This window comes from Mucilaginibacter sp. P4_C11 (genome assembly GCF_056402115.1).
Window position 1 is genome coordinate 1 of sequence record NZ_JBFUIA010000038.1, and the last position, 57,671, is coordinate 57,671.

The 57,671-nt window shown below is 44.2% G+C and carries 42 protein-coding genes and 1 pseudogene (1 of these 43 running past the window's edge); 17 read left to right on the forward strand and 26 right to left on the reverse strand.

The annotated features are described in order from the left end of the window. Positions 1–239 precede the first annotated feature (239 nt). Positions 240–623, forward strand: a complete 384-nt coding sequence (locus AC1DU2_RS26190; protein WP_477361992.1) for a DUF1801 domain-containing protein — start codon at positions 240–242, stop codon at positions 621–623. Between the two features lie 112 nt (positions 624–735). Here AC1DU2_RS26190 and AC1DU2_RS26195 read toward each other — a convergent pair whose 3' ends face one another. The 7 genes from AC1DU2_RS26195 to AC1DU2_RS26225 all read right to left on the reverse strand — a co-directional run bounded on the left by AC1DU2_RS26195 (position 736) and on the right by AC1DU2_RS26225 (position 11,159). Continuing rightward, a complete protein-coding gene (locus AC1DU2_RS26195) occupies positions 736–2,760 on the reverse strand; it encodes an alginate lyase family protein (RefSeq protein WP_477388068.1) in 2,025 nt (674 codons plus the stop codon). A 98-nt stretch (positions 2,761–2,858) separates the two neighbouring features. Next, positions 2,859–4,475, reverse strand: a complete 1,617-nt coding sequence (locus AC1DU2_RS26200) for a hypothetical protein (RefSeq protein ID WP_477388070.1) — start codon at positions 4,473–4,475, stop codon at positions 2,859–2,861. Between the two features lie 49 nt (positions 4,476–4,524). After that, a complete protein-coding gene (locus AC1DU2_RS26205) occupies positions 4,525–6,168 on the reverse strand; it encodes a glycoside hydrolase family 43 protein (RefSeq protein ID WP_477388072.1) in 1,644 nt (547 codons plus the stop codon). Between the two features lie 399 nt (positions 6,169–6,567). Next, entirely contained in the window at positions 6,568–7,497 is a 930-nt protein-coding gene (locus AC1DU2_RS26210; protein ID WP_477388074.1) for an alpha/beta fold hydrolase, read from the reverse strand. Positions 7,498–7,529: 32 nt separating this feature from the next. Next, positions 7,530–8,534: an MBL fold metallo-hydrolase gene (locus AC1DU2_RS26215; protein WP_477388076.1), complete on the reverse strand. Its 1,005-nt coding sequence runs from the start codon at positions 8,532–8,534 to the stop codon at positions 7,530–7,532. A 42-nt stretch (positions 8,535–8,576) separates the two neighbouring features. Next, a complete protein-coding gene (locus AC1DU2_RS26220) occupies positions 8,577–10,364 on the reverse strand; it encodes an amidohydrolase (protein ID WP_477388078.1) in 1,788 nt (595 codons plus the stop codon). A gap of 12 nt (positions 10,365–10,376) precedes the next feature. Further along, positions 10,377–11,159 carry an alpha/beta hydrolase gene (locus tag AC1DU2_RS26225; protein ID WP_477362006.1) on the reverse strand — a complete coding sequence of 261 codons (783 nt, stop codon included), beginning with the start codon at positions 11,157–11,159 and terminating at the stop codon, positions 10,377–10,379. 342 nt (positions 11,160–11,501) lie between these two features. Here AC1DU2_RS26225 and AC1DU2_RS26230 point away from each other — a divergent pair, with 342 nt between their 5' ends. From AC1DU2_RS26230 to AC1DU2_RS26240, 3 genes are all read left to right on the forward strand, one after another. Further along, positions 11,502–12,719, forward strand: a complete 1,218-nt coding sequence (locus AC1DU2_RS26230; protein ID WP_477388080.1) for a sensor histidine kinase — start codon at positions 11,502–11,504, stop codon at positions 12,717–12,719. Between the two features lie 122 nt (positions 12,720–12,841). Then, positions 12,842–15,085 (forward strand): tetratricopeptide repeat-containing sensor histidine kinase, encoded by a 2,244-nt coding sequence (locus AC1DU2_RS26235; RefSeq protein ID WP_477388082.1) that lies wholly within the window; start codon positions 12,842–12,844, stop codon positions 15,083–15,085. Positions 15,086–15,095: 10 nt separating this feature from the next. Beyond that, positions 15,096–17,048 (forward strand): sigma 54-interacting transcriptional regulator, encoded by a 1,953-nt coding sequence (locus AC1DU2_RS26240; protein WP_477388084.1) that lies wholly within the window; start codon positions 15,096–15,098, stop codon positions 17,046–17,048. On the opposite strand, the gene AC1DU2_RS26245 is transcribed toward AC1DU2_RS26240, so the two are convergent. Both AC1DU2_RS26245 and AC1DU2_RS26250 read right to left on the reverse strand, forming a co-directional pair. After that, on the reverse strand, positions 17,045–17,413 hold the full coding sequence (locus AC1DU2_RS26245) for a hypothetical protein (RefSeq protein ID WP_477362014.1): 369 nt from the start codon (positions 17,411–17,413) through the stop codon (positions 17,045–17,047). The genes AC1DU2_RS26240 and AC1DU2_RS26245 overlap by 4 nt on opposite strands. A 5-nt stretch (positions 17,414–17,418) precedes the next feature. Beyond that, positions 17,419–17,712, reverse strand: a complete 294-nt coding sequence (locus AC1DU2_RS26250) for a hypothetical protein (protein ID WP_477362016.1) — start codon at positions 17,710–17,712, stop codon at positions 17,419–17,421. Positions 17,713–18,129: 417 nt separating this feature from the next. On the opposite strand from AC1DU2_RS26250, the gene AC1DU2_RS26255 reads away from it, so the two are divergent. Both AC1DU2_RS26255 and AC1DU2_RS26260 read left to right on the forward strand, forming a co-directional pair. Beyond that, positions 18,130–19,500 carry an alginate export family protein gene (locus AC1DU2_RS26255; protein ID WP_477362018.1) on the forward strand — a complete coding sequence of 457 codons (1,371 nt, stop codon included), beginning with the start codon at positions 18,130–18,132 and terminating at the stop codon, positions 19,498–19,500. 20 nt (positions 19,501–19,520) lie between these two features. Beyond that, positions 19,521–20,204, forward strand: coding sequence for a YoaK family protein (locus tag AC1DU2_RS26260; RefSeq protein ID WP_477388086.1), 684 nt, complete (start codon positions 19,521–19,523; stop codon positions 20,202–20,204). On the opposite strand, the gene AC1DU2_RS26265 is transcribed toward AC1DU2_RS26260, so the two are convergent. From AC1DU2_RS26265 to AC1DU2_RS26280, 4 genes are all read right to left on the reverse strand, one after another. Then, on the reverse strand, positions 20,201–22,147 hold the full coding sequence (locus tag AC1DU2_RS26265; RefSeq protein ID WP_477362022.1) for a sigma 54-interacting transcriptional regulator: 1,947 nt from the start codon (positions 22,145–22,147) through the stop codon (positions 20,201–20,203). The genes AC1DU2_RS26260 and AC1DU2_RS26265 overlap by 4 nt on opposite strands. A 281-nt stretch (positions 22,148–22,428) precedes the next feature. Continuing rightward, positions 22,429–24,657 carry a tetratricopeptide repeat-containing sensor histidine kinase gene (locus AC1DU2_RS26270; RefSeq protein ID WP_477388088.1) on the reverse strand — a complete coding sequence of 743 codons (2,229 nt, stop codon included), beginning with the start codon at positions 24,655–24,657 and terminating at the stop codon, positions 22,429–22,431. A 192-nt stretch (positions 24,658–24,849) separates the two neighbouring features. Next, positions 24,850–25,839: an aldo/keto reductase gene (locus AC1DU2_RS26275; protein ID WP_477388090.1), complete on the reverse strand. Its 990-nt coding sequence runs from the start codon at positions 25,837–25,839 to the stop codon at positions 24,850–24,852. Between the two features lie 65 nt (positions 25,840–25,904). Continuing rightward, positions 25,905–26,483 (reverse strand): hypothetical protein, encoded by a 579-nt coding sequence (locus AC1DU2_RS26280; protein ID WP_477388092.1) that lies wholly within the window; start codon positions 26,481–26,483, stop codon positions 25,905–25,907. Between the two features lie 173 nt (positions 26,484–26,656). Here AC1DU2_RS26280 and AC1DU2_RS26285 point away from each other — a divergent pair, with 173 nt between their 5' ends. The 3 genes from AC1DU2_RS26285 to AC1DU2_RS26295 are packed head-to-tail and all read left to right on the forward strand — an operon-like array spanning position 26,657 to position 28,611. After that, positions 26,657–27,244, forward strand: coding sequence for a Crp/Fnr family transcriptional regulator (locus AC1DU2_RS26285; RefSeq protein WP_477362028.1), 588 nt, complete (start codon positions 26,657–26,659; stop codon positions 27,242–27,244). Positions 27,245–27,303: 59 nt separating this feature from the next. Next, a complete protein-coding gene (locus tag AC1DU2_RS26290; RefSeq protein ID WP_477388094.1) occupies positions 27,304–28,011 on the forward strand; it encodes an alpha/beta fold hydrolase in 708 nt (235 codons plus the stop codon). Next, a complete protein-coding gene (locus tag AC1DU2_RS26295) occupies positions 28,012–28,611 on the forward strand; it encodes a Crp/Fnr family transcriptional regulator (protein ID WP_477388096.1) in 600 nt (199 codons plus the stop codon). It begins immediately after the preceding gene. Positions 28,612–28,616: 5 nt separating this feature from the next. Here AC1DU2_RS26295 and AC1DU2_RS26300 read toward each other — a convergent pair whose 3' ends face one another. The 3 genes from AC1DU2_RS26300 to AC1DU2_RS26310 form a co-directional block, all read right to left on the reverse strand. Further along, the gene (locus AC1DU2_RS26300; protein WP_477388098.1) at positions 28,617–29,468 is read right to left on the reverse strand and encodes an AraC family transcriptional regulator; all 852 of its coding nucleotides are present in this window, start codon (positions 29,466–29,468) and stop codon (positions 28,617–28,619) included. Between the two features lie 52 nt (positions 29,469–29,520). Continuing rightward, positions 29,521–30,255 carry an SDR family NAD(P)-dependent oxidoreductase gene (locus AC1DU2_RS26305; protein ID WP_477388100.1) on the reverse strand — a complete coding sequence of 245 codons (735 nt, stop codon included), beginning with the start codon at positions 30,253–30,255 and terminating at the stop codon, positions 29,521–29,523. Between the two features lie 102 nt (positions 30,256–30,357). Continuing rightward, positions 30,358–30,948: a Crp/Fnr family transcriptional regulator gene (locus tag AC1DU2_RS26310; protein WP_477388102.1), complete on the reverse strand. Its 591-nt coding sequence runs from the start codon at positions 30,946–30,948 to the stop codon at positions 30,358–30,360. A 212-nt stretch (positions 30,949–31,160) separates the two neighbouring features. Between AC1DU2_RS26310 and AC1DU2_RS26315 the strand changes: the two genes are divergently transcribed. Beyond that, entirely contained in the window at positions 31,161–31,397 is a 237-nt protein-coding gene (locus AC1DU2_RS26315) for a hypothetical protein (protein WP_477388104.1), read from the forward strand. 92 nt (positions 31,398–31,489) lie between these two features. Here the strand turns inward: AC1DU2_RS26315 and AC1DU2_RS26320 are convergent, their stop codons facing one another. Next, positions 31,490–31,828 carry a winged helix-turn-helix transcriptional regulator gene (locus AC1DU2_RS26320; RefSeq protein WP_477388106.1) on the reverse strand — a complete coding sequence of 113 codons (339 nt, stop codon included), beginning with the start codon at positions 31,826–31,828 and terminating at the stop codon, positions 31,490–31,492. Positions 31,829–31,952: 124 nt separating this feature from the next. Between AC1DU2_RS26320 and AC1DU2_RS26325 the strand changes: the two genes are divergently transcribed. Together AC1DU2_RS26325 and AC1DU2_RS26330 are read left to right on the forward strand one after the other, a co-directional pair. Continuing rightward, positions 31,953–32,990 carry an NADP-dependent oxidoreductase gene (locus AC1DU2_RS26325; protein ID WP_477388108.1) on the forward strand — a complete coding sequence of 346 codons (1,038 nt, stop codon included), beginning with the start codon at positions 31,953–31,955 and terminating at the stop codon, positions 32,988–32,990. 122 nt (positions 32,991–33,112) lie between these two features. Continuing rightward, a complete protein-coding gene (locus AC1DU2_RS26330; RefSeq protein ID WP_477388110.1) occupies positions 33,113–33,568 on the forward strand; it encodes a nuclear transport factor 2 family protein in 456 nt (151 codons plus the stop codon). On the opposite strand, the pseudogene AC1DU2_RS26335 reads toward AC1DU2_RS26330, so the two are convergent. The 8 genes and pseudogenes from AC1DU2_RS26335 to AC1DU2_RS26370 all read right to left on the reverse strand — a co-directional run. After that, positions 33,565–33,690: pseudogene (locus AC1DU2_RS26335) on the reverse strand (hypothetical protein); the annotation flags it as partial. The gene AC1DU2_RS26330 and the pseudogene AC1DU2_RS26335 overlap by 4 nt on opposite strands. A gap of 130 nt (positions 33,691–33,820) precedes the next feature. Beyond that, positions 33,821–35,368, reverse strand: a complete 1,548-nt coding sequence (locus tag AC1DU2_RS26340) for a carboxylesterase/lipase family protein (RefSeq protein WP_477388112.1) — start codon at positions 35,366–35,368, stop codon at positions 33,821–33,823. Between the two features lie 203 nt (positions 35,369–35,571). Next, positions 35,572–36,585 carry a zinc-binding alcohol dehydrogenase family protein gene (locus AC1DU2_RS26345; RefSeq protein WP_477388114.1) on the reverse strand — a complete coding sequence of 338 codons (1,014 nt, stop codon included), beginning with the start codon at positions 36,583–36,585 and terminating at the stop codon, positions 35,572–35,574. Between the two features lie 10 nt (positions 36,586–36,595). Next, a complete protein-coding gene (locus tag AC1DU2_RS26350) occupies positions 36,596–36,931 on the reverse strand; it encodes an L-rhamnose mutarotase (protein WP_477362082.1) in 336 nt (111 codons plus the stop codon). Positions 36,932–36,945: 14 nt separating this feature from the next. After that, positions 36,946–37,962 carry an aldo/keto reductase gene (locus tag AC1DU2_RS26355; protein ID WP_477388116.1) on the reverse strand — a complete coding sequence of 339 codons (1,017 nt, stop codon included), beginning with the start codon at positions 37,960–37,962 and terminating at the stop codon, positions 36,946–36,948. Between the two features lie 16 nt (positions 37,963–37,978). Next, positions 37,979–39,247, reverse strand: coding sequence for an L-fucose:H+ symporter permease (fucP, locus tag AC1DU2_RS26360; protein WP_477388118.1), 1,269 nt, complete (start codon positions 39,245–39,247; stop codon positions 37,979–37,981). 39 nt (positions 39,248–39,286) lie between these two features. Further along, on the reverse strand, positions 39,287–41,239 hold the full coding sequence (locus AC1DU2_RS26365; RefSeq protein ID WP_477388120.1) for a glycoside hydrolase family 97 protein: 1,953 nt from the start codon (positions 41,237–41,239) through the stop codon (positions 39,287–39,289). A gap of 8 nt (positions 41,240–41,247) precedes the next feature. Beyond that, positions 41,248–42,891 (reverse strand): alpha-L-fucosidase, encoded by a 1,644-nt coding sequence (locus AC1DU2_RS26370; RefSeq protein WP_477388122.1) that lies wholly within the window; start codon positions 42,889–42,891, stop codon positions 41,248–41,250. 330 nt (positions 42,892–43,221) lie between these two features. Between AC1DU2_RS26370 and AC1DU2_RS26375 the strand changes: the two genes are divergently transcribed. The 3 genes from AC1DU2_RS26375 (at position 43,222) to AC1DU2_RS26385 (ending at position 49,596) form a co-directional block, all read left to right on the forward strand. Beyond that, positions 43,222–44,103, forward strand: coding sequence for a helix-turn-helix domain-containing protein (locus AC1DU2_RS26375; protein WP_477362090.1), 882 nt, complete (start codon positions 43,222–43,224; stop codon positions 44,101–44,103). 784 nt (positions 44,104–44,887) lie between these two features. Then, complete coding sequence (locus AC1DU2_RS26380; protein ID WP_477388124.1) at positions 44,888–48,031, forward strand: SusC/RagA family TonB-linked outer membrane protein; 3,144 nt, start codon at positions 44,888–44,890, stop codon at positions 48,029–48,031. A gap of 11 nt (positions 48,032–48,042) precedes the next feature. Continuing rightward, entirely contained in the window at positions 48,043–49,596 is a 1,554-nt protein-coding gene (locus AC1DU2_RS26385) for a RagB/SusD family nutrient uptake outer membrane protein (RefSeq protein ID WP_477388126.1), read from the forward strand. 843 nt (positions 49,597–50,439) lie between these two features. Here the strand turns inward: AC1DU2_RS26385 and AC1DU2_RS26390 are convergent. After that, the gene (locus AC1DU2_RS26390) at positions 50,440–51,909 is read right to left on the reverse strand and encodes an RICIN domain-containing protein (protein WP_477388128.1); all 1,470 of its coding nucleotides are present in this window, start codon (positions 51,907–51,909) and stop codon (positions 50,440–50,442) included. Positions 51,910–52,828: 919 nt separating this feature from the next. Here AC1DU2_RS26390 and AC1DU2_RS26395 point away from each other — a divergent pair. Beyond that, positions 52,829–56,899, forward strand: a complete 4,071-nt coding sequence (locus AC1DU2_RS26395) for a hybrid sensor histidine kinase/response regulator transcription factor (RefSeq protein WP_477388130.1) — start codon at positions 52,829–52,831, stop codon at positions 56,897–56,899. A gap of 314 nt (positions 56,900–57,213) precedes the next feature. After that, a protein-coding gene (locus AC1DU2_RS26400; RefSeq protein ID WP_477388132.1) for a glycoside hydrolase family 35 protein crosses the window boundary here: on the forward strand, positions 57,214–57,671 show its beginning. 1,366 nt of this gene lie beyond the right edge of the window; 458 of the gene's 1,824 nt are visible here — the first part of the coding sequence; its start codon is at positions 57,214–57,216; its stop codon lies beyond the right edge, outside the window.

Sequence of the window (57,671 nt, forward strand, 5' to 3'; positions counted from 1 at the left end):
TCATCCATGCCGCTGATTACGGCTGATATACATAAAAACAGGATTTCTTCCAACGGGTAAAGATGATGCCCTTTGTTCGTTCTGCGCGGGTCTTTCATGCTGGAAAAATAAGGACAAAAAACTTGGTGGGCTCGATATTCGGGATTTGAAAAGGCCATTTTTTTGACCTGAATCACTTATATCCTAAATATACACCTTTTTTCCTATTTCAAAAAGTTAAAAGCGATTTCCCTGGCATTATGAAATTTATCAGCGATGCACCCGCAGAAAGGCAGGCCTTTTTGACCACACTGCATGAGGCAATCATAGCTAACGACCCAACAATTACCCCTGTCATCAAGCTGATGATGGGCAAAGAAATGATTTTATACGAGGAACGCGGCGTTATGAAATACGGGCTGGCCAGTGCAAAGGCTTACATGTCGTTACACTGCCTGCCCATGTACATGAACCCCGCGCTGTACCAGCAATTTGAAAAGCTGCTGCCGGATGCTAAATTCCAGAAGGGTTGCATCAATTTTAAAGATGAATCCGAAATGCCTGCCGCAGCCCTGGCCACACTGATCGCTGCATGTTCGGGTATAAGTATAGCAGATATGCTGGAAAAACGGAAAAGAAAATAGCCGGCCAATGAACTGTACTCGTCCCAAATTTGGGGGCTTGTTCGGGGCAGTTGCTTACGTTTTATCTGCCGCACCCATAAATGATTATAAACATGATCAATTAAAAGTGGGATTATTTCTCCAAAGAGACCTGATCAAAGCTAATGGTAGTAGGCGTTGCCATTGAGCCGGAAGAAACAGCCAGGCCTGCTAATAACGATTTTTTTATTTGGCCAGTTACTGAACCTATTTTTATCCAGTTTTTTCCATCAACTGAAGAGTAACCTGAGAATACATCGCCCTTTCGCTGTAAACGGAGCCAATAATATCCCGTGAGGCGACTGAAAGTAACTACAGGCTCCGCAAGCGATTGGCTTGATGTAACCGTTTTTGTTCCATTTCTTGCTAACTCCCGGAAAAGGAGACTGGTGTGCCAGCTTGGCGCCTCCGCCTGACCCGATGGCTCAGGTTTTACCACTAAAGCTATCTGCGGCGCATTAACCGTTAATCCTTCGCGGATAACCAGGCCAAAATTGGTAAACTGTGAACTAACCTGGGGAACGTACCGGCATGTGATGGCCCCATCGCCGTTTAAGGCCGTATAAATAAATTTAAACTGATTATTTAAGCTGTCAATACCCATTCCGCCTGCTGTTATGGTAAATTGCCGTCCATCAAAAACCGCGGCGCTTTTTTGTTCTCTGTTATCTCCAACATCTGCCTGTTCCCAATTTGCACGGAACCCCGTTGTAATGCTAACCGGATAAGCATCTGCGCCCCCGCCCCATTTATTAGCCGCAGAAACTATATAGTAATAGGTTTTCCCTTTTAATACTTTACTATCCTGGTATAACGGATTAGTGATATGGCTGGCTATAACAAAATAAGGTCCATTTCTGTTCCCTGCTCTTTTAACAGTATAATAATCCGCGCCCACAGAAGATACCCAGGTTACAGTATTGCCGTTTAACGAGGTTTTAGCTACCAGACCTGCCGGCGCTGCCGGAATGGTATTGACATCATATTTCCCGTTTACCGATGCCGTTCTGGAGTAGAGCAGCGTTCCAAAACCCACATGGTCGGCACCTGGTAGCCCCTGCTGTTCCGGCCTCATCTTTTCGGCCGCCTGCCGGGTATAGGGCGCCGCTAAACCCATACGATTTACGTAATGATTATAGATCTGTTCGTACACCGCCCGCAGCTTCCCCCTGCCTTCTGATGATAGCTGCTGATGCAAGTATTTACCTGTTCTGTCCATTGCGGGTACGTAAGGCACATCCTGCCCAAGGTTATATCTGGCGGTATATTCAAATCCCTTTAGTAAACGGTTATCTGCATAAGCATATAAATTTAATCCCTGGTGCCACGCCATTTCCGCACAATCGCCTAAATGGGCTATGCCCAGTTGTGTATGACTTTGATCCCGGCCGCTTTCCTGGCATTGACCCGCGTCGTTAATAATATAATTAACCAGGCTTCCATCGCCTGGGCCGTCAATATAATAGTGTAAAACCCGTTCAAATATGGGGCGGTCATTGCAAAAAACACCTATTGCCATCATTGTTTTCATGGCTGCCGCATCCCAATTACCGTTGGCAAACGGAGCAAAATCTTTGATAGCCGGGTATATCACTTCATGAAAATGATTCTCTGTTTTTTCGATATCCGCTGCAGACCAACCCGAATGGGTATAGCGGAGTATCTCGGCAGCATTCACCATTTTAAATGGGCCAAGCCCGGCCATTAATACAGCATCGCGCCCGGTAATTGATTTTAATGTTGATGACCAGGAATTAACAATTGCTATAGCTTTATCGGCATAAGGTTGTTGACCGGTAAGCGCCCACATCAATGCATTTTGATAAGCAGCATTAGCATCTGCATCATAAACACCCTGCCCAATAGTCGGATTCCGGCCTACCATTTCCATAGGCCCCTGCATACGATAGGTATTTTGTGATTGCGGATAAGCCTGAAGAACCAGGAACCCGCTGTATATCGGTTCCTGCTTTTCTTTTATTGCTGTTTTCATCCGCTCTATATCCTGCGTGTTTTGCAATAATCCGGGATGTGTAAACGACTGCGCCCTTGCAAAATTAACCAGGCACAATAATAAAAAGCAGCGCAGAAGTAAACATATTCCTTTTATATAATTCATGATTTATTTATGGTATTGTAATTTATAAGATGTTCATTTTACATGACTGTAATAGCTAAAAACTTTTTGCCTTGTGCTTCGCGATATACCAACAAGGTTCATCGCCTGGTTACATAAAAAGTTTGTTCAACCGGTTCCGCAGATTGATACAAAGGTTCTGTTACGCTCCCCCATTGATAAGCTACTACTTTAATCTTTACGGGGTACTTACTTTTAATAGGGATAGGTGTAAATTTAATGGCGCTATTTTCCACATATGCCGGTCCCGAAATAATATAATAATCCACAGGTAATACCGAATCTGACCTGGCATGTAAAGCAAGTTCTTTGGTACCATATTTAACATCTTGTATTTTTTGAAATGTTATTTTCTGGGGTTTACCAGTTGTTAATTTAGCAGGGATGGTCATCTTGCCAGGTTGTACCGCATGCCGATATTCGTCATCGCCTGCATTTTCTTCCTGTATCCAAAGATCACCTCCCATACCCGACCGGTCAAATTGTAATCTGAATGAAGAGGGGCCTGTTTGTATTGCCGGGCCAGTGATTACCCTAAAGCTAATGGGGCCTGCCGCATGCCCCAATTTTTGGCCACCACCAATAAGCTCCGGGGGCATTTTTGATAAAAAACCGCCTTTTAGCTGGAATGAAACACCGCCTTGTTCTGGTTCAAACTTCAAGGCCGCAAAACCCAATTTAGCAACCGGCAATAACTGACCATCCTGTATAAAAGTAAGCATTTGCCTTTTGCGCCTTACACGGTCGCCTTCAAACCTCATGGCCGCTGTCGCCGTTTCCTGATCAAAAAACCAATATCCATTAGCGCTATTACCCTCAAATGATTTATAAGGGGCAGGTAAAAACTCATCCTTTTCCATCCCGCCTGTACCTGTTAACCATCCCGATGATCTTTCAATCGGTTTTAAGGCCGACTGTCTTTGTTCGGGCAAACGGTACAGGCATGCTTTACGGATATACAATGCGATAAATCTTGCCAGGTGTGCTGACCAATCGAAATGCCCTCCGCCGGGATCTACAATTACACTAACCAGGTTACGGGCATCACGGGCACGCAAAGCTAATGCGGTTTGTTTTACCACCGGCCAGTAAAAGTCACGGTCACCAGGTTGGGTGGCTGGGTCGGGCACACGGTATTGCGGCCACTCGGTAGTTTCGCCCACGATGTAACAAAGCGGAATGTTTTTAAAATTCAGGGAATCAGGTAATGGAATAGTTTTTACGGGGATGCATGCTATAGTTCGTTCGGGCAAGGCATTTGCAAAGGTCCAGGCAAAATGCCCGTTAGCCGAGTGGCCCATGGGGATAACCGGGGCCGTTTTTAATTCCTGATAACCCGATTCCAGTGCCAGATCACCCATCATTTGCTGAAATACTTTTTCCATTCCGGGTTTCATATCAGCAGTTAAAGATTGATCTCCCCTTTGTGCAGGCCCAATCCAAATGATACCCAAACCTATCTCAGCAGCCGTGCGCCGGATGAACGGATCCTCCAGCCAGTTACGTTCCAGCAAATTAGCCAGGGATACAATTACACCTTTAACATGTTTACAATTTGGTGGTATCCATAAATAAGCATTCCGGGTGCTAACCTTTACACTATACTGATATACGTGATCTTCGGGTTTATCCTGAGCTTTACAATTACTAACCAGAACCAGAACAGTCAGCAACAAAACAATGATCTTACGAGCCATGGAGTTTAATACTTTAAAATATTGATTTATAAACTCATTACTGATTGTATTATGGTGTCACCCTGAACCAGTCAAAATCGGCATAACCTCCCATGCGTACATCAGGCTTGCTGATACAGAATAAGCCCATCTTTGCTCCTATCCATTTATCGGGTTGCGCATAAAACGGCTGTCCAATATCCTTAAAATTGATCCCATCCTCACTATAACTAAAACTACACCGGGCATCGGGCGAACTCATATGCACCCGTAAGTAAACTGCAGATTGGTTGATCCTTTCCTCAGCCAAAACCTCCTCCAAATTGCCATTTAATGCTCCCCTACAGATAACCTGGTTTACTTTAAATCCTTTTTCATCTTTAGAGACAGACAGGTACGAATAGTCATTTCCCATAATGAGCAAGCCTGCCTTCTTACCTTGCCATATCCCCCATTCCACTTTATAGTCTACTTTGGTGGTTGCAGTAAAATCAGGAGCCGGGAACTTTTGTAGCAGCAGGTTTGGAACAGGCCAAAGGTTAACCGCGTCCTGATCTGTTGGATAAGCAAACAACCGTAAATAACCCGAGCCGGGAATCAGTGCGCTCCATTGAATTTTGGGGTTGGCATGCCATTGCCATTGTAAACCGGGCTTATCAGCGTTAAACTCGTCATTTTCAGCAGGTGTTGCTATCGGATAACGTTTATCCACATCGGGCTTTTTGAAAACCGGTACCGGTTCTCCTTTTCCATCACCATCATCATCTTTTCCAATCACTGGCCAGTTGTTTACCCATTTAACAGGCTCCAGGTGCAAAACTCTGCCATAAGGCCCTTTATCCTGAAAGTGAATAAACCAGGGCTCACCGGTTTGTGTCTCGACCAGCGCACCCTGGTGTGGACCATTTACCGTGGTTCCACCCTGGTTCATCACTACCTTAGCTTCATAGGGACCATATATATTTTTCGATCGCAAGGCAAGCTGCCAGCCGGTAGCTACGCCGCCGGCCGGCGCCATTATGTAATAATACCCGTTGCGCTTATAAAATTTAGGACCCTCTACAGTATGGTTATCATCGTGGCCATCATAAACATGCTTACCGTCATCGGTAACGCCCGTCCCTGCAGCATTTAACTGAAAAACGGTCAGCAAACTATTAACCCCGGCACGGCTGCCCGCCCAGGCCACTGCGAGATAGCCTTTGCCATCATCATCCCAAAAAGGACAAGGGTCAATAACGCCCTTGCCCGGCAAAATCAACAAAGGTTTACTCCAGGCGCCCGCCGGATTTTTGGCTTTAATCATATAAATACCATAGTCCGGGTCGGGATAATAAATGTAAAACTCGCCCTTATGAAAACGGATACTGGGCGCCCAAACGCCTTTGCCATGCTGGGGTTTATCATAAACAATTTCAGGGATTTGTTTTTTTAGTGCGTAATTGATCAGCCTCCAGTTAACCATGTCTTTGGAATGCAAAATGGGCAAACCGGGCATACAATTAAAACTGGATGCTACCAGGTAATAATCGTTTTTAACACGTATTACATCGGGATCTGAATAATCTGCATAAAGAACAGGGTTCTTATACGTACCGTTTCCCTGATCTGATACCCATGTTTTTGAAAAGGGATCTATTTGTGCTATCGCATTATGGGCAACCGATATAACGCTCAATAGGGCAACAAAAAAAACCACCATCTTATTGTTCATAGCTTTATAACAAATTAGCCAAATATAGTTCAAAAGTAGGGCAAAGGAAAGATTCGCAAGGGAGGAAAATAGGTCAAATAAGGGGGAGAAGAAATGAGACTGGCTTAGAAACTGAGCAATTTTTTTGATAATGCACCAAATCCTAAACCCGTAGGCTGATGGAGCTTATATCTTTTTCTTCAAGACGAATATCCACAGCCGCCTATGCCTGATAACATCGATTGATTCAAAGTATATTCTATATACCTTCTGATAATAAAGTGGACAAGTGCTTTGTAAGTGAATGACAAAATGCCTTCAGTAAATGCATGTTGCGTTTATTATAACAAATCGTATTCGTATAAAACAGTAAAAGCATCCTTCCACATAGAAAGATGCTTTTACTGTTTATAATGGTAATTACTTTAAAAAGAAATCCAATAAATCTTTTTGAACCTGCGGGGTATTTTCCTGCACTACCCAATGGCCTGAATCTTTAATTACCGACTCCTGCACATTTTCAGCTACCAATTTGGTATGCGTTGCCAGGAAGGGTGCGGCGAAATGATCAGAACCCATGGCCAGCACCGGCATAGTCAGCTTTGTTTTAGCAAACTCAATGTTATCCTTAGCATCCTGGTTAAAATAGCCAAACCAGTGGAAAGCACCTGTAGTTGCGCCGGGAACCGAATAAGCCCTGATAAACTCTGCTTTCTCGGCTTTTGTAAAGGCATCCTTTTGAAAACCCACAACCGGCCAAAAATCTGTAAAGAATAAACCAACTTTGCCCGAAACCAATTCGCCGGCGTGTGGCTGTGCAAAAAAGCCAAACCACCAGGCTTGCGCTTTTACCTGGCTCCATACCGGTTCAATGCCTGGCAATAAAGCATCCATTAAGGCCAGCTTTTTAACATCGGCAGGAAATTGTGCTGCATAAGCATAAGCTACCATCAAACCTATATCATGCCCGGCCAGGTTGATATGTTGGTAACCTAATTTTTTCATCAGTTCGTGCATATCAACTGCCATGTTCTTTTTGTCGTACCCGCCGGCTGTTTTGCCTGATTCGCCAACACCGCGCATATCGGGTGCTATAACGGTGAAGTGTTTGGATAGCTCGGGCAGTAACCTGTTCCACATGTACCAGTTTTGACCAAAGCCGTGTACCAATAATAAAGGTTCGCCCCTGCCGCCTATTACATAGTGTATTTTAACGCCGTTAACCGTAGCATACTGGTGTTTAAAATTAGACGGTGGGTTGGCAGGTATAATAGCCGCTGATACGCTGCAGGCTACCACGGTAAATACCAGGACCAGCACCAAGTGCTTAATTGTTGTTATTGCTTTCATGATTTCTATCGTTTTTTAGTTGTTATGTATATTTATTTTTTTTTGTTATCGCTGATGTCTTTATAAGCATTGGGCAGGTTAAAATTGTAGTGGAGCCAATTAAACAGCACGTAGCCTTTATCGTATTCCTTCATTTTTACAGCATCTTTGGTTTGTTCAAGGGTGAGTCCTTTATCAACAGCGGCTTCTACCTCTTTCTTCAGTTCTTCCACATAATCAATAGTGTATTTGATGCCGGCTTTATTGGTAATGCGGCCATGCCCCGGTATTACAATGGCATCGTCGGGTAAAAAATCATATACCTTTTTCAGGTTGGCGGCAGGCTCTAAAAAGAAGCCGTCAAACAGCCAGGGAATTGCGGGGCTTTCGGCAATGAATGGGTTGCCCGCCCAAAATACCTTTTGATTAGGCATCCACACAAACAGATCGGCGGGCGATTGGGCGGTGCCTACATTTAGCAGTTCGACTATTTTACCCTTGCCCATATCCACCTTAAGGTTGCTGTTTTTAGGTATCACAATATCAGCCGGGCGAAACACGGTGTTTTCAATACCCCTGTCGGCACCAAATAAGGTCACCATAAATTGCTTTATACCATTGTAGTTTTTTGCCAGGTTTTCTTTCGCATATTCGTTTTGGATGATAAGAGTTGATGCCGGCAGCAGGTAGTTGCCAAAACAATGATCGCCATGATCGCTGGTATTAACCGCTAAAATAACAGGCTTATCGGTTACAGACCGGATCAGCTGTATTTCCTGGTCATACAAACGTTTGGTAAGCATTACTTCTATCAGCAATACTCCTTTTTCGCCCACAATAAAACCGCCCGTGGTGGCCTGGGGTATGCCTTTTGTGGTTTCTGTTTCGGCTGTGGTTGGGATAATAGCATAGATGTCGTTGTTAATTTTATGCAGCCCAAGGGTTACTTTATTGGCATCCCAAATAGGTATTGTTGGCGGCATTTGAGCGAATGCACCACCATGCAGGCAGGTTAGCGTTAGGCAAATGGCCAATAATTTTAAGATAAGTGTTTTCATTTTATTGTTTTTTTTAAGGATATATGCAGGGTTATTGATGTTTTATTTTTGATAACCGCCAAAGTATTTTACCGGCGACCAGGCGGGGATTACTTCTGGAATGGCTGGGTTTTGAGCCGCGTATTTACCGGCTGCATAAACAACTTTTCCGTTCACCACGGTCATTAAGGCGGTGATGTTTTTAACTTTTTCTGCGGATGCAGCAAAATAATCGTCGGATAGGATAACCATATCGGCATACATGCCTTTAACCAGTTTGCCCTTCACATTTTGCTCGCCCGAGCACCAGGCGCTGCCCGATGTATATAATTGTAGCGCGGTGAATTTATCCAACACCTGGTCTTGTGGCCAAAACTGCATACCACCAATGGTTTTACCGGTTAGCAGCCAATGCAGGGCCATCCAGGGGTTATAGGTAGATATCCGCGGCGCATCGGTGCCCATACCCACCGGGATACCCATTGCCAACATCTTTTTTATGGGAGGCAATTGTGTTTTGGGCTGCCCGTACATTTTGGTATAAAGTTCGCCCTGGAAATACATCCGGAATTGAACTGCCACCCCGCCACCAAGGGCTTTTACACGGGCCAATTCAGGGTCGGTAATAGTTTCGGCATGGTCAAAAAACCAGCGGAGGCCGTTAAAAGGGGTTTCTTTATTTACCTTTTCAAACACGTTAAGCATCCGGTCTATCGATTCGCCATAAGTAGCATGCAAACGGAAGGGCCAGCGATTTTTAACCAGCAGGCGTATAACAGGCTCCAGGTCGGTTTCCATATCCGGCGATAGTACAATACGCGGCTCCAGGAAATTCTCAAAATCGGCTCCCGTAGCTATCAGGTTTTCGCCGGCGCCTTCCATTGCGTAACCATTTGCCATCAGGATATGGTCATTTTTATTAGGGTGAGTCTGGGCTATCCATTTTTCATAATCGGCAAACTCTTTTCCCTTTTGCTGGGCAAATAAGTAATACGAGGTACGTACCGTTAACTTCCCGGCTTTGGCCAGCGCGAGCGAAGCCTGGTAATCGGCATCATAATTTTGGGAGCCGCCTGCAGCGTCAACCACGCTGGTGATACCAAAACTGTTTATCTCGCGATAAAAGTGTTCCGAACTATTGATCCTTTCATCGGGTGTTAAAGTACCTGTTAGGGCAAGCGTGCGGTAAATGGCCATGGGCGTTTCTTTGGCATACAAAAGGCCGGTAGGTTTACCATCTTTGTCCAGTTCTACCACGCTACCGGGGTAGCTGGTATTTTTATCATAACCAAGCACCTCTATACCTTTTTTATTCAGGAAAGCCTTACCGTACAGGTAGGTTATAAATACGGGCTTATCGGGCACGGCGGCGTTAATCTCGTCAATAGTAGGCTGTCGTTTTTCGGCAAACTGAAATTCATTCCAGCCACCTACTACTTTTACCCATGCTCCCGGCGGGGTCCTGGCGGCTTGTTCTTTTAACATTTCCATGGCCCGTTTCAGGGTTTTTACACCATCCCAGCGTAGTTCCATGTTAAAGTTTAGCCCCTCCCTAATGGCATGCATATGGCTATCGTTTAAGCCGGGAATAACCGTTTTGCCGCCTGCATTAACCAATTGGGTTTTGGCACCTTTGTAGGATTTAAAAATGGCTTGCGTGCCCCCAGTGGCCATAATAAGGCCGTTTTGCATGGCAATAGCCTGCTTAAATTCGCCGGGGGCGGCCATGGTGGCAACCTTGCCGTTGTAGATGATCAGATCGGCTTTTTGCTGTTGAGCTGATGCCGCGCTAACGGTTACTATCAGCAGCAGCGGAAACAGCCTTGTTAAAATTGAATTTAAATTTTTCATAGGTATGTAGGGTTAGATGTTTTGTAGCCATTTTAAAATAAAATCGGCATGCTGCTGCCAGCCCGGTTGGCCAAGTACAAAGTGATTACGGCCAGGAAATTCTTTGTAAGCCGTAACCGATGCGCTATCACTGTATTTTTTGTAATTGCTGTAGTTAAGCGATGCAGGGATAAAGTGGTCCGAACTACCGGATAGAAATAACAAAGGGGCATGCGGACGGGCAAAATCAACCTTAGCTGCGCTTGTGGTAGCATCACGCACCACCAGTTTCGATTCTGGCACCAGTAGTTTGTAGTAAGCCTCTTTTTGCTCTTCGTAGGGCATGCCGTTGGTAAAGGCATACTGCCATTCCGGAAACGACATGAGGTAGGTTTTAGCGGCATCGGTAAAGAAACCCAATGCCCCCCAGCCCGCTTTGTAAAAGGAAAGCTTAAAGGTAAAGACGCCCTGCGGCTGTAATGAATGGATGGCAATGCCCGCCACAGCCAGGTCTTTTTGCAACAATAACTGGGTTATCAGGCCGCCCATAGAGTGGCCTATCAGTATCGGTTTTTCTGGAAGGGATTGAACGATGCCTGCGTAGTAATCGGTTAACCCGGCCAAACGCAGACCAGCTACTTCGGCATCCGGATGCCTTTGACGCAAGGTACAGGCAGGTGCATCCTTATGTGGCCAGGCCGGTGCTAAGGTATTGTATCCCTGTTGCTCAAAATAGGTTTTCCACTCGTTCCAGCAATCGCTGCTTACAAACGCGCCGGTAATAAAAACAATGGTTTTAGGATTTGTCGTTTTCATATTGTGTAGTGTTCATATTCTTTTATGTCGATATGAACCACAATTGACAACTGGCACGCCATCAATACAAACACCTAAAAATCAGTTAGTTAAAATTTTATCAAAATAAATAATTGCTTTATATCGTAATCCGGTGACGTTTAGCAACGACATAAGGTAAGCCGGACGGTATTTTTTAGCACAACGATATATCGTTGCCACCATATTGGGCAACGATATGTAAAGGCTCTGCATCGCTACAAGAGGCTGTTTTTATAGCTAAATGAACGTAAAACGGCCTATTATCATTAAAACCCGCACCATAACATGCCTTGGCGTGCTTTATGTAATGGCGTTCCCTGCATGAGGACAACTTTAGCTACACTCCTATTCTTTATTTTGCACACAGCAACTTACGGGCAAACCAGTAACACGGCAGCCGATTCTATCCGCCTGGATATATTACTAAAAACCAGTCGGGCCGATTCCATTCGTAAGGATTATCTTTCTGCGTTAAAGCATTTAAACCAATATCTAAGCCTCAAAGATTCGGTGCTTGAAGTTACCAAACAGCGCCAGGTAGCCCAGCTTCAGCAACAATATCAAACGAAAAAAAAAGACCACGAGATAAAGCTGAAGGAAAACAACATCAGCCTGCTCATCAGCCAAAGCCAGTTGATGACCAACAACCTGCGGCAGGCTAAATCTATCCGTAATATTATCATCGCGGTAGCTATGGTAGCGGCGCTGTTACTCACACTCACCTATTTTCAATACCGGGTAAAAATGCGGACAAACCTGCGGCTGCAACTTCAGCAAAAAGCCATTAGCCAAAAAAATGAACTGCTACAACAAACCGCGGGGCAAAAAGATACTTTGCTTGATGAAAAGGAACTACTGATAAAAGAAATTCATCACCGGGTGAAAAACAACCTGCAGGTGGTGATCAGCCTGCTAAACACCCAATCTGCCTATTTGAATGATCCACAGGCATCGGCCGCCATCCGCCAAAGCCAGCACCGCATGCAATCCATATCACTCATCCATCAAAAACTGTATCAATCTGAAAGCCGCGCACTCATCAACATACAGGATTACACCCGCGAACTGGTGCAATATCTACAACAAAATTTCGAGACCGGTAGCCGCATCACTTTTAAACAGCATATAGCCGATATTGAACTGGATGTGCTGCGGGCCGTACCTGTTGGACTGATATTGAACGAGGCGATAACCAACGCTATAAAATACGCCTTCCCTGCCGATAAGCATGGCTGTATAACCATTGAATTAAGTGGCGATGATAACGGCGACCTAAAACTTACAGTAACGGACGATGGAATAGGCCTGCCGCCCGAATTTGACATCGACCTGTGCAAATCATTAGGCATTAATTTAATAAAGGGTATGTGTAAGCAGATAAGCGGGCAACTGGCCATCCAGGGCAAAAAAGGCCTCATGATAGCTATCGGATTCCCGATGGAACCTGTTTTCGCCGCCGGTACGCCGAATGACGAAATATCGCCATTTGACACGTTAACACAAATCACAGATCGTGATAAAACCAACTCAAAAATCTAATAATCAGAACTATAAAATACAGGCACGTCAATTGCAGTTTAAAACCCGCGTAAGAAAAGAATATGATTTGTTGCAGAAGAATGTATGTGTATGTTAGGGTTTTAGTATTAGCCTTTTTTTTTATGACCTGCGGTTTTGGTGTTATTGCACAACCGCAAAACTTAACATCGTTAAAAAGCAGCCTGCAAAAAAGCAAGGCAGATACCGGCAGGGTAACCGTTTTGCTGCAAATTTGTGCTTACTATAATAGCATAGCCAAGCCCCTGCCGGCAGACCTTAATAGCGCCCTTGCTCATGGCGGCGCTGCCGAAAAGTTAAGCACCTCTCTTAATTACCCCAAAGGCCTTGGGAATACCTATATGGCTTTTGCTAAAACCTACCAGTTAAAAAAAGATAGCGCGGCATGTAACGGCTATGTTCGTAAAGCTATCGCGATATTTTTAAAAAACAACCTGTATCGTGAAGCGGCCGAAGCATACTTAAAAATGGAGGAATATTACCAGGCCTTTGGCGGTACAGATTTAAATGTACGTATAGCTTATTATGAACAGGCACTACCCTTTTTCCAACAATCGCCTGCAAAGGACAGGCAGGAAGCTACACTAAAGGTTTTGGGCGATTTTTACCAGGTACAAGGGAATTTTTCAAAAGCACTGCAGTATTTGCTACAGGCGCTTAAGCTTATCCGGTATACAAATACCATAGACAAAGAAAGTTTATATGATTTACTGGGCAGTGTTTACTCCATGACCGGAAACCTAAATAATGCCCTGACCTATGGCTTATTAGCGATTAAAATGACAGAGCAAGGCAAGGACACCACTATGCAGGCTTGCGCGGTGTATAACCGGGTAGGGATCACCTATTACCATATGTTACAATTTGAACGTGCTAAACTATATTTTGAACAATCGCTCGCAATTGCGGTAAAAAACCGCGATGTATCAACCCAGCTAAACCAATATGTGAACATTGCCCAGGTGCTCACTTCGCAATACCGGTTCAACGATTGCATAACACTGTTGCAAAAAGTAATCAGCAAATATCCCGCCGATGAGATATCCCGTCATATTGGTATAGATCTTATCCTGTTAAGGTGCTTTACAAAACTGAAAATGTTTAAAGAAGCTTTGGCATATAGCCTGCGGGTAGAGGCGGCCAGCAAAAATATGGGTCAATATGACGGCTATCAGCTCACGGTTCAAATTGTTTTAACCGCTTATTACACAACAACTATGCAAATAGTACCGGCACGTAAACATTTAAACATTTTTAAAAAATCAGCAACCAAACAGCACAATCCTATAGCGATGTCTGTGGCTTACGATCATGAGGCCCGGCTTGATTCGGTCGAAAATAATTTTGCCGCCGCATATAAAAACTATAGGATAGCCGGCAAAATAAAGGATTCGGTGTGGAACGAAAATCAAAGCCGACAAACAGCCCAGCTCCAAATCCAGTTTGAAACCGAAAAAAAAGACCAGGAACTAACAGCCAGGGAGGCACGCATCAGGCTGTTGAATAACCAGGCCAGGCTGCAAAAAATAAATCTTGACCAGGAAAAAACCACGCAAAAACTCATCATTGGCGGGGCCGTGTTATTAGCTATATTATTAGCGATAAGTTACTCGGGGTATCGCTCAAAACAACGGGTGAACCAGCAGTTACAAACACAGCGGCTGGAGATAGAACAAAAGAACGCTTCATTGCAGCTTCTGATCAGCGAAAAAGATAACCTGTTGCAGGAAAAGGAGTGGCTGATGAAAGAGATCCATCACCGGGTTAAGAACAACCTGCAGATAGTAATCAGCCTGTTAAGCACCCAATCCAGCTACCTGCAAAACGATATCGCCTATAATGCTATCCGCGAAAGCCAGCACCGGATGCAATCCATCTCATTGATACACCAGAAACTTTACCAATCAGATAACCTGGCGCTGGTAGATGTACATGCCTACATCAGCGATTTGGTTGACTACCTGCGCGACAGCTTTGATACCGGTACACGCATTGAATTTGAAATGGATATTGCATCGGCCGAATTGGATGTGACCCGTGCGGTACCCCTTGGGCTGATACTGAACGAAGCCATTACCAATGCCATTAAATACGCCTTTCCTAATAACCGTAGCGGTAAAATCACCATCAGTTTAGCTGTGGAGAACCAAAATTGCTTTGCGCTTAAAATCCACGATGACGGTGTGGGCTTCCCGGTTACCGTAGACATATCCAAAAGTAAATCATTGGGCATGAGCTTAATGCGGGGGCTTAGCAAACAATTAGGTGGCAGCCTTAAGGTTGAGAACGGGCAGGGAATAACTATTGAAGTTGATTTTGTTAACGAAACACTTTTAAAAGTGGTTTAACCAATTTGTTATGAGTAAAAAAATACTGATTGTAGAAGACGAGTTTATTGTAGCCAATGACCTTTCCATTATACTGGAAAACGCCGGTTACGATGTTTGCGGTATTGCCGATTCTGTAGAAGAAGCAAGAGCGATGGTGGCCAAATATCAGCCACAGCTGGTTTTACTTGATATTCATTTAAAAGGGCGGCTAACCGGGATAGACCTTGCCCTTGAATTAAGCGAAGAAAACATTGCCTTTGTTTACCTATCGGCAAACTCCAACCAGAAAATATTGGAAGAGGCCAAAGCCACCAACCCTTACGGCTTTATGGTGAAGCCCTTTAGGGAAAAGGATGTACTGGTGAGCCTGGAAATAGCCCAATACCTGCATGAGCAAAATATGGCGGCACGTAAAAATAACGAGATGCTGCTACAGGGAACATTGATGGATATTATTGGCGATACCTTAGCCTGGGACCAAAAGCTTTTTAAAATAGCTAAACAGTTGCAGCCGCATATCCCCTTTGATTACCTGGCCATAGGCCTCAAAAACCTGGATAGCCTGCCTTACAACGGGCGCGCTTTTTTGCGCCTTGGCTTCAACGAATACCAGGTTATAGGCTTTGATGAGCTGCTTACCATGACTGGCCTAAAAAAACAGGAACTGTTACGTATGCAGGAGCCAACTGCAGACGACTATCAATCGGCCATTTATAACGAGGCCGATTTTATAGCTATCTGCCGTCAAAACACTGAAAAGAACATGGCCGCACGCGCCTTTAAAATGACCGCCAACTTATCCGTATTTATCCCTGTGGCCGGGCATACCGGGTATACTATTTCCTTTTACAGCCGTAAAGCCGATGCTTACCATAGTCGGCACCTGGCTTTAACTAAAAGGCTTCAAAAAGTTCTGGCACTTGCCATTGAGGGCATTTTAAATACCGCGTCGCCATCTGCAGCAATAGCGAAAGAACAGCCTGTTAGCTTACCGGGCAAACAATCAAAGCAGTCCGAAAAGCCGGGTTTTGATGGTATTATTGGCAGCAGCCATTTGTTGCTTACCGCTTTAGACCACCTAACCCTGGTAGCACCGATGGAAACATCGGTGCTAATATTAGGCGAAAGTGGTACGGGTAAGGAGCGTTTTGCCAAATCTATTCATGGTTTGTCGGCCCGTAAAAACAAGCCGATGGTGGTGGTTAATTGCGCGGCGTTGCCCACCCACCTCATCGAATCGGAATTATTCGGACACGAAAAAGGCGCGTTTACAGGTGCCACCGATAGAAGGATAGGCAAATTTGAACAGGCAAACGGAGGCACCATTTTCCTGGACGAGATTGGCGAATTGCCTCTTGAATCTCAATCGAAACTATTGAGGGTTTTGCAGGAAAAGGAAGTTGAGCGCCTGGGTGGCCGCGAAACTTTAAAGGTTGATGTAAGGGTTATTGCCGCCACCAACTGCAACCTGGAAAAAGAAGTTGCCGCAGGAAAGTTTAGGTTAGACCTGTACTACAGGCTGAACATCTTCCCAATTCTTTTACCATCACTGCGCGAGCGGAAGGAAGACCTGCCCGAACTGGCCGCCTTTTTTGTAAAAAAATATGGCGAGCGTGCCGGTAAACCGGGGATGTCATTATCAGCCCAGGCATTGAATGATCTTGCTGCCTACCATTGGCCTGGCAACGTGCGCGAACTGGAGCACCTGATAGAGCGAAGCGTATTGCTTAACCGCGGCATGGTGATTGAACGAATTTCCATTGCAAACAAAGTTGGCGTTACCGAAAATGTTGCCGAACCAGCCAGGGTAAAATCAATCGATGATAATGAACGGGACTATATTTTATCGGTACTCAAAAAATGCCATGGTCGCATCTCGGGGCCAGGTGGCGCTGCTGAATTGCTTGATGTGCCATCAACCACACTCAATTCAAAAATGAAGCGTTTAGGTATCACCCGCAAACATGTATCCGACCTTTAATCGGGCCATTGCATGGCTTTGGCCAGGATGCCCGCCAATTCATGTATAAAAACAGTGCAGAACGTTAACGTTTGGCCGCCGGCAGCGCCGGCCGGTAATGTCGCGTACAGGCATTGGAATTTAGCCAACACAGCATGCCTGTCTGTAGCCTGCATGCCCAGCCAAATGGCATAAGCCAGCTTAATTTGCGGCAAGTTTGTTGCTTGGTTAACATTAACGGATAACAACGAAAAATCTGACCGGATGCTATATGCCACCAGGTATTCGTTTATTATTTCCCCTGTAAATATGCCCACCAAACATGCCTCCAGGTGGCACCGTAACACTGCCGACTCTTGTTTTTTAAATGATGGATTGTTTTTCATCGTGTTTAATTTATGCTTTTACAGGTTAGCGGTAATATGCCGTTGGTGATAAGCAGTCCCCGGCAACCTACTTGGGTATCAATGGTATGGATGTATTGATAGGTGCGCGTAAGCAAATCGTAACCGCAATCGATCAGGCTTATTCTTAAGTCCTGTACTGCAAAACTTTCGCCGTTTTGGATGCACTGGATCTTTTCTTTATTGACGGCCAGGAAATCATCGGTATAACCTTTTTGGTGAAGACTGATAACCCATTTGGTGAGGGTTCGGTTTAGTTTCTTTAGGGGCTGTTGTTTCATAACGAGGTTGGTTTTAAGGTAATGATATATAAATGACTCTACCCCGTTTTCAAACTTCGTTCCAATTGATTAAATACTTGATAACAAGCTACTTAAAAACATAAAACTATTAATAACTAACGCTATTTCGCAAATTTATTGAGCGGCAACGACATTTGGTGATTAGGCTTCTTACACGCCATAACAAGTTGATAGTATCAAGGCATAAAAACTTCGATTTCTGTCGTCGGTGAGCCTTTCTCTTTTTAACATGATAACAACGTTATATCGTAAAATGGCCGACCAATTTTCGAAATACAGCTAAGCGCATAAGGCAATTCAAATATCAAATTAATGATAATCAAATAGTTACACCAAAGGCATTGCTATTGATTAGTATTTGTTAAAATATTTAACACGCCCTACAATACCACACCTATGAAGAAGCTTGCTACCCTACTTGTCTTGTTTACCTCCTGCGCATGTTTGGCGCAGGAGGCCCCGTTTAAATCGCTTAGGTACGATGAAAATTATACCCCGTTGGCAAAAGATACATCCGGCAATTGGTACCATCAACTTAAGTTTAACCCCGTAACTAAAGATAAAGCCACTTATTTTAGTTTTGGCGGCGAGGTGCGTTACCAGTATTTCCGTTTTAAAAACCAGAACTGGGGCGAAGCACCTGCTGACAACAATGGTTTTATCCTTACCCGTTACCTTGGGCACGTTGATTTTCATGCAGGCAAGCACTTTAGGGCATTTGTGCAATTGCAAAGCAGCATGGCCAATGGCGAAGTGGAAACACCATCGCCGGTTGATCAAAACCTGCTTGACCTGCACCAGGCTTTTGTTGATTATGCCAACATCTTAAAAGGCGGCCAAAGCCTTACATTAAGGTTGGGCAGGCAGGAATTATCCTACGGCTCGCAACGTTTGGTTGCCGTGCGCGAAGCGCCTAACAACAGGCAGGCTTTTGATGCGGCAAAGCTGATGTATGGCAGTAAAAACCTGAAGCTTGACGTTTTTTATTCGAATTATGTACAGGCACGGCCAGATATTTTTGACGATGCCTTTAACAGCAACACGCGGTTTTGGGGAACCTATGCGGCCATTACCAAAGTACCTGTAATCCAAAACTTTGACCTTTATTATTTTGGCATACTTAAAAAAACAGCGGTATTTGATGATGGTAAAGGCCGCGAAAGCAGGCATTCTGTGGGCGCCCGGATATGGGCGAACACCCCCACCTGGCAATATGATATGGAGGGGCTTTACCAGTTTGGCAAATTTGCCGGCAGCGACATTTACGCCTGGACATTATCATCTAACATATCATATACCTTTAACAAGGTAAAGTTTGAGCCGCAAATAGGCTTAAAAGCCGAAGCCATTAGCGGCGATAAAAACTACGGCGATGGCAGGCTGAATACATTTAACCCTTTGTTTCCCAAAGGTGCTTATTTTGGATTAGCCGCCCTGATAGGGCCATATAACTTGCTGGACGCTCACCCTTACATTTCCCTTGCGCTTACCAAAAAGCTAACCCTATCCGAAGATTACGATATGTTTTGGCGATTGAACCGCAACGATGGTTTGTATGCTGTAAACGGCAAGCTCATTTATTCGGGCAAAGCAGGTACATCTAAACAAATAGGCCACCAATTGGGCACCGAACTTGCCTATACACCCAATAAATACCTTTACTTTAGGGAAGAAGTTACCTGGTTTAGCGCCGGCGATTACTTAAAGCAAGCCGGACCGGGCAAAAATATCCTGATGTTTGGCAGCACTGTTACCTTAAAATTTTAAACAAAAGGCATTTAATTTCTATGGACACCGAAAAGCTAATAAGAAATACCACCCTGCTGCTGTGCTTTATAGCCGGCTTTTGCGATACGCTTACTTTTGTTGCCGCGGGCGAATTGTTTTCGGCACATGTTACCGGCAATTTTATAGTTTTTGCTTATGACATTATCAAACACGCTAATGCGTATGGCTGGCAAAAACTGCTTACCTTCCCGGTATTTGTATTGGCGGTTATGCTGGGCGGCTGGCTGGCAAAACAGTGGGCAAACATGTACTTGCTGTTAATTATGGAAGGTATTTTATTATTTGTGAGCGGCCTGCTTGCGATAGGACTTACAGGTGGGCAGGAAACCGGCTGGCAGGCGCAGCTGATAGCCCTTATTATTGTGGTGGCCATGGCATTCCAGAATACCTTTGGCAAACTGTACAACAAAGCCACTTACGGCTTAACTACAGTTATGACCGGCAATGTAACCCAGGCTTCGCTCGATTTTATTAAATATTTTACCAGCCCGGCAGATGCCGCTACGTGGATAAGTTTTAAAAAACAAGCCACGTTAATAACCGGCTTTTTGCTGGGATGCCTGGCCGGCGCGTTGATGGCTAAACATTTTGGTTTAATTGCGGTATTGTTGCCTGCCGCATTAATGCTGGTATGGCTGGCCGCAAATAAAATGTTTGGGAAAAATATTGCATTGGGCGCCTAAGCACCAAAATCCTTACGGATACCCAGCTTTTTCATTTTGGAGTTGAGCGTAGTGGGCGGAATATTTAACAGGCTGGCGGCACCGCCTTCGCCCCATATTTTGCCATTGCACTTTTTAAGTGCGGCCAAAATATGGGCACGCTCGCCCTCGCTCATGGTAGTCACGATGGTTTCGGGAAGTGGGGCTGCCAGCGGTTGCTCCAATTGGGTGGGCAACGCCATATTGCTGATCATGTCATCGCGGGTGAGCAATACGTTACGCTCTACCAGGTTCTCCAACTCGCGGATGTTGCCGGGCCAATGGTAATGCTTCATGTTCTCCAGTACCTGCGGAGAGATGCCTCTGACTATTTTACCTGTTTTGCGGGCGTAAATATTTAAAAAGTGGTTGGCAAGATCGGCAATATCCTCCTTACGTTCTCTGAGGGGCGGCATCACTATCGGGAATACGTTGATGCGGTAAAACAGATCGAGCCGGAAACGGCCCTCGGCAACCTCCTTATCCAGGTTGCGGTTAGTCGCCGCAATAATACGTACGTCTGTTTTGATGGTTACCCGCCCTCCTATCCGCTCTATTTCCCGCTCCTGCAGCACGCGCAATAGCTTCGATTGCGACTCGATGGGAAGCTCGCCTATCTCATCTAAAAAGATGGTACCGGTGTGGGCTTGTTCAAACCTGCCAATTTTTCTTTCATACGCCCCTGTAAAAGCGCCTTTCTCATGACCAAAAAGTTCCGAGTCGATGAGCGAAATTGGCAATGCCGCGCAATTAATGCGTACAAAGGGCTTGTCTTTACGTAATGATAGCGAATGGATACGCTCGGCTATTTTTTCCTTTCCGGTACCACTTTCCCCCAAGATAAGTACGGAAGAATCGGAGCGGGAAACCTGCACCACATGATCAAAAACGGTTAACAATAAATGACTATTGCCGATAATTCCCTTAAACGGATTAGGCTCACCAATATCGGTAAACGATTGCTTCACCGTGTAGTTTGGTAAACTATGGGCCAGCGGGCTATTTGCGGCGCGTAGCATTTTTTCCATAAAGCTGGTTAGCAAGTGCAGCAAGCGGTTGCAGTGCGCTAAATGGTCGGCCTGGTAAGCGTCGGGCCGGCGGCTGTAAAAATTAAAGCAGCATATTTTTCCATCGGCCAAAGTAACAGGTAATGACAAATGCGACCGCAGGCTATAGGTATCGGCAAATAATTTTTTTAAGGATGGCTTACCCAGCAGCGCGTTCAACTCATTTTCATCATACCATGTAGCCATCTGGTCAACGGTATCATTGGCTTTTAGCCTGGCTAATTCATGTAGTTTACGGTTCGTAATCACCATCAGCTCAGGGCAGCCTATCAGTTGATATTCATCAAACCCGATTCTTGAAAAGCCTATTTCATAAAAGTTATCCTCTGCATCCTGCTTCATCCCAACAGATAAAAATTCAAACGGGATATATGGCTGTAGCGTTTTACCCATTTGCAACACCTTATGCTCCCAGCTCACTGTTGAGGCCAAAATCTCCGCGGCCTTTTTTTGCAGTACGGCGTTTTGTCGTAAACCGTCCTCCAACTGATTTTCATGACGGTAAACAGCAATATCCAAAGCTATCAATACATCCTTTTCCCGAAAGGGTTTTATCACGAAGCCATAGGGGTTAGTTACTTTAGCAGCCTCTAATACCTTTTGGTTTGAATTGGCAGAAATGTAGATAAAAGGGATATTCTTTTCGGCGAGGTGATGTGCAAGGTCTATCCCCGTTTGTTTTCCCTTTAGATAAATATCCAGGAGCACAAATTCGGGGTGATGTCCGTTAATCATTTCCAGCGCTTCGGCTGCACTATCGGCAATGCCGCAAACCGCATAACCGGCCGTTATAAGGATGTTGCTGAGTACATCGGCAATAATAAATTCGTCCTCAACAATAAGTATTCTTTTATTCATGCTGTGATATGAAACCGGTAGTTGTTGCTATAGCGCGGATGATAAGTCCGTTTGGGTATAAAGATATAAATACCCGTTCTGTAACATAAACAATTTTTAATCCTTTTTCCCCCTTGAGCAAAGTAAAGGGGCATCTAAAGTATGCATAGACTTAAGCAGCCTGCCCAATCAATCAAATAAAGTATAAAATTAATTGCGCACTGGGGTTAGTAAACCACCCCGGGCACTATTGCATCCGCAGCAACAACGACATTTAGTTGTTTGACAACGACATGTCGTAGTCAAACCGATCGGATATGCTGGTCGGGACAAAAATTAATTGTGATGGTAACCCCTGTACCTGTTTGTAGTTCAAACTTACCGCCCACCTGTTTGCTCAAGCCCTTCATCAGGTTGTAACCCATCGAATTCATTTTCTTTACGTCGAACCCGGCGGGGAGGCCGTGCCCGTTATCTGACACCCGGAGTATATAACAATTATCGGCAGTTTGTTTAAGCGCTATCCGGATGATGCCGTTTTGACTGGATGGAAACGCGTATTTAATGGCATTGGTTATCGCTTCATTAAGTATTAAGCCCAGTGGTACGGCTACATTTATTTCCAATTCTATATCTTCAATTTCCTTTTCGAATTGAATTCCTGTGCCTAAGTCGAAGCTTTCGCGCAAATAGCCTATCATTTCGCCTATGTACTCACCCATATTTACCAATGTAAGGTTATCTGATTGATAAAGTTTTTGATGAATAAGGGCGATAGAGTGCATCCTGTGTTCGCTGTTACGAATGGCCATTAAGGCCTCCTTGTTATTAACAAATGCTGATTGACGTTGCAGCAGCCCCATCACTATCTGCAGGTTATTTTTTACCCGGTGATGAATCTCCTTCATCAACCATTCCTTTTCTTCCAGTAAGCCGTCTTTTTCGGAGAGCAACTGGTTTAGTGAAGCATTTTTCTGTGCTATCTCTTCTGATCGTTTTTGATTGCTGAGCCTGCTTTTGTATAAAAGGGCCAAAACGGCCAAAAGCAATACTATGCCCACAAAAGTTAAATTCACCATATTATTGGCCTGCTTTACCCTGTCAAACTGTAATTGCCTGTCTTTTTTTAGCAACGCAATTGCTTTTTCCTTTTGGCCGGTTTCATATTTAATCTGTAATTCTTCAATCTGTTTACTTTTTGATTCGCTAAACAGCGAATCCTTTGCACGCTGGTAATTGCCATAATGATTTAAAGCTGATTGATATTTGCCGGTAGCCGAATCTATTTTAAAGCGCAAAAATTCGGCATTTTTGTAATTATCTAATGCTGCTATTGAGCCCATGAGCTGTACATACACCCGTGCTTTATCATACTGTTTCTGCCCCAGGTAAAAGTAGCCAATATCGTATAAGGCCATGTTAATTACTTCATCGTTGCGGCGTGTAAGGTCAAGTCCCATTGGTATTTCCAGGAAATATTTTTCGGCTTTGTCATACACCTTTAAAGCCTGGTAACAATAGGCTTTGTTTTGGGCCATGAAAGCCTTACCTACCGGCGTTTGCGGTGGATGGCGTGTTTCAAAAGATAAGGCCTCATTAAGCGCTTCATTAAATTTCCCCAGTTTTATTAGTCCCTTTATTATAAAACCACAGGTACGATAAATGTATTCTTCGGGTATAGCCTCGTTCTCGCGGACCGCAAGTGTTTTTTTATAGTATACGATACTTTTCGCCGTCTGGCCTAAAGCATCATAGGTTAATGCAAGTTCGCCGTAATAGTTATCGGCGTCAAGCGTATCCTTATAAGATTCCATGTTGTTTACACCTGCCAGACTATAGCTCAGGGCTTTATTTAAATCGCCCTTGTACCTGTAAATATTAGCCATAAGCAAGTATATCTTATCAAGATTTTCCTTCCTGTTTTTAAAATCGGCAATTGTAGACAAACAAAATTTTATAGCCTCGTCATCATTGTCTGTAGCAGACATTACAGCCGCCATTTTGCTCCTGATGTAAAGTTCATCGTCATGCAAGTTATACTTACGCTCAGCCGCCAAAGCCTGGCGGTAACAATGCATGGCCAGGGGATATAACACAACCCGGGTGGCCGCGTAGCCATATTTCGTCCAGCCAAGTACTACCTTTTTAAACTGGCGCACCTGGGTATAATACTGTAAAGCCTGCGCAACGTAAAAATGTGCGTTAACGGTATCTTTCAGAAACATGTAGGCGCGAGCTACACTCTCGATATTTTCATATTTGCGATCATATTGACGAGCGGCCTCACTCAGGTCAACAGCCCGCATCAACACTTTTATGGCGCTGTCTATATCCTCTTTTTTTTGAATTACCATATATTTGTCGATATAGTACATACCCAACTTTTGCAGCAAGGTTATCCGGGCTGTGTCTGCGGTTTCTTTTTCAATTGCATGCTTAAGTTCACGCCCATATGCCGGGTTTGTTGATTGGGCATACCCGCCGAAACCTGATAACGCGATAAGAAAAACAATCAGTAAATATTTTTTCATAAATAACCGGGACATCACAAGGTTGGCAAAACAGCTAATTTTGCTCACCCATGCAAAAGGTACACCAAGATAACCTAAATCGTGCGTTTTTTCTCTGTAAATTAACTTCGTGAAATTTGACGGGTACATGATGTGTGTGTGCTGCTGCCCAAACTCTCACCACCGAAATTCCTGGCCTCGTTCAATTGAACTTTATTTATTAAGGGAACCCAGGAACCTTTCCGGGTAACGCGTACCCGACGCGCTACCGACAGGCATTACCGCATCGATCTCCGCCAGGTCTTCGTTGCTCAATTGGACTTTTTCGGCCGCGATATTTTCTTCCAGGTATTTGGTCCGCTTGGTGCCAGGGATGGTAATGATATCCTGTCCCTGCGCCAGTACCCAGGCTAGCGCCAATTGGGTGGCCGTGCAGCCTTTTTCGGCTGCCAGTTTTTTGATTTGTTCAACCAGCTCTAAATTTTTATAGAAATTCCCACCCTGGTAACGCGGCATATTGGTGCGACTGTCTTTGATGTCTTCGGGCTTTTGGAACTCCCCGCTTAAAAACCCACGGCTCAGCGGTGCATAAGCAACCAGGCCGATCCCTAATTCGCGGATAGTTGGCAGCACTTCCGCTTCAATATCACGGCTCCAGAGCGAATATTCGATCTGTAAGGCAGTAATGGGATGAACAGCGGCAGCTTTCCTAATACTTTCCGCCGATGCCTCCGACAGGCCAATATAGCGGATCAGGCCCTTTTGCACCAGTTCGGCCAATGCGCCGATGGTTTCTTCGATGGGTATCCTGGGGTCAACCCGCGCCGGGGTATACAGGTCGATGTAATCTGTTTGTAGGCGGCGCAGGCTGTAAAAGACGGCATTTTTTAAAAAGTCCGGGTGCCCGCTCACGGGTCCCGGCCCCATGGCTCCGGTTGGGCCGGGTGCTACCAGTTGGCCGGTCTTCACCGACAGGAATGCATGGCTGCGCTTGCCTTTAATAGCCTTGCCGATGAGTTCTTCATTATGGCCGGCCGCATAGTAGTCGGCGGTATCCAAAAAGTTATGGCCCAGTTCGAGTGCCCTTTCGATGGTGGCAATCGAGGTGGTATCATCGCTTTGGCCGTAGGCGCCCGACATGCCCATACAGCCCAAGCTGACTGCGGAAACCAGCGGTCCGTTTTTTCCGAGTGTTCTGTTCATGGTTCGATATTTTATTTAGAACAAAGTTAGGCAGTGCCGGAACGACGGTACTGGACAAAACCAATTCATTCCCTGACAAATCCTGAACCGGTTTTAATTGCCCTTTCCTTTTTTAGAAGGCGAAAGGCGGCGAGCAGGTAATAAAAGGCACCGAAAGCGGCATAGCCGGCCAGGCTGGCGATTCCCTTGGTAGGGTCATGGGCCAGGAGGATAAAAGAGGTACCACCGATCATGGACTGGGCGCCGCTGATGATCATCGGCCATTGACCGCCTAAAAGCTTCCGCCTGCGTAAGCCTAATATCAACTGGATTAACCCTGTCCCGATAGCCCAGGCGCCAAAAACGATCAGGGCTTCGGGGACGCCTTTTTGCAAAGCAAAACCAACCGCTACCGTAGTGAGGCCGCTGATCACCGTGTTGGTATATTGCGGCATTTTAGAGTTGCTGCCTTTGTTGGCGCGGATATCCAGTAAGGTACCAACCACATCCCAGGCCGGGTAAATGATCAGCAAAATCATTGCGGCCATCGTTGGTGTTTTGGCAAAAAAAACAACGAGGATTACCCAGGCCACCGAAAACCCGGCGCGGATAAAATAAAGCTGGCGCAAGGCGCTTGCTAATTTGGTTTCAGAATTTGTTGTCATGGTTTAATTTTGTTTTTTGTTGGGCCAAAGTTCTGCGGCTGCCGCCGCAGAACTTTTCACTTAAGTGAAAATACCGGCAGAAATTGACCGTACCATTACAATGTGCAATTTTAACTTAAGTTAAATTATTGGCGGTTTATTCAAGTTATATTTGAAACATCAAACCTGTTCCGATGAAACACAAGATGCCTGGATGGTATACGCCATTGAAGAAAAAATACCCAAGAGTGACCGAGGCTGAATGGCAATTGCTGTGTCAGCTGGCTTCTGTTAAGCCCATCCGAAAAGGGGATGCTTTTCTAAGGTCGGGTAAGGTGGCCCGCTATGCGGCCTTCGTCATCTCTGGCACGTTCAAGTTTTCTATCCAGGATGAAGATGGAAACGAAAAGATTATCAAGTTCGGCTTTCCTGACGATTTCCTGGCCAATTGTGAAAGCTATAACAAGCGTGCGCCGTCGGCTGTGAGTATCACCGCGCTGGAAGATGCCATGGTGCTTAAAATAAATATCAAAAAATTACAGCCGCTGTATGACCTGCACCTTAACCTGCTGCATGTGAACCTGGAATTATACCGGGAAATATCCGAACAACAATCTGAACACCAGTACATATTATCCTTAAAAAGCCCGCTGAGACGTTACCGTTATCTACTGGAACGGAGGCCGTTGATCATTCAAAAGATAACCCTGACCAATATTGCCCGTTACTTGTATATCAGCAGGGAAGCACTAAGCCGGGCCAGGCTATCGTTATCCAAATAGGGACCGAATTTTGTGACTGAGATCACCAACTGTTTTTTTGTTCCCGGTTAATTTTGGGCATGAAGCAAAGCATGATCTTATTGCACGGCCTGTTCGGCGGCTTGAGTAACTGGACGGAAGTGGTGCGGCATTTTGAAGACCGGTTCGACGTACATGTACCGGAACTGCCGCTGTACGAAAAACATAAAGGCGATACGGTGGAATACCTGGTGGATTTCTTGGCAGCGGTGGTCAACTCAAATCAACTGGAAAATGTGACCCTCGTCGGAAATTCGCTTGGCGGTCATATCGCCATCCGCTATACACACCGGCATCCTGAAAAGGTGTCAAAATTGATATTGACCGGCAGCTCCGGGCTTTATGAGAACACACAAGTGGGCAGTTATTTAAAACGGGGCGATGCCATCTATATCAGGGAGCGGGTGGCCGCGACATTTTACGATCCGATGATGGCTACAGATGCATTGGTGGCTGAGGTGATGCGGGTTACGACGGATGCATATAAATGTTTATGCACGATCAAAGCCGCTAAATCTACCCAACGAAATCAAGTACTCGACAGCCTTCCGCAGATCCAAATCCCTGTATTGCTAATTTGGGGCACGAATGACCAGATCACCCCTCCGGCTGTCGCCTATCAATTCCGGGATAACCTCTCCCAGGCCACGCTAATCATGCTGACTGCTTGCGGACACGCACCGATGATGGAAAGGCCTGCGGAATTTAATGGTGCATTGGCAGAATTTCTTAATTTACAAGCGATTTAGATGATGGATAAAAAAGAACTCTTAGCGGAACACCTGCGGAATTTTGCCCAATTGAGCAATAAAGATATCAGCGACAGCCAGCCATACTGGAAAGCGCGGAAGATCAAAAAGGGGGATTTCTTTAATATGCAAAATATGGTTTGCAATGACCTGGGACTGGTCGTCAACGGTATTTTCCGGATCTATTATCGCGATCCGGAAACTAAAGGAGATCAAAACATCTTTTTTTTCTCAGAAAAACAGTTCGTTGTTTCCTTTAGGAGCTTTGTCTCGCGTAATCCTTGTTGGTATTTTATTGAGGCGATGGAGGACTCGGAAATTTTCTTTATCGCATACCAGGACCTGAACAGCCTTTATGAAAGCCATCCAAACTGGGGGAAATTCGGCAGGCTGCTGGCCGAATCGTTCTTTAATATTGCGCAAACACGGACCGAAGAACTTTTGTTTTTTTCGCCCGAGCAGCGATATACCCGGCTACTTGAAGCCCACCCGGCTATTGCCAGGCGCATACAGGCTTATCATATCTCATCTTACCTGGGTATCACCAACCCTTCGCTTAGCCGGATCAGGAAACGCATCGAAAGCAAAAGGGCCGAATAAAAGGTTTACCGCAACTCCTGAAGGAACTGTGCGACAGATCCGCCGGTCTCTTTTTTAAAAAGGCGGGAAAAGTAGTCCGGATCGTTAAAACCCAGGGCAAAAGCCAGGGTCTTGACAGAGGTGTGCTCCCCGTAATACAGGCGCCGCTTGGCTTCGAGGATCAGTCGGTGGGTGATAAAGGTTTTGGGTGAAAGGCCGGAATAATGTTTGACCAACTGGTAAAGTCCGTTGGTATTAACGGCGAGTGCTTCAGCGATGGTTTCGATGCTGGGCTGCTCGGTCAGTTGTTTTTCTATAAATAGCTTAAAATCGATGTATTTGGAAAGCTTGCCATCGGCCGGATTCTTGTCGGCTGCGAAGTAAGCCAGGTTGATCTCTGTCAGCAGACTGTTGAGGTGCGCCAGGATGAGCTCCGGCTCGGTATCCATCTCGCTTAAGAGGCTGCGCAGGACTGCGAGGGTTGATCTTAGCCGGTTTACAGCCGCCGCGCTGAAGGCGATCTTTTGCCGGTTAAAGGGATTAATGAGGAATGGAAAGGTTCTGGGTAAAAGGTAGAGGCAATGCTCATCAAAGCCTATTTTATAATAGTCGCCGCCATGGCCTTCGCCCGGGAGCTGATGCATCTGGTGCGGCAGGATGAACAATAGCTCATCGCTTTGGATTTCGTAACGCTGCAGGTCGACGCTGTGCTGGGCGGAGCCTTCCAGCATCAACAGGAAAAAGTAGTGCGTCCTGCGCTGGGTAAAATTGTAACCTGCCGCGATAGCCGGGTCGAGGTGCCCAAAGTCCGGTGCGACCAGGCGAATAGAAAGCTTGCCGTTTTGTTTATAGGGATCAAGAAAAAACTCACCTTTCATCGTTTAAAAATAAATAAAAATAAGGGGTTCCGCCCGGAGCCCCTTATTTTTATTAAACCTGTACAGTACTGCCGCCGTCAACGGAGATAGAGGTACCGGTGATGAAACTGGAATCGTCCGAAGCCAGGAACAAGGCCGTTTTAGCGATCTCGTCCGGGCGTCCGGCCCTACCCAGCGGCACGCCTTTGATATAACCGGCCTTTTGTTCATCGGACATGGATTGAAACAATGGGGTATCGATAGGGCCGGGATGGATGACATTGACCCGTATCCCCCGACCTTTCAGGTCGGTCACCCAGCCTTTAGCAAATGCATCCAGTGTGGCTTTGCTGGCGGCATAAACACTCAGGTAGGGCAAGCCCATGTGGGCGGCAACGGTGCCGGTCATGATAATAGAACTATGGTCTTTCAATAAGGGCAGCGCCTTTTGAACTGTAAAAAGCGTTCCTTTGGCATTCACATCGAATTGTTTGTCAAAATGTTCTTCGCTGATCTGCCCGATCGGGGCACCGTCTACCGCGCCGGCGCTGGCGTATAGCACATCGATCTGTCCTTTCTTGTTTTTAACCGTTTCAAACAGGCGATCCAGGTCAGAAAGATTCGCTGAATCGGCCAGTACGCCGGTCACGTTGCTGCCGATGGTTTTCACGGCCTCATCCAGTTCGGCCTGCCGGCGCCCGGTGATAAATACATAGGCGCCTTCTTCCACAAATAACCGGGCAGTAGCCAGGCCCATCCCTGAGGTTGCGCCGGTTATCACGGCTACTTTATCTTTTAACTTTTGCATGGTGTTTTCCTTAAAATGTTTTTGTCAAAATTGACTATACAAAGTTGCAGAGAAGAGCGCGGCTTAAAGATGAAGTAGCTTAGGAAATAAGGTTGAACCAGTTCAAGATTTCTTCCTGACTTTTTGATTGCGGATTTTGGAAAAAAACTCGGTGGTCATGTTTAAATAGGAGGCGATGACGTATTGGGGAAAGCGGTTGATCATCTGGGGGTATAGCTCCAGGAACTGTGCGTAACGCTCTTCGGCCGTGCCGATTATGGCAGAGATAAACTTTCGCTGCATAAACGCCACGCCTCTTTCGGCCATCATCCGGAAAAAGGTCTCAAACTTAGGTTGCGCCGCTTTCAGGCGCTTTTCATCTTCATAACTGATCTTGAGTACCTGGCAGTCTTCCATAGCCACGACGAACATACTGGCGGGTTGCTGGAACAGGTAGCTGTTATAATCAGAGATCCACCATTCATCGATGGCAAGCTGAACGGTGCGTTCTACGCCCTTCTCATCAACTACATAAGCACGGATGGCGCCTTCGATCACAAAATATTTATGCCGGTCAACGAAATTGGGCTGAATAATGAACTGTCTTTTTTTTAGTCTTTCGAATCGAAAAGCCGCGCGGCACATTTCTGTCTCCGCCTCCGTGAGCTGGACAAATTTATTAATGTACTTAATGATGGGGTCCTGGTCTGTCATGTCATTTTTCCTTTAACAAGCTACGGTCGGTTTTGTTGGCCCCGGGCGGTGTCCGTTCCGCCATCGTTAAAATGGATCCTTATTCCGCTATTCTGCATACGTCCGTTGGCCGGTACCAGGTTAAATTTGTCTCATTAAAACAACAATAGCAAATCAAAAAACATGTCAAAGATAATTTCTATAACAGGTGCGTCGCGCGGCTTCGGAAAAATATGGGCAGAAGCCTTTTTGAATCGGGTGACCAGGTAATCGTTACCTCAAGGAGCTTAAACGGATTAAATGAACTCAGGGAAAAATATGACAGCGCGGTACTGCCGTTGAAACAGGACATTACTGACCGGGCGGCCTGTTTCAACGCCGCCGCCAAGCAAAAGCGCACTTCGGGCGGATCGATTTGGTCATCAACAACGCTGGACCTGTGTATTCCGCACGGCGGAAGAATTAGCTGAACAGGATGCATGCGGTATTATGGGTTCCCGGTATCCTGTTCAAGCATTGATTATAGACAACATGCTGCAAGTTGAGCTATAAAAACAGCGTATCATTCATTTTCTAATTGTTTTTTACCCCAGTTGTGTAAATGATTGATAAACGGCATCAATTCCCAGCCGGTATCGCTCAATGAATATTCTACCTTAGGCGGCACCTCGTGATACATTTTCCGGATGATCAGGTTATCTTCTTCCAGTTCTCTTAAAGTCTGGGTGAGCATCTTGGTAGTGATATCAGGCAATGTGCGACTCAGTTCTCCATAACGCAATACGGATTGTAAGCCCAGATGCCAAAGGATCCGGCCTTTATATTTTCCACCTATGCGTTTAAATGCATATTCAACGCCGCACCTTTGAATACATTCGGGAATTTCCGCCTTTTTCTTCACTTTAATTTTTATATAAATATCTGATAATCAACAATAGAAACTTTTTGGTATGTAGCATACAAATAAGTACATACTTGCCAAAAGTATATAAACTATTTAATATTGCATCATCAAATTGACAAAAATGGAAGCAGCACCAATGGATAAAGTAATGGTAATGAAGGCAGTAAGGCAGCACGAGTTTGGCTGCCCTGAAGTACTGCGTTATGAAGAGGCACCAATTCCGGAGATCAGGCCAGGTGAAGTTCGTATTCGCGTTCATGCGGCAGGGCTCAACCCGCCCGACTGGTATTTGCGCGATGGATTTAAACTTCTGCCGCCCGAGTGGCAGCCGAAGCTGCCTTTCCCTATCATCCTGGGTACAGACGTTTCAGGAGTTATAGAGGTGGTTGCTAATGACGTTACCGATTTCTCCGTAGGAGACGAAGTTTACTGCATGGTTCGTTTTCCGGGTGAGGTTTTGGGTAATAGCAAGGCTTATGCCGAGTATGTGACCGCCCCCGCATCGGAAGTTGCACTTAAGCCAGCAGGTATTGATCATGTGCATGCCGCCGCGGCCCCCATGTCATTACTAACCGCATGGCAGTTTATGATAGCACAAGGGCACGAGATCCCGAACCCGCTTCAGTCCAATCAGCACGAGCCTGTTCCGCTGGAAGGTAAAAGGGTACTTGTTAATGGCGCTGCGGGCGGCGTAGGTCACTTTGCCGTACAGCTGGCCAAATGGAAAGGGGCGTACGTCATCGCGGTAGCATCGGGTAAACATGAAACCTTCCTCCTTGATTTAGGCGCGGACGAATTTATCGACTATACAAAAGTCATTCCTGAGGAAGTGGTTCGTGAGGTTGATCTTGTCGTTGACTCGATTGGAGGGCCGCCAACCGGCCGTTTTTTACGCACCCTGAAACGCGGCGGCGCATTGTTTCCGATCTTTGGGCTTGGCGCATCGGGCCGGGAGGATGCAGAAAAGCTTGGTATCATATTTTCCACAACACAGGTCCGCTCGAGCGGTGCCCAGTTGGCAGAGGTTGGAAAGCTACTTGATAATGGAACGATACGCGTGGCAATAGATAGTACTTTTGCGCTTACCAATGCTCGAAAGGCCCATGAACGCGCCGAACAAGGGAGTATACAGGGTAAGATCGTGCTTATTGTGGACTGAAGACGAAGCTGTCTGAATATAATTGATGCAAGATCCACGTCCTTTATAACAAAAGAGTCTATCTCAATTTAAGGCTTGCCCAAATCACTCATACCGCTATAATTTATAATAAAGTGGGAATCATGAATAATAAAGAATTAGACGACAGAATAGCCCTCAAAGAACTTGTTGACAGCGTATCAATTCTGGGCGACAAAAAAGATTTTAGTGCGCAGGCGGCGCTATTTTCGGAAGATGCTGTTTCAGAAACTTTTGCGGCAGGTACATCGATCCTGAAATTACGGGGGCGAAAAGAAATGGCAGAAGCGTTTAGCAATTTTCTTAAAGACTTTCAAACTGTTTACCATTTTAACGGGCAGCAGGTAGTGACCATAGACGGTGATAAGGCTACCGGAACATGTTATTGCCTGATTATATTAATCGGCAGCGATAACGGCAAAAAAATAAAGACCACCATCGGTGCTGTTTACCTGGACAATTACGTACGCCGGGAAAATCGCTGGCTTATCGCCAAGCGGACAGGGAATTTTAATTGGCAGGACAACCATGAGAATCAGCTAATTCTTCACAAACGCTAATGCTTAAGTGTTTTAATATTTAAAACAGCCTCTGATAGATCGGGGGAGCTAACCGTCAATTTAATATCACCCGCGCTGTGAGTACTTTTTATTATAACCAGCGCGCGTCCGTGCCAGGCTTTATGCGCATTTCCGAAGCCTGGGCTGCGGTTGTAATATTATTAGGGGCTAAATGTTCAAATTACCATTTCTGTGCCCCAAATAAAGAAGGAATGTGTGAGGAAAACTTTAATGATTTAAAATTAGTATAAATCATTTAACACCGGTTTGACCGTCGGGCGATCGCCGCCACTTAAAATAACCATCCAACACTTTTAATGATGTGGCACCCGGTACAGGGCCAGTATGTGCGGTTTGCGAAAAGTACATCACAACGTGGCGAGTATCGTTAAAAGCGGGCCATGCTGGCTCTCCAGCGCCGTTCGGGTCGCCATACTTGGTAAAATTTGTCCAGTATGTGCCCATCGCGTCCGAGATGGCCAGGTCTGTTTTAGTGGTTTGCGGGCTTGAAGTATCGAGCGTACCAAATACATAAGCTACTTCTTGTCCATGCGACGATCCATACCCGGAAAGGGGCGAACCTTCAGGATAGCTGGGATGTTGATCAAAATAATAATAAAAAACCTTCGATTTACCTCTTGACTGTAACCTTGCCCAACTCCAGGTATGCCAACCAAACGCGGCATCCCGCATTAGGTCGCGAGCAGTTTTTGCAACCTTAACGGTACCGGCAGGATAAGCTTTAATAAGCTCGTCGGCAAACTTACCATAGCGGTCTTTTACCGCCGCAACATAATTTTCGGGAGTTTTTGGGGGTGAGAAACTGGCGCCCTCATCGGAGTTATAACCCATCAGGATGGGTATATCGTTATATTTCCCCTCTTCATAGCGTTTATATTGGTCGCCAGGTATTAGCCAACCGTCAATAACTGGCCACGCTAATCCACGCACCGCAGGCAGTTTATCTGCATCAACCTTTCTCAAATCAGCAATCGAAGTAAAGCCGGCCTCTTTAACGTACGCTGCACCCGCGGCTTCAGCAACAGGGAGGCTTTTCATATTTTCACCCGGATAAGTTGTAGCACGCGTAGGCCCAAATGAACCACCGCTTTCGGATATTGCGCCCTTAAAAAGGCCTTTAGTCAAAGGGCTTGCACATAACATACTAACGGCTATACCACCTGCCGACTCACCAAAAATTGTAACTTTATTGGGGTCACCGCCAAAGGCGGCTATGTTTTCTCTAATCCATTTAAGGCCGGCTATCATGTCCAACAAACCATAATTTCCCGAAACATGGTTGGGGTTTTCGGCGCTAAGTTCGGGATGCGCTAAAAATCCAAGCTGCCCTACCCGGTAGGCGATGCTTACCAATATCACACCTTTTTTTGCCAGCTTCTCCCCGTTATAAGTTGGCTCGGCGGTCCCTCCAAAGTTAAAAGCACCGCCATATATCCACACCAGCACCGGTAGTTTGTCGGCAGGTGATTTAGCTGGCGTCCAAACGTTCAGATACAGGCAATCTTCGCTTTTTTTTGAAGCGGGGTTGCTGCCGCCTTGTATAGGTTCCGGAGCAAATTCATCGGCCCGGCGAACACCGTCCCATTTTGCGGCGGGCTGTGGAGCGCGCCAGCGAAGTTGCCCCACCGGAGGCATTGCAAAAGGAACGCCTTTATAAATGGTAAGGCCATTTTCAGAAATTCCCTGTAACAACCCTTCCTTAACCTTAACAGGAACAGGCTGAGCTTGCGTGAATTGATTAGCAAGCATCGCCACAAGCAAAAAAATCAGATATCTCATAAATATTTAATTGGCTATCAAAACTATTACTGAGTTAATAGTACTAAGTTAAAAGATAAATATTCTTGACTTAGTACTTAAAACTTTCGGCTAAAAACTATCCGTCATTACACGATTAACTTAACACCACGTTAAATGAATGATCTTGCACATTCTATTTCTTAAAGTTTTATCAATTTGCGGCCGCATTTTGAAAGTGCCCGTTATAGCTCTATCATCGCTTTAATTACACCGTTAGCCGGATCGAGCCAGCTTTCAAACACATCTGGCACCGCATCAAATTTTACCCGGTGTGTAATGTAATTAGCCGGTTGTACCAGGCCTTTTTTCATCGATGCAATAACATGCTCAAAATCTTCCCGGGTAGCGTTACGGCTGCTCATTAAAGTGGCCTCGCGCTTGTGAAATTCCGGGTGGCTTACACTAATATCTTCTTTTTGCAAACCAACCAGCACATACCTGGCTCCATGCGCCATATATTGAAAGCCGCTATTAATCGCTTTCAAGCTGCCTGTGGCATCAATCACCACTGTAGGCATATCTCCTTCTGTTATTGTAGACAGTCGCTCCAGTACATCTTCGGTAGATACATTAATAATATGATCTACCTGCAGTATGTTCCTGCAAAACTCAAGCCTCTTTGTGTTAATATCCATTGCAATTACTTTTGCCCCGGCAATGCGGGCAAACTCCATTATTCCGAGGCCTATTGGCCCTGCCCCTATCACCAATACGTATTCGCCGGGTTTTACATCCGCCCGCCTGATACCATGAGCCCCTATCGCCAAGGGTTCTACCAATGCCAGTTCATCATAACTTAAACCCTCGCCATGTACCAGCGAATATGTTGGTACATTCAGATATTCGGCCATTCCCCCGTCTACATGAACACCACAAACATTAATTTTTGCGCAGCAATTAGGCTTTCCCGATCTGCAGGCAATACAAACACCGCAATTAAAGTAAGGGATGAATGTAACGATATCGCCTTTTTTAAAACCGGGCGCTCCATTCGGCTCTACCAATTCACCTGAAAGTTCATGTCCCAAAACGCGGGGATAACTAAAATAAGGCTGTGTCCCTTCAAAGGCATGCAAATCGGTACCGCAGATACCTATCCTTCTGATCCTGATCTGGGCGTAGTCTTCTCTTATTGGCGGCTTATCGCGATGACCGAGTACCAGTTTTCCGGGTTCTTCGCAAACTATTGTGTACATATTATCTATTTTAAAGCTGAAAAATTTGTTCCATCATTACCCACTTCTCCCCTTCTTTGGCCCAGGGTAAGGGCTGCTGGAATTTCCACATTAATTGTTCCCAATCCTGTACTTTAAGGTTAACTGCATCCATTAACGCTTTTCTTTCCGCTACATACTGGTCGGTGGTTTCCATTATCATAAATAAACGATTTCCTGTGCGATAGATCTGCATATCCGTAATCTCAGCATCAAGTATACTCTTCCGTATTTCCGGCCATCCATTTTCAGCTTTATGCCAATATTCATATTCGGCTATCAGTTGCGGGTCATCCTTCAGGTCAAGGGCTAAACAATATCTTTTCATGGTTTATCTCGTATTTATAAATATGTCGAAGCGAAGACTTTGTCAATCAACCCTTGCCCCTTCATTTCATTCCAAAACCCTTCCGGGATTTTTAAAGAAGCTACTGCAACATTCAGCGCTACCCTATCTGCATTAGTGGTATTTAATGCAATGCTTTTAACACCAGGCGCTTTTAATCCAAAAGCAACACATGCATCTACCGGGCTAATATTAAAATCTTTACACAACTGGTAAAACAGCGCCCGCCACTGATACAAGCTTTGGTCTTTTACAGAGTCTTTCAACTGATAATTATAGTACGCCGACCCGGTTAAAAAGCCTCCGTTAAAAACCGCGGAGTTTATAATTGCAATTTGTTGTTTTTCAAGTTCCTCCATAAACTCCACCAATTCCTTTGGATGACTGTGAATAGTCATACTGTTGGCTATCATTACCCAATCCAGCTTTACATCATGGGTTATCTTTTTTATGATCCGCCAATCTTTTGACCCTACGCCTATTGCTTTTACTTTGCCTTGTTCTTTTAGTTCATGCAAAGCCCGGTAAGCTTCCAGTATATCGTGGTAACGCCGTGTTTGATCTGCCTCATTCTTTGCCGCTGCGAGGTATTCATCCGGGTCATGTACCGATATCAGTTCGGCACGGTAATCGCCAAGCAGCTCATTACCTTGTTCATAACATTCCAGGATGCCTTCGTAGCTTATTTTTTGCACCGCATCATGTTTCAGGTCACGCCAAACCCCAGGCTCGAAAGTAGGTTCGGCTGTTTTCAGCTCAGTACGCAGCCAACCCAGTTTATTGCTTATCAGCACGTCTGACGGGTTCACATTCAATTGCTTTAAAGATCTGCCCAATGATTCCAATGCCAACCCGGCACCGTATTTACCTGCCGAATCAAATACAACCGGCTTCCGCGAGCATTTTATACTCTGGGCAACAATGGCCAATTTGGCTTCTTCCGAAAGTGGCACATATAAATTGCCTAATCCGCTGGTTCCGAAAATCACCTTGGGGAATGTGATATTTTGCATATAAAAATTGGTTATTTTAAAAAACAGTTGAAACAGGTAAACTTTCCGGCTTCACTTTTACGCGATGACCTTTAAATCCAAAAAATGCTACCACTATAAAACAAATCAATGGCACTATGTATCCATATTGAATATTACCTGTGGCATCGCTGATATAACCAAACACCCTTGGCAAAACGGCTCCGCCGACGATTGACATAATGATGAGGCTGCTTCCGAATTCGGTATCAGCCTTTAAATCTTTTATACCTAGCGCAAAAATGGTTGGAAACATGATGGACATAAAAAAGCAGATACCGATGACCGTGTAAACTGCAACCATGCCATGACCTAAAATGGCGATGACACAAAGTAAGATATTAATGCCTGCATATGAAGCCAGTAAAACTGCCGAGCTGTAATACCGCATTAAAAACGTACCGAAAAATCTGCCGATCAAAAACGCAGCGCCGCATACACCTAAATAGTAGGTCGCCTTTACTTCTGTAAGGCCGGCTGCTTTTGGGGCGTACAGGATAAACAAACTGAATACACAAACCTGCGCCCCCACATAAAAAAATTGCGCGGCAACGCTCCAGGCTAAATGGCGGTGCTTTAAGGCATGAAAAATATTTTTACTGGCCTTATGACCTTCGTGGTGCTGAATTTTGGGCAGGCGGGTGAAGGCAAACAGGATGGCGATAAACACCAGCACGCTACCTAATATAAAGTAAGGCATTTTTACCGAAGAAGCTTCGGCGGCAAGTGCAAGTTTGCTGCCCTGCTCTGTCATTACGCTTAATTGTGCCGGTGTGTAACCTTTGGTAAGTATAATGCGCCCCCCGATTATAGGCGCCAGCGTTGTAGCCAGCCCGTTAAACGATTGCGCAAAGTTAAGCCTTTGGGTAGAGGTTGCCGGATCGCCTAATGAGGAAGCATACGGATTGGCGGCGGTTTCTAAAATGGTGAGTCCGCAGGCAATGATAAACAGGGCAACCAGGAAAAACACGTACTGCTGCGTATCGGCGGCCGGTATAAACAAATAGCACCCAATTGCAAAAATGAGCAGGCCCGTGATAATGCCTGTTTTATAACCATATTTTTTCATAATAAACCCCGCCGGCAAAGCCATCAAAAAATAGGCTATGAACACCGCCGAATCTACCAACGTAGCCTGAACGGTTGTCAAGGTAAATGATTTCTTCAGGTGTGGTATTAATATAGGGTCGAGGTTATGCGCAAAGCCCCATAAAAAAAACAAACTGGTAATCAATATAAAAGGGAAAAGAGTTTTATTCTTTGTCATAATCGGATGTCATGTTTCTTTACTGATAAAAGGCAATGCTCAATGGTCGGCAGTAATCTTCGCCACCCATCCGCCCGCGGTGTCTAAATGAATATTGATGACTGAAGTTGCCGAAACTCCAGTTTTAGATTTGGTCAAACTTTGAGGAGAAGACGGCACATCGCCCCATGATGACAATGTATATTTACCCGACTGTAAAAAATCCATTTTCAACTGTAAGGTGCGTTCAGCGTCGTTGGTCATGGCGCCAACATACCAGTCTTTTCCATTTCTTTTGGCAACAACGATATATTCGCCCGGGTACCCACCCAGCACCCTGGTATCGTCCCAAACGGTAGGCATATTGCTTAAAAAATCGGCGCTTGGCTTACCTAAAATATGTTCCGGCGCATCGCAGTAAACGGTAAAAGGGCTTTCGTAAATCACAAATTTTGCCAGCTCGGCACAGCGGCTGTTCATTACCTGGGTAGGGCTGCCTTGCCTGAATTCATTCTTTTTTACATTTAGAAATCCGCCAGGGGTGTAATCCATCGGCCCTGCCAACATACGGGTAAATGGCAAAGTGGTATTGTGCCCGGCTGTTATCCGGGTTGAGAACTTGGAGTATTCTTCGCCTAAAACCCCTTCCCGTGTAATCATGTTAGGATAGGTGCGCATAATGCCATCTGGTTTAAAAGCGCCGTGAAAATCGACCATTAAATGATATTTTGCAGCTGTTTTAATAATACGGCGGTACCAGTTAACCATTTGCTGATCGTCCCTGTCCATAAAATCAATTTTAATACCTGCAATGCCCCATTGCTCATAAATTGGAAAGGCTTTTTCAAAATTATCATTCCGGTTAACATCCGAACTGTATAACCAAAGCCAGCACTTAACCCTTTTTGCTTTAGCATAGGCTAAAATCTCCGGCATATTCAACTGCGATGCCGGTTTGGTAATATCAGCCTCAGGTTTGTTAAATGCGCCATACCATTGCCAGTCGATAAGCATATAAGGCCAGTGTTGTTCCGATGCCAGATCGATATATTTTTTTATGGTTGGCATATCCATTTTTACATCGCCACTCCACCAGTTATCCCAGGCGCTCATGCCAGGCTTTATCCAGCCGGCATCTTTTAGCGCGCAGGGAGGGTTCAGGTTCTGTATAAGTTCCGATTCAATAAGTTTGCCCGGCGCATCGGCCAGCATCACCACCCGCCAGGGCGTTAGCAAATTATTAGTAAACCGGGCTTTAACTCCGCTCTCGCTTTCCCCAGGCAAAGGCGATAATTTGGTAACCAAATTCACCTTCTCGGCAGCACCAGTATCTGTTCCAAGTGCCCCTATGTAAAACCCGGGATAATTATCAATATTAGCTTCGGTAATAGCTGCATAATGGCGGCTATCTAATTCGACCGTTAAAGGTAAGCCGGCGATTGTTTTTGCCGTGATATGGTTAAGTGTTTGTGGCCAAAACTCGGTTTCTTGCGAGGATGTGTAGCTGCCATAATCGGCAACCCAGGCCTTTGCATTTGCTGGTAAACTAAAGCCGGTAAGTTCCTTTACTATCTGCCGGTCGCCAATTTTATCCGCCCCAAATAACTCATAACGAAAAGCAATGCCATCATCATAAGCCCTAAAGTAAATCTTCATCCTGCGCATTTGCCCCGATTTCTCGGCCATCGACAGTACTAATTCATTATAATGATCAGCTATACTCTGGTGCTTTGTTTTTACCACCGGTATCCAGGTTTGGTTAACGGAATGCTCGGCATGATCAGTTATGCTCATATCGTTGCCCATAGCCGCTTCATCCTTAAACTCGAAACCAAGTGATGAAGGATGGACTATTGTTAAACCATTACTGGTAACCGTATATTGCAGCAGGGCATTGTTGTTTACCTCCACAACCGTTTTTTTATCCGGCGATACCAGTTTGAATGTTTGAGCAAAAGACGGTGAAGCCAGTAAAATAACAGCCCCTAAAACGTAACAGGGTTTCAATTTCATAATACAGATTAAATAACCCCTTCAATTTTTAAAACAAACGCATCTTTCCCGGGAGCTTGCTCAGGCAATTTTACTTTGAGACCGGCCGAGGTTTGCTCAAAAGTCAAATTACCGTTTCCAAGTAAGCTTACCTTGCTTACCTTACCCGCTTCATTAGCTGCTAACTTTTTAATCAAAGCTTCGTTCCCTATCGGCCAACCTAACATTGTGGCATAAAGGCTTTTACCTTTTACAGTAAACCGGATATCTTCGGCTACAAAGGGTTTTCCCTTGCCCTCGTTAAAACCCTGCGCATTGATTGGTGCTGCCGATTCAATTGCCGGGCCTTCGCCAAATACTTTCCAGGGACGGGTACCGTAAATCGCCTCGCCGTTAACCTGCATCCACGCTCCTATGTTTTCAACTACGGCACGTTCTTCACCGTCAATGGTACCATCACCACGTACCGGAATGTTCAACAGCAGGTTGCCATTTTTGCTTACTATATCAACAAGTGTATGCACCACGGTTTTTGCACTTTTATAGCCCTTATAATCAAATATACGGCGGTCATAATGCCAGCCACCAATACAGGTATCCGTTTGCCAGGGCAAAGGTTCTATCTGGTTGCTTTGTCCGCGTTCTATATCCCATATCATGCATTTACGCTGTTGTTCATTCAGTACTTTGCCAAACAGCGCCGCTTGTAGTTTCCCATGCTTTTTAATGCTGGTATTGTACATATGCGCGGCAATTTTTAAGCCGGCATCGCTTACCGGCCAAAGAGGTAAAGCAGTATCATCAAAATAAATCAGCTCAGGATCGTATTTATCTATCAGTTCAATGGTGCGGTTTAAAAATTTATCGCAGTAAGCTTTGTTGGGTACACTGGCGCCATTGCCCCAATCCCAGTGGTGGCCCATACTATTATCATCAAGGCTATCCTGGCTCAGGGCGTGGTTTTGCGCGTATAATTCCTGCGGATCGTAGCCATTCCACCATTTGCCAGCACCATTTGCCTTGGTAAGTTTGCCATCATAAGGAATACCCGCATAAGGTCCACTTTTATCAGCACGCTGGGCAACCTCGTACCAGGTCCAGGGGTGTGACGCATGTACACTGACGCCAAAAGGCAGGCCCTGTTCTTTAGCAGCCTTGGCCCAGCCGCCAATCAAATCTTTTTTGGGGCCTATTTTTGTAGAGTTCCAACTTTGGTATTTGCTATCATAAAGGTCAAAATTGTCATGATGATTAGCCAATGCCATAAAATATTTGGCGCCGGCACGTTTATATAACCCTACCAATTCGCTGGGATCCCAGTTCTCGGCCTTCCATTCATTAATCACATCCTTGAACCCAAATTTTGAAGGATGTCCATATTTTTCAACGTGGTATTTATACTGATCGCTACCTTCCTGGTACATCCCGCGGGCATACCAATCGCCGCGCTCGGGCTGGCATTGCGGGCCCCAATGCGCCCACATGCCAAATTTGGCATCCCTGAACCACTCGGGAACCTGATACCCGGCCAATGAATCCCATGTTGGTTTAAACGGCCCGGCGGCAATGTCCGGGTTTGCATGTGTTTGCAACAAATTGTTAGCGTAAAGTTTTGACAGGTATAAGGAAGATACGCCCGTGGCTAAACCTTTTATTAGTGTTCTTCTGTTCATAATTGGGGTTTGGTAATTCTTAAATATATCTTGAATGCCCGGGCGGTTATCTATAACCCGGAGCGGTGAGTCAGTATTCTTTGGTACATCATAATAATTGGCTGATGAGCAGGTTTTATACCTGCCATCTGATTGAAACATCAAACTTACCTTGAAATAGCTATTAAATAGATGGCCTAATGGGACTTTTTTTTATACAAAACCGACATTTTGTTTAATATTGCTCTATCGACAGCACGAAGCATCTTTGGGATTTCGCCCCGTAAACCCATTTAAAGATACCCGGACAGGTGAAACAATAGTTTAAAAACAACTTATTTACTGCACATTATGATTAAAAGAGCATTAAAACAAACATATACGCTATTGAATGTAGATCATGTGAACCTTGGCCCTAAATGGAATTACAAAAACGTGATCAGTCCATATTTCAGACTTTATTATATTGATGCCGGTGCGGGTGAAATTTCAGATATTTCAATCACGCTAAACCTTGAGCCAGGTTTTTTATATCTGATACCCAGTTTCACGTTGTGCAACCTTATTTGCCAAAATCACCTGAGCCAGTATTTTATCCAGTTTTTTGAAGAGTCATCTGATGGGATCTCCTTATTTGTCAACAACCGGTCTGTCTTTAAAGTAAAAGCAACAGACGTTGACATTTTGAATTTCGTCCGCTTGTTAGAAATAAATCCAGGGAGGGGCATTAACCGTTCTGATAATCCCCGGATATATGAAAAAAATATCTTTTACAAAGAGTACCAGGAACTTAATAACCAGCAAAACATGGCAACTTTTACCGAGACCCATGGCATTCTTTTGCAACTGGTCTCTCGCTTTTTAATACCGGAGATATTTAAACATAAAGAAGTCAACCACATACCGGTTAAAATCCTCGACGCAATCAGTTATATCCAATTGAACCTACACGAGGAATTGTCTGTAACAAGCCTTGCCGAAAGAGCGAATCAGCATACCGATTATTTCTCGCGACTGTTTCAACATTACACCGGAGAAAGGCCCCTAAAATACATTCATGAAAAAAGGATTGAACGGGCCCAATACCTAATGGTTACTACCCAGATGACGTACGCCGAAATAGCAGTTCAGACGGGGTTCGAAAACATATTTTATTTTTCCAAAATATTTAAAAAGATGACCGGCATGTCTCCAGGTAATTATAAAAAACAAATCGATTTTGTCCGCTTTTAGAGATCTGCAAACGCAAGTGCATCCGATGCGGGCTAAACTGTCCAAAACTATTAATGCCGCGGGTCTAACCTGTAGCTACATATATATAGTTTATTGCATATTCCGGATTTCTTCGGTAATAACAAAGCCTGTAAATCGTATGATTTACAGGCTTTTAATACGTTTTGACAATCTTTCCAGCGGCGAGGGATTCGAACCCATCTAAGTTTAGAACTGTAAATCAATCACCAGTTTACAAAGTGACTGGCTTTGGCGTAGTAATGTTCGCTTGAATGGAGAAGACTGAAGATACTTACTTCAGCACAGCAATACTCAAAAGATGATAGATGACCGCGAATGCGATATACTATCTTTTTAAAAAAACTTTCACTGCGAAATCATTAAAAAGGATTCTTCAATCTAAAACTCCCTTTTTGCCCCTTCTTTTTTGCAGGTTAGCCCCTTTTGTTTTTAGCGTTTTTCAAAGACTTTGCCCTCTTGAATGGTCGTCTCAAAATGACAATTCATATTAACCAATTACGCTATTAATTAAACACCATCATGAGGAAAATTCCAAGAACAGCTTATGCTTTTAAAAAAGAGAAGCCACCGGCGTCTTATTAAAAACACATCAACGAAAATGCCGGGATAGATTCCTGGCCCGGGCAATTGCTTGTTATTGTTAACTCCGGAGGCTGTGTTGGTATGCCAATATTACGTTTGCCTATGTGCCATCGTCAACAGTATTAACATATAACTGCGCTTGCCTACTGAACCAACCAACTTAAATTTTAATAACCCAATTATGAAACGAAAATTACTTTTTCCAAATTATTTGTATTCCAGAGGGGTTCGCACTACGTTTAAAACTTTGGCATTATTTATATTGCCAATTGGCGCAAACGCGTTAACCCCCAATTTAATAACACATCCCAATAGGCATATAACGGCCCAGATAACACCCGTTAAGGCTGCAATAACCGTAAAAGGATCTGTAGTAGATGCTCTTGATGGCCAGCCGCTGGTGGGTGTTTCTATCAGTATAAAGGGAACTAACAAAGGTACCCTGAGTGACTTAAAAGGCGACTTTCAACTTTTGAATGTGCCCGAAAATGCCGTACTCGTTGTAACCTATATATCTTACGAGAAAGTTGAAATTGTAGTAAGTGGAAAATCTGATATTGCAATAAAGCTTCAACCTTCAATGAAAACCTTGAACGATGTGGTAGTGGTAGGTTACGGAACGCAGAAGAAAGAAAATCTGACAGGATCGGTTGGTGTTGTAAATACAAAGGATTTAGAAAGCAGGCCATTGACAAATACCGGGCAGGCGTTGCAAGGCACGGTTTCTGGTGTTTTTGCGCTGCAAAGTTCAGGTAAACCCGGCGATGATAATACAGTTATAGACATTCGAGGGGTAGGCACTTTTGGAGATAATTCCCCATTGGTGTTAGTTGATGGCTTTCCTGGCAGCATAGGAGACGTAAACCCCAGCGATGTTCAATCAATTTCGGTGTTGAAAGATGCTGCATCCTCGGCTATCTACGGAAGCCGCGCGGCAAACGGGGTTATCTTAATTACTACCAAGCGTGGATCGGCAGGCAAAATACATGTTAACTATAGCGCATATGCAGGTATTCAAAGCCCAACAAGGCTACCCAATGTATTAAACTCTGTTCAATACACCACACTTTACAATGAGGCCGCGGTAAATACCGGATCGGCACCTACGTATCCGGACTCGATTATTCAAAAATACGCGGCGCACAACAATCCATTATACCCCGATATCAATTATTTCAAGGTATATTATGGTAATGCCTATATGCAAAATCATCGTGTAAGCGCAACAGGGGGAAGCGACAACGTCAATTATGCATTTATGCTGGGTCATCTGGATCAGGATGGAATCCTGGTGGCAACCAATTACAAAAAAACAGATTTTCGCCTCAACCTTGATACCTACCATCTGAAAGATAAAAGGCTTCGTGTTTCTGGTAATGTATCCGGAAATTTGGGTGTAAAAAGCGAACCGACTGACCTTTGGAATGCTGAATGGTATTCTACCCTGGCGCCTATACATCCGCTTAAAGATGCGAACGGAAACTGGGTATCAGTAAATGGCGAACGTAATTACTACGGTGAGATTAAAGAAGGTAGCACAAGCCTGCAAAAACGTTACGACTTTAACGGGCAGGCAGAAGCCGAGTATAAAATTTTGCCGGGGTTAAGTGCACAGCTTACCTACGGTTATAATGCCATCTACACAAATACAAATGCTTTTCACGCGAATGTAACGCTGCAAAATCAAAATGGAACAACTACACAATTGCCTTCAGACCTTAATGTAACCAACGAGATTGATGGCCATTCGCTGCTTACTGGTTTACTGAAATACAATAAGACAATTAACCGTCATTCATTCAACTTATTAGGCGGGTATAGCGAAGAGGAATTTACCTACGATTGGCAAAGCGGCTTCCGTTCTCATTTTGTTAACAACACGCAACGCGTGTTGAATCTTGGCGATGCGGCCACACAAACCAATAACTCTGGCAGCTACGACCTCGGCCTTCGCTCTTTTTTTGGCCGTTTGAACTATGCGTTCGACCAAAAGTACTTATTTGAAGCAAATATCCGGAGAGACGGTTCTTCCAGGTTTGCACAAGGTAAGCAATGGGGAACATTTCCGTCGTTCTCTGCAGCCTGGGTGTTATCAAAGGAAGATTTTATGAAAAGTGTGAGCTGGCTGGATTTTGCAAAAATCCGCGCCTCCTGGGGGCGTTTGGGCAATCAAAATATTAATAATTACTATAATGGCAGTGATATCCTGAGTTCGGGCCAGAATTACTCGTTCGGCGGAACGCTTTACTCGGGTGTTGCCGTTACGGCTATGACCAACAAAGATTTGACATGGGAAACAGCTCAGCAATTAGATTTGGGGCTCGACATCTCTTTCCACAATAACATTGAAATTACCGCCGATTATTTTGATAAAAGGACCAAAAACTTATTGTTGACCCAGCCAATCCCACTAACAATTGCTCAGTCGGCCCCAATGGCTAACGCCGGCGAAGTGCAAAACAAGGGTTTTGAACTGGGTATTTCCTATAAAACAACGTTTAGCAATGGTGTTAAATTAAGAACTTCTTTCAACGTTTCTCACATCGTCAACAAAATCACCAGCATGAACGTGCCTCAGCAGTATAGCTCGCCAAAAGCGATTGTTGTTGGCTCGGCTATAAATTCATTCTACGGTTATCAGATGACGGGCATTTACCAAATCTCCGATTTTACATGGCAAAACAACAGCGATGCATCTATTCCTTACGCAAGCCGCAGCTATACGCTTAAAACGGGTGTGGTTAAAGTAAGCGACTACAGTGCGCAGCCCGGCGACATTAAATATGCAGACCTTAATGGTGATGGCATAGTTGACCAAAATCACGACCGCAAAATTATAGGTAAGCAATTTCCTGACATAACCTATGCTTTTAACTTTAACGTAGCCTGGAAAGGCATCGATCTGGGGGCATTTCTGCAAGGCGTACAAGGCATGCAAGGTTATACCTACTATGAAATAGCTTCGCCTTTTAGCGGCTTTGCAAATGTTGGTTCCTGGTGGTTAAACAGGTGGACGCCGCAAAATCCGTCTAATACCTATCCCCGTGTCACATTGGATGGCGTAAGAAACAATATCCACTCTTCCTTCTACGTGGAAAACGCATCATACCTAAGGGTTAAGAATATTGAATTAGGGTATACTTTAAGTCCGGCTGCTATAAAGAAAATAGGCTTAAGCTCGCTTAGGATATATGCCAATGTGCAAAATGCTTTCACATTCACCAAGTTCAAAGGCTTTGATCCGGAACAAACTTCTGATCAAACAAGAGCTGAGGCATATCCGCAGGTTCGGGTAATGACTGCAGGTATAAATGTTAATTTCTAAAGGATAAAATCATGAAGACTATATATAAAATCATAATCTTAGCATCTGTTATTAATCTTGCCGGCTGCAAGAAAAACCTTTTGGACAAGACGCCAAAAGACCGTTTGTCGCCCTCGACATTTTACCAGGACGAAACCCAGGTAAAAATGGCGTTGGTGGGCATTTACAATGCCATACAACCGAATGCCACCCCGGCGCATTTTTTTCAATTTGAATTTGAATCGGATAATGCCTATTGCCAGGATGCGTGGCAGGGCTCAAAGGAAGTAGGAGCATGGCAAACCACAACCAACAGTTGGGCGCCATATGCAAAGTGGACCCAGGATTACACCATTATTTCAAGGGCCAACGAATTTTTGCAGGATGTTGCCAATGCAAATATTGATGCTACCGTAAAAACCCAAATGTCGGCCGAGGCGAAGTTTTTGCGGGGATACGCCTATACGGATTTGACTACTTATTTTGGCGATGTACCCTTAATTACCAGTGTGCTGTCCCTATCGGATGCATATGTTGCGAGGACTGCTAAAGCTACCGTGCTTACCCAGATTATAACTGACCTGACAGATGCCGCCACCGCACTGCCTGCCTCCTACTCGGGTTCTGATGTTGGCCGGGTAACAAAAGGAGCTGCATTAGCTTACAAGGCAAAAGCTCTTTTGTATAACGGAAAGTGGGCCGATGCTGCGCAGGCAGCACAAGATGTAATTAATCTTAATGCCTACAGTTTATACCCCAGCTATGGTTCGATGTTTGATGAATCGCATGAAAATAATAGCGAAGTGATATTTGATATCCAGTATATACCAACCACCCAACCACAACCCTGGCCGTCATCTGCATTATCGTTGAGCGTTTGGCCAACTCCAAACGTTACTGCCGATTTGATCGATTCGTATTACATGACTAATGGATTGCCGGTTACCAACTCGGCTTCGGGTTACAATGCTCAAAACCCTTATGTCAACCGCGACCCAAGGTTGGCAGCTTCGGTAGTATTACCGGGTTCTTTATGGGGCACAACTACCTACGTGCCTGCCACTGATGTGGTGCCATCTGGTGCACGCCCCCGTAAATATGCGGCGATAGGTATTGCCGACCCCAATAATTGCTCTCTCAATACTATTCTGATGCGTTATGCCGACGTATTGCTGATACGCGCCGAGGCCCTGATTGAATCGGGAAGCACCGCAACGGAAATTTATACACTAATTGACCAGGTGCGGGCAAGGGTAAGTATGCCCAAGGTGGAAAATGTGGAAGGTTCCGGCTTAAACCAAACGCAATTAAGAGCGATATTACGGCATGAACGCAGGGTTGAATTCTTTATGGAAGGTACCAGGTATGCCGATATGTTACGCTGGAAAGATCAGTCCCTGGTTCATGATGTATATGGCTATGACAAATCATTGCTGAGTAACCCGGCAAGTGCTGCTACCTGGCAGTTTAAGCAGGTTAAGTTAGATACCCGTACATTTGATGCAGGTAAAGGATGGTTATGGCCAGTGCCGCAAGCCGACATTGACATTAACAAAAAATTACTGCCCAATAACCCTGGATATTAAGGTGTTGTGGTATTACATTGAATGATATAATTCCCCTATTGCCTTAGCGATCCCCCCGATAGAGCCGCCCATAGCGCTCTATCGGGGTTTCGTTTTAAATACGATATATCTGCTTTGTACATGTTTTGAAATTTGGCAGCTCCCACAATATCATGAGTACTGCAGCAAGGCACTTAATCCTATAGCGCCCGCATCTAACATGGTTAACATAACTTAACACATTTCAGAAAAAATATTTATAAATATCTGATAATCAATATATTATATTTTATCATGGTTAACATTAAACTTAGCGCAATTTAGGCGCATCCAAATGTTTGTGCCTGTTGTTGGCCAATATAAGCCCCTTCGGTAACCGGACCATTTAACCAGGATCAGCCAATAAAAACAAGGTTTTGTTTGAAGCTCGTATCATCCCGATGTCATTAGCTCATTCCATTAACTATTTAGATGTGTTGCGCTGCTATAATGCCGCAAAAGATGCATGTTTTCCCGCATTGTAGGTTGTTTTCCATCCTGCTACATTCAAGATGATACAGCTTTCAATTTCCTTTGCCTGCTTTATAAGCGCTACTTAGCGTTAAGATGCCCCTTGTTGAAACTATGAACTAAACCAATTTAGCAGATTTCAATTTCAACTCCCGATGAGTACAGTGCTTTGCAATTTTCAGTTATCAATCGCAAGGTAAATAAATCGCAAAATAGAAAAGGCTGCCTTTTTAAGGCAGCCTCGCGATGTAGTATAATGTCGTCGATAAATTGACGGATAATTTTAGCCGAGAGTTCTAAGTCGAAAAAAGAAAAAATTCAACTTTACACTTACGACTTGGTACTACAGACTTTTTATTGCGCTATAAGCGTCCATTGCTGGTTGTAGCTCGAACCGCTCGTCCACTGTTGCATAACAGATCCGTTGGCAGTCAAACCTCCTGTATCAAGGCATTTCCCTGTGGTAAGGTTAACTATCTTGTAGTAACCGCTTCCGGCCGAAACTATTGACCAGCGCTGGTTATTACTGGTGCCTACGGTGTATTGTTCAACTGATGATCCATCAGCTGTATTACCCCCGGTATCCAGGCACTCTTTACCGGTTACGCAACTCAACGTATAATAACCTGCGGTATAGCTTATATTCCATTTCTGGTTAGCACTTGTTCCGGATGCCCATTGAGCTACGGTAGCGCCATCGGTTGTACTGCCCAGATTATCAAGCATCAAACCGGAAGCGCGGTTTTGAAGCTTGTACCGTCCGTCGGCAACCGGCCCTTGCCATACAGGTGATGCAGTAAGTTTCCATGACCACCTGAACATATTGGCGGTGCCCGGGCTAACTTCCACAAGATTGTTATTCGCTGTATACCAACGATAGGTATCAATATCATTAACACCCGACCATGCTATAGTGCCCATTGAATTGTCGCGGGCATAGGTAAGTGATCCGGTCAGGAAAGCCTGGTCAACATATACGCCTGTATCCCATTGCTGATAGAAACTCATGTTCCTGAATGTTTCGATACCAACCTCTGTTACTACAGTACGTGAGGCATAGGAACCGGTTCTGGCCGACATGATATTGTAGTAGCTTGACCAAACATTATAGGAGCCCCAGAACCACCAATAGCAGTGCAGGCCCAGGTATTGATTAACTAATCTTGAATCGGCGCCAACAGTAGTTACATCAGCTGCGTAACCGGTGCCATCCAGGATGCATTTGCCGTCTGCGGGGCTAAATGTGGTCAGGAAACCTGCATACAAATTATTTAAATCGGTACTTGAATAGTCAACCGGCTCGTTAATGGGCTCATATAAAACAGATGTATTGTTTTTATAAACATTATTTACAGTTGTCCACATGGTAGTCCATTGGGTAGTATCCGGTACATGATGCACGCCTACAGGCCAATAGCAAAGTATTACCTTGCAGCCATTGGCTATAATTGCATTAATTGCAGCCTGGTAAACAGGCCAATAGGTAGAGCTTGAGGCCGTCCATGGATTTATGGGCATTCTGATGGTGGTACCGCCGCTTGTTTTAACTGCGCTTGAAATACTGGTTGCTAAAGTAGCAGCCTGGGTAGCGGTGAGCGATGTTGTCATGCCACTGGGTAATACAACCCTTCCATCGCCTTCGTTGCCATTAGGGTCGGCCCAGTTTATCCCACGAAAGCCATTGGTGTTGGTAGTTGAAAGGGCAAGGTTTTGCTTTGTAGACAAGCCTGAGATATCAGGGTTCTTTTGAATAGTGTTTTTAGAACAGCCCATGATAAAGGCTAACAAGCAGCATAGTGCCTGGGTGGTTAAATTTTTTCTCATAAGTTTTATATTAAAATATTAGATAATTGGTTCTTTATATGCAGTTAGTTTTGATTTGTAAATATGGCGGAGATCTACCCGGCATGGGTACAAAACAGGTAACGACATCGGTTAACTGCAAAACAACCGAATGTATATGCAGCAACAGTTTTAATATTTTCATGGTAGGCGTGTTAAAAAATTCAGATTTCCCGAACCAATAACTATTCATCAACCGCTGCCGGATACAATCGTCAGCAATCTGGTTAGCCGGTGAAAAGGGCTGTAAGCAATGGTGGAAAAAAGAAATCCGTGTTTATATGGTTTAACCTAAATGTCCCATAAAAAGCATGGATTGAAAAGGGGCAAAGTCTCAATATTGCGGGGATAAAGTGTCATTTCAATTGGTTTTTAGAGCGATAGTTCAACTTATTTCCATTTTATCAATAATAGTTTATCTCGCGGGCGCAAAAATTACCCTTCTCCGGATGGCAGGCAATTATAATTATTGTTATAAACACAATTAATATTTACTTAAATTTGATTGCCATATAAACTCAATGTTTCTAATCATACTATAGATTCGGGTATAAATTTAAAAGGACGGATGAATCATCTAATTTGGGTTAAATGACGTTCTACTTTTAATCCGGAGGCGAGAAGTGTCTCAAATAAAGAGTCGACACTTCAATCTTAAAAGATCATTTGCCTGCGCTTTTAAGATGCCGGGAGGCTGTGTTTCGCACTTGCTGAAACATGGCCAACCAATAATATATAAGTGTATTTAGTACAATATTTATTGTACTACTGACCAAAAAAAGGTTGTGAAGCTTATTTTACACTGGCGCAAAATACCGGCAATAAACCGGTATAGTATTTATCTAATTAAAAGTGAAACGGATTTATGTATAAAGCTGTCTTGTTCTTAGTAATTAATCTTTTGTGTATAACTAGCCTAAATGCACAAAACCTGCCTGCCCTTCCAACCAACGACACCAAGAATTTTGCCTTAAAATCATATAATACGCATGACGGACTGCCATCCGAAAATGTAACCGTAGCACTTAAAGACAGGCGTGGATACATGTGGATAGGAACAGACAATGGCCTTTGTAAGTTTGATGGCTACTCCTTTGAAAATTTAGTAAACATTCCCGGAAACACCACAAGTATAAGCTCAAATTATATTAATGCGCTGGCCGAAGATAAAAACGGTAACATATGGGTGGGTACAATGGATGGCTTAAATGTTTTAGATCCCAATACCGAAAAATTTGAGCGGTTTTACCATAGCGACAATATCAAGCAGTCAATAAGTAACAACAAGATTTTTTCGATCCTATGCGATAGAGAAGGAACTATCTGGATAGGAACAGACGATGGTTTTAATCAATATGTTGCGGGTAGCCGGTCATTTATTACCTATAAACCTAACTCAGAAAACAAGTTTTCAATAAAAGGAAAGTCGGTAAATGCCATTGTTGAAGATAATAAGAAAAACCTGTGGTTAGGGAACTGGAATGGCGGGTTAAATAAATTCAATAAGGTGGGTAAGCGTTTTACCAATTATCCGCAAACCGAATCTTTGCATAAAAAAAGCCCTAATGATATTTGGAGCCTTTACTACGATCAAAAAAACGGTTGTATTTGGGTAGGCGCCTATTGGAGCGGCCTTTTCTGTTTCGACCCTAAAACTCAACAATATACCGCATTCCCCAGTCATGACAATCTTAATATAGGCGCTTTTAGCATCGATAATGCAAATGACTCCACCTTAGTTGTTGGAAGCAACGCCGGGTTTTACTTTATAAATAAGGGCACTGGCCAATGGCATAAAATTGGCGATGTTAATAGTACGGCCGATGGCTACGTTTACAATGATAATGCCGGAATTATGTGGCTCTGCGGTAAAGATGCCTTAACAAAAGTCGATTTTACGCAATACAAATTCCATTTCATTCCATTATCAATAAAACCGCGCGAAGTAAAAAGCATGCTGTTGCAAGGTAACATGTTGTGGTTGGCAACAAACAACGGACTTTATCAGTTTGATTTAATAAAGAAAACCACCAAACTATTTAATCACACAAATGATCCTTCAAGCATAAGCAGCAATCAGGTTGGCAAAATATATTTAGATAATGATGGTGTATTATGGGCCGCTACCGAAAACGGTTTTGATAAGTTTGACGTTAAGAACAACCGGTTTATACACCACTTTCATCATTCGGCCCTGAGCAATTTTTTTAATGAAGACGTTTTCAGGGATATTCTTGAAGTAAGGCCCCATGAATACTGGCTCGCGACAGACGCCGGGCTTAAGATATACAACGAAGAAAAACAGCAATTCAAACATTATTATAACGATGATAAAAACCCCAATTCAATTGCCAGCAACCATATTTATAACCTTTTAAAAGATAAAAAAGGCAACGTGTGGATTGGAACGAATGGAAACGGGGTTGATCGTTTTGATCAGAAAACGGGCGTTTTCCATCATTATGCTTATAACGACAAAAATGCGAGTAGCCTCAGCAATAATATTGTGCACTGTGTATTTGAGGATAGTAAAAACAATATTTGGATTTGCACGGCCGATGGACTGAATAAATATGTTCCGGAAAATGATTCTTTTATTGTTTACTCCAGCAAAGATGGATTTGCAAGTAATGTTTTCAATAACCTGGTTGAGGATAGCTTCGGGAATCTTTGGATTAACTCTGCTACCGGGATATCAAAATTTACTCCTCAAACATTAACTGTTACCAATTTTGACGAAGGCGACGGCGTGTTTTCCCACTCCCTCATTTACAAGTCTGCAGACGGCCAGATTTATTTAGGTGGAAACTCTGGTGTAGTTGTTTTCGACCCCTCAAAAATTAAATTGAATAACAAGATCCCCCAGATTTACCTGTCCGATTTTCAGGTTTTTAATAAATCGGTAAAGCCGGGTAACAATTCTCCGTTGAAAAAACCGGTTAGCATAGCCGATACTGCGTTGCTTAGTTACGACCAAAATGTATTTTCAATTGAATTTGTTTCACTTAATTATACCCATTCAGAGAAAAATGTTTATCGGTATAAGTTAGAAGGCTTTGATGAAAAATGGAATTTTAACAGCAGCCAGCGAAAGGTTACTTACACCAATCTTAATCCGGGAACTTATACATTTAAAGTAATTGCAAGTAACAACGATGGCGTGTGGAACAGAACGCCCAAGTCCTTAATCATAATTATTTCGCCACCATGGTACCAAACCTGGTGGGCGTACACTATTTACACCATATTTATTGCAGGGTTGGTTTATTTGTATTTGTTATATAGGGACCATCAGGCCAAATTAAAATACGAAATTCAGATTGCACACTATGAAAGTGAAAAGGAAAAAGAGCTAAGCGAACGAAAGCTTGCTTTTTTCACCAATATTTCTCATGAGTTCCGGACGCCATTAACATTAATCATTAACCCCGTTAAGGAGCTCCTATTTAGCGAAAAGAAGGCTATGGATGCCTCCAGTTTAACCATTGTTTACAGAAACGCGCGCCGGCTATTAGGCCTGGTAGATCAACTGCTGCTTTTCAAAAAGGCCGAATCAGAATCAGACCAGCTTAGAATAAGCAATGTTAATATTGTTGATTTGTGTAACGAGGTTTATTTATGTTTTGTACATGAAGCTAAAAGAAAACAAATTCATCTTGAGTTTGCATCGACAGCCGAGTGCCTGAATATTTATGTAGATAGAGAAAAAACAGAAATAGTGTTATTTAACCTACTCTCGAATGCTATAAAATTCACTCCTAAGCATGGCAAGATTCGCATCTATACAAAAGAGGCCGAACAAGCGGTATCAATAATGGTTGAGGATAACGGATGCGGAATCCCGCCTGAAGTTGGTGAAAAACTGTTTAGCCGTTTTTACCAGGTACCTGATTTAACCAGCACACCAACCGGGGGATTTGGTCTTGGACTATACCTTGTCAAAAATTTTGTAGAACGCCAGGCCGGAACTGTTGAATATCAAAGTCAGATTGGAAAGGGTACCTCATTCGCCATCACTTTTAAAAAAGGCAACTCTCACCTTAAAGACCAGGTTATTTTAGAGCAACCATCCGCTACCTCCGGGTTTTTAAAGGAGCTGATTGATTCTGAAACCACAGCCAATGATATAGTGTTGGCAGCAGACCCCGTTGAAGATCAATCATTGTCTCACTTCAAAACGTTATTAATCATCGATGACCATGAGGATATGAGAGAATACCTCCGCCAGATTTTTAAGCTTGAATATAATGTTCTGGTTGCGTCGAGCGGTGAAGACGGAATAAAAACAATAAACGAACAATGGCCGGATATTGTTATATGTGATGTAATGATGCAGGGTATAACAGGTATCGAAGTTTGTGCGGCCATTAAGGGAAATATGACAACCTCACACGTTCCGGTAATTCTTTTAACGGCCAGTGCATCAAATGAGATAAAGCTAAAAGGTATTGAAGGTGGCGCTGATGACTATATCGGAAAACCTTTTGACAAAGATATCCTGAAAGCAAAAGTAAATGGGCTACTGAAGAGCAGGAATACCCTTCAGCAATATTTTTATAATGAAATTACGCTGAACAATAACCCACACAGCATCTCGATAGAGTACAAACGATTTCTGGATTCCTGCATCCGAATTGTTGAGGATCATATCACAGATCCAGATTTTAACCTTCAATCCTTAGCCTCCGAATTAAATATGTCTTATTCCGGGATCTATAAAAAAATCAAAATGATTTCGGGGCAATCCGCAAATAGCTTCATAAGGTCTATCAGGTTGCGAAAAGCGGCTCAGTTATTTGTACATAGCGATTTAAATATATTGGAGACCGCTTATGCTGTTGGAATAAAAGATATCAAATATTTTCGTGAGCAGTTTAAAAAAGTGTTTGACTTAAAACCCTCTGAATACATTAAAAAATTCAGAAAGAACTTCAAAAACGCGATGGTTAACCAGGTGGCTGAAAGAAAATAAGTTGGTGATCAATAACTCGGTCTGCCTCTATTTGAAATATAAAAAACATTCTTCAGCCGGCAATCTAATGCGCGTTGTGCAATGATATCCTCTTTTTGAGTAGCAGAATTTTACGAAAATAATTTCCCTGTTCCCTTTTTAGTGCTTTACCCCTTCAATTTTGCTGGTTAGCCCCCTTTTTATTAATTGATTTTACATCCATTTTAGCGGCATCAGCCAATAGCGAGAAGTATTAGTGAGGCTTAACCGCGTCTTTAATGCAATTTGAGAAGTGTGCCAACTATTTAATCAATTATACTTTATTTATTTTTTTAATGAGATCAATTATTCTTTTTTTAATAACGACCATTTTTCTGGCGGGCGGCCAGGTCGCGGCTCAACCTAAACACCAATTCACTTTAGGCGATAAAGACTTTCTGTTAGATGGCAAGCCTTTACAGATGATCTCGGGCGAATTACACTATCCCCGCATACCACGGGAGGCGTGGCGCGATAGAATGAAAATGGCAAAAGCCATGGGCCTTAATACCATAGGCACCTATGTTTTCTGGAACTTGCACGAGCCTCAAAAAGGGCAATTTGACTTTGCCGGCAACAATGATATTGTTGAGTTTGTTAAAATAGCCCAGGAGGAAGGTTTGTGGGTAATTTTGCGACCAAGCCCTTATGTATGTGCCGAGTGGGAATTTGGCGGATATCCATATTGGCTGGAAAATGAAGAAGGGTTAGTGGTCAGGAGTAAAAATCCGCAGTATTTAAACGAATACGACAA

Coding starts and splice junctions, on each gene's coding strand:
- AC1DU2_RS26190 (WP_477361992.1), top strand. CDS start 240: ATGAAATTTATCAGCGATGCACCCGCAGAAAGGCAGGCCTTTTTGACC.
- AC1DU2_RS26195 (WP_477388068.1), bottom strand. CDS start 2,760: ATGAATTATATAAAAGGAATATGTTTACTTCTGCGCTGCTTTTTATTA.
- AC1DU2_RS26200 (WP_477388070.1), bottom strand. CDS start 4,475: ATGGCTCGTAAGATCATTGTTTTGTTGCTGACTGTTCTGGTTCTGGTT.
- AC1DU2_RS26205 (WP_477388072.1), bottom strand. CDS start 6,168: ATGAACAATAAGATGGTGGTTTTTTTTGTTGCCCTATTGAGCGTTATA.
- AC1DU2_RS26210 (WP_477388074.1), bottom strand. CDS start 7,497: ATGAAAGCAATAACAACAATTAAGCACTTGGTGCTGGTCCTGGTATTT.
- AC1DU2_RS26215 (WP_477388076.1), bottom strand. CDS start 8,534: ATGAAAACACTTATCTTAAAATTATTGGCCATTTGCCTAACGCTAACC.
- AC1DU2_RS26220 (WP_477388078.1), bottom strand. CDS start 10,364: ATGAAAAATTTAAATTCAATTTTAACAAGGCTGTTTCCGCTGCTGCTG.
- AC1DU2_RS26225 (WP_477362006.1), bottom strand. CDS start 11,159: ATGAAAACGACAAATCCTAAAACCATTGTTTTTATTACCGGCGCGTTT.
- AC1DU2_RS26230 (WP_477388080.1), top strand. CDS start 11,502: ATGAGGACAACTTTAGCTACACTCCTATTCTTTATTTTGCACACAGCA.
- AC1DU2_RS26235 (WP_477388082.1), top strand. CDS start 12,842: ATGACCTGCGGTTTTGGTGTTATTGCACAACCGCAAAACTTAACATCG.
- AC1DU2_RS26240 (WP_477388084.1), top strand. CDS start 15,096: ATGAGTAAAAAAATACTGATTGTAGAAGACGAGTTTATTGTAGCCAAT.
- AC1DU2_RS26245 (WP_477362014.1), bottom strand. CDS start 17,413: ATGAAAAACAATCCATCATTTAAAAAACAAGAGTCGGCAGTGTTACGG.
- AC1DU2_RS26250 (WP_477362016.1), bottom strand. CDS start 17,712: ATGAAACAACAGCCCCTAAAGAAACTAAACCGAACCCTCACCAAATGG.
- AC1DU2_RS26255 (WP_477362018.1), top strand. CDS start 18,130: ATGAAGAAGCTTGCTACCCTACTTGTCTTGTTTACCTCCTGCGCATGT.
- AC1DU2_RS26260 (WP_477388086.1), top strand. CDS start 19,521: ATGGACACCGAAAAGCTAATAAGAAATACCACCCTGCTGCTGTGCTTT.
- AC1DU2_RS26265 (WP_477362022.1), bottom strand. CDS start 22,147: ATGAATAAAAGAATACTTATTGTTGAGGACGAATTTATTATTGCCGAT.
- AC1DU2_RS26270 (WP_477388088.1), bottom strand. CDS start 24,657: ATGAAAAAATATTTACTGATTGTTTTTCTTATCGCGTTATCAGGTTTC.
- AC1DU2_RS26275 (WP_477388090.1), bottom strand. CDS start 25,839: ATGAACAGAACACTCGGAAAAAACGGACCGCTGGTTTCCGCAGTCAGC.
- AC1DU2_RS26280 (WP_477388092.1), bottom strand. CDS start 26,483: ATGACAACAAATTCTGAAACCAAATTAGCAAGCGCCTTGCGCCAGCTT.
- AC1DU2_RS26285 (WP_477362028.1), top strand. CDS start 26,657: ATGAAACACAAGATGCCTGGATGGTATACGCCATTGAAGAAAAAATAC.
- AC1DU2_RS26290 (WP_477388094.1), top strand. CDS start 27,304: ATGAAGCAAAGCATGATCTTATTGCACGGCCTGTTCGGCGGCTTGAGT.
- AC1DU2_RS26295 (WP_477388096.1), top strand. CDS start 28,012: ATGATGGATAAAAAAGAACTCTTAGCGGAACACCTGCGGAATTTTGCC.
- AC1DU2_RS26300 (WP_477388098.1), bottom strand. CDS start 29,468: ATGAAAGGTGAGTTTTTTCTTGATCCCTATAAACAAAACGGCAAGCTT.
- AC1DU2_RS26305 (WP_477388100.1), bottom strand. CDS start 30,255: ATGCAAAAGTTAAAAGATAAAGTAGCCGTGATAACCGGCGCAACCTCA.
- AC1DU2_RS26310 (WP_477388102.1), bottom strand. CDS start 30,948: ATGACAGACCAGGACCCCATCATTAAGTACATTAATAAATTTGTCCAG.
- AC1DU2_RS26315 (WP_477388104.1), top strand. CDS start 31,161: ATGGGCAGAAGCCTTTTTGAATCGGGTGACCAGGTAATCGTTACCTCA.
- AC1DU2_RS26325 (WP_477388108.1), top strand. CDS start 31,953: ATGGAAGCAGCACCAATGGATAAAGTAATGGTAATGAAGGCAGTAAGG.
- AC1DU2_RS26330 (WP_477388110.1), top strand. CDS start 33,113: ATGAATAATAAAGAATTAGACGACAGAATAGCCCTCAAAGAACTTGTT.
- AC1DU2_RS26340 (WP_477388112.1), bottom strand. CDS start 35,368: ATGAGATATCTGATTTTTTTGCTTGTGGCGATGCTTGCTAATCAATTC.
- AC1DU2_RS26345 (WP_477388114.1), bottom strand. CDS start 36,585: ATGTACACAATAGTTTGCGAAGAACCCGGAAAACTGGTACTCGGTCAT.
- AC1DU2_RS26350 (WP_477362082.1), bottom strand. CDS start 36,931: ATGAAAAGATATTGTTTAGCCCTTGACCTGAAGGATGACCCGCAACTG.
- AC1DU2_RS26355 (WP_477388116.1), bottom strand. CDS start 37,962: ATGCAAAATATCACATTCCCCAAGGTGATTTTCGGAACCAGCGGATTA.
- fucP (WP_477388118.1), bottom strand. CDS start 39,247: ATGACAAAGAATAAAACTCTTTTCCCTTTTATATTGATTACCAGTTTG.
- AC1DU2_RS26365 (WP_477388120.1), bottom strand. CDS start 41,239: ATGAAATTGAAACCCTGTTACGTTTTAGGGGCTGTTATTTTACTGGCT.
- AC1DU2_RS26370 (WP_477388122.1), bottom strand. CDS start 42,891: ATGAACAGAAGAACACTAATAAAAGGTTTAGCCACGGGCGTATCTTCC.
- AC1DU2_RS26375 (WP_477362090.1), top strand. CDS start 43,222: ATGATTAAAAGAGCATTAAAACAAACATATACGCTATTGAATGTAGAT.
- AC1DU2_RS26380 (WP_477388124.1), top strand. CDS start 44,888: ATGAAACGAAAATTACTTTTTCCAAATTATTTGTATTCCAGAGGGGTT.
- AC1DU2_RS26385 (WP_477388126.1), top strand. CDS start 48,043: ATGAAGACTATATATAAAATCATAATCTTAGCATCTGTTATTAATCTT.
- AC1DU2_RS26390 (WP_477388128.1), bottom strand. CDS start 51,909: ATGAGAAAAAATTTAACCACCCAGGCACTATGCTGCTTGTTAGCCTTT.